This is a genomic window from Mycolicibacterium sp. lyk4-40-TYG-92, assembly GCF_030209435.1.
GTDB lineage: Bacteria > Actinomycetota > Actinomycetes > Mycobacteriales > Mycobacteriaceae > Mycobacterium.
Genome location: NZ_JARVRX010000019.1, coordinates 57,672 through 115,342, shown reverse-complemented (window position 1 = coordinate 115,342; position 57,671 = coordinate 57,672). Strand labels below are relative to the sequence as shown.

The 57,671-nt window shown below is 67.8% G+C and carries 51 protein-coding genes (2 of these 51 cut by a window edge); 34 read left to right on the top strand and 17 right to left on the bottom strand.

The window, feature by feature from the left end; all coding sequences use genetic code 11:
• The 4 genes from opcA to tkt all read right to left on the bottom strand — a co-directional run.
• A protein-coding gene (gene opcA, locus QRN63_RS24470) for a glucose-6-phosphate dehydrogenase assembly protein OpcA (protein WP_285033529.1) crosses the window boundary here: on the bottom strand, positions 1 to 448 show its 5' portion. Its footprint begins 464 nt before the window's first position; 448 of the gene's 912 nt are visible here — the first part of the coding sequence; it begins with the start codon at positions 446 to 448; the stop codon falls past the left edge of the window.
• A 72-nt stretch (positions 449 to 520) separates the two neighbouring features.
• Entirely contained in the window at positions 521 to 2,083 is a 1,563-nt protein-coding gene (gene zwf, locus QRN63_RS24465; protein ID WP_285033528.1) for a glucose-6-phosphate dehydrogenase, read from the bottom strand.
• Positions 2,080 to 3,189 carry a transaldolase gene (gene tal, locus QRN63_RS24460; RefSeq protein WP_285033526.1) on the bottom strand — a complete coding sequence of 370 codons (1,110 nt, stop codon included), beginning with the start codon at positions 3,187 to 3,189 and terminating at the stop codon, positions 2,080 to 2,082. The genes zwf and tal overlap by 4 nt, the downstream gene beginning before the upstream one ends.
• A gap of 25 nt (positions 3,190 to 3,214) precedes the next feature.
• Positions 3,215 to 5,308 (bottom strand): transketolase, encoded by a 2,094-nt coding sequence (gene tkt / locus QRN63_RS24455; RefSeq protein ID WP_285033525.1) that lies wholly within the window; start codon positions 5,306 to 5,308, stop codon positions 3,215 to 3,217.
• 228 nt (positions 5,309 to 5,536) lie between these two features.
• On the opposite strand from tkt, the gene QRN63_RS24450 reads away from it, so the two are divergent.
• Positions 5,537 to 6,553 carry a heme o synthase gene (locus tag QRN63_RS24450; RefSeq protein WP_267317335.1) on the top strand — a complete coding sequence of 339 codons (1,017 nt, stop codon included), beginning with the start codon at positions 5,537 to 5,539 and terminating at the stop codon, positions 6,551 to 6,553.
• 21 nt (positions 6,554 to 6,574) lie between these two features.
• Positions 6,575 to 7,504 carry a DUF1214 domain-containing protein gene (locus QRN63_RS24445; protein ID WP_285033545.1) on the top strand — a complete coding sequence of 310 codons (930 nt, stop codon included), beginning with the start codon at positions 6,575 to 6,577 and terminating at the stop codon, positions 7,502 to 7,504.
• On the opposite strand, the gene QRN63_RS24440 is transcribed toward QRN63_RS24445, so the two are convergent.
• Positions 7,501 to 8,475 carry a quinone oxidoreductase family protein gene (locus tag QRN63_RS24440; RefSeq protein WP_285033524.1) on the bottom strand — a complete coding sequence of 325 codons (975 nt, stop codon included), beginning with the start codon at positions 8,473 to 8,475 and terminating at the stop codon, positions 7,501 to 7,503. The two genes, QRN63_RS24445 and QRN63_RS24440, sit on opposite strands and share 4 nt — an antisense overlap.
• A gap of 18 nt (positions 8,476 to 8,493) precedes the next feature.
• Here QRN63_RS24440 and QRN63_RS24435 point away from each other — a divergent pair, with 18 nt between their 5' ends.
• A complete protein-coding gene (locus tag QRN63_RS24435; RefSeq protein WP_285033523.1) occupies positions 8,494 to 9,432 on the top strand; it encodes an ATP-grasp domain-containing protein in 939 nt (312 codons plus the stop codon).
• Here the strand turns inward: QRN63_RS24435 and QRN63_RS24430 are convergent.
• From QRN63_RS24430 to mptB, 4 genes are read right to left on the bottom strand one after another with little or no spacing between them, the layout of a single operon-like run.
• A complete protein-coding gene (locus QRN63_RS24430) occupies positions 9,382 to 10,311 on the bottom strand; it encodes a COX15/CtaA family protein (RefSeq protein ID WP_285033522.1) in 930 nt (309 codons plus the stop codon). The two genes, QRN63_RS24435 and QRN63_RS24430, sit on opposite strands and share 51 nt — an antisense overlap.
• A 46-nt stretch (positions 10,312 to 10,357) precedes the next feature.
• Positions 10,358 to 11,140, bottom strand: a complete 783-nt coding sequence (locus QRN63_RS24425) for an ABC transporter permease (protein ID WP_267317339.1) — start codon at positions 11,138 to 11,140, stop codon at positions 10,358 to 10,360.
• Complete coding sequence (locus QRN63_RS24420) at positions 11,137 to 12,066, bottom strand: ABC transporter ATP-binding protein (RefSeq protein ID WP_285033520.1); 930 nt, start codon at positions 12,064 to 12,066, stop codon at positions 11,137 to 11,139. The genes QRN63_RS24425 and QRN63_RS24420 overlap by 4 nt, the downstream gene beginning before the upstream one ends.
• Complete coding sequence (gene mptB, locus QRN63_RS24415; RefSeq protein ID WP_285033519.1) at positions 12,063 to 13,742, bottom strand: polyprenol phosphomannose-dependent alpha 1,6 mannosyltransferase MptB; 1,680 nt, start codon at positions 13,740 to 13,742, stop codon at positions 12,063 to 12,065. Before mptB ends, QRN63_RS24420 begins: the two co-directional genes overlap by 4 nt.
• A 97-nt stretch (positions 13,743 to 13,839) precedes the next feature.
• On the opposite strand from mptB, the gene QRN63_RS24410 reads away from it, so the two are divergent.
• From QRN63_RS24410 to QRN63_RS24350, 13 genes are all read left to right on the top strand, one after another.
• Positions 13,840 to 14,589, top strand: coding sequence for a helix-turn-helix transcriptional regulator (locus tag QRN63_RS24410; protein WP_285033518.1), 750 nt, complete (start codon positions 13,840 to 13,842; stop codon positions 14,587 to 14,589).
• Entirely contained in the window at positions 14,586 to 16,013 is a 1,428-nt protein-coding gene (gene sufB / locus QRN63_RS24405) for a Fe-S cluster assembly protein SufB (RefSeq protein ID WP_267317343.1), read from the top strand. The genes QRN63_RS24410 and sufB overlap by 4 nt, the downstream gene beginning before the upstream one ends.
• Positions 16,013 to 17,194, top strand: a complete 1,182-nt coding sequence (gene sufD, locus QRN63_RS24400; protein ID WP_285033517.1) for a Fe-S cluster assembly protein SufD — start codon at positions 16,013 to 16,015, stop codon at positions 17,192 to 17,194. The genes sufB and sufD overlap by 1 nt, the downstream gene beginning before the upstream one ends.
• Positions 17,191 to 17,958 carry a Fe-S cluster assembly ATPase SufC gene (sufC, locus tag QRN63_RS24395; RefSeq protein ID WP_267317345.1) on the top strand — a complete coding sequence of 256 codons (768 nt, stop codon included), beginning with the start codon at positions 17,191 to 17,193 and terminating at the stop codon, positions 17,956 to 17,958. The genes sufD and sufC overlap by 4 nt, the downstream gene beginning before the upstream one ends.
• 2 nt (positions 17,959 to 17,960) lie before the next feature.
• Positions 17,961 to 19,205 carry a cysteine desulfurase gene (locus QRN63_RS24390; protein WP_285033515.1) on the top strand — a complete coding sequence of 415 codons (1,245 nt, stop codon included), beginning with the start codon at positions 17,961 to 17,963 and terminating at the stop codon, positions 19,203 to 19,205.
• Positions 19,202 to 19,690, top strand: a complete 489-nt coding sequence (gene sufU, locus QRN63_RS24385; RefSeq protein ID WP_285033514.1) for a Fe-S cluster assembly sulfur transfer protein SufU — start codon at positions 19,202 to 19,204, stop codon at positions 19,688 to 19,690. Before QRN63_RS24390 ends, sufU begins: the two co-directional genes overlap by 4 nt.
• Positions 19,687 to 20,061 (top strand): metal-sulfur cluster assembly factor, encoded by a 375-nt coding sequence (locus QRN63_RS24380; protein WP_285033513.1) that lies wholly within the window; start codon positions 19,687 to 19,689, stop codon positions 20,059 to 20,061. The genes sufU and QRN63_RS24380 overlap by 4 nt, the downstream gene beginning before the upstream one ends.
• 127 nt (positions 20,062 to 20,188) lie before the next feature.
• Positions 20,189 to 20,875, top strand: a complete 687-nt coding sequence (locus QRN63_RS24375; protein WP_267317349.1) for a DUF8548 family protein — start codon at positions 20,189 to 20,191, stop codon at positions 20,873 to 20,875.
• A 68-nt stretch (positions 20,876 to 20,943) separates the two neighbouring features.
• Positions 20,944 to 22,044 (top strand): NADH:flavin oxidoreductase, encoded by a 1,101-nt coding sequence (locus QRN63_RS24370; RefSeq protein WP_285033512.1) that lies wholly within the window; start codon positions 20,944 to 20,946, stop codon positions 22,042 to 22,044.
• 45 nt (positions 22,045 to 22,089) lie between these two features.
• Positions 22,090 to 22,455 carry a thioredoxin gene (gene trxA / locus QRN63_RS24365; RefSeq protein WP_267317351.1) on the top strand — a complete coding sequence of 122 codons (366 nt, stop codon included), beginning with the start codon at positions 22,090 to 22,092 and terminating at the stop codon, positions 22,453 to 22,455.
• 47 nt (positions 22,456 to 22,502) lie between these two features.
• Positions 22,503 to 23,333: an enoyl-CoA hydratase gene (locus tag QRN63_RS24360; RefSeq protein ID WP_267317352.1), complete on the top strand. Its 831-nt coding sequence runs from the start codon at positions 22,503 to 22,505 to the stop codon at positions 23,331 to 23,333.
• Positions 23,334 to 23,349: 16 nt separating this feature from the next.
• Positions 23,350 to 24,975 (top strand): ABC-F family ATP-binding cassette domain-containing protein, encoded by a 1,626-nt coding sequence (locus QRN63_RS24355; RefSeq protein ID WP_267317353.1) that lies wholly within the window; start codon positions 23,350 to 23,352, stop codon positions 24,973 to 24,975.
• A 96-nt stretch (positions 24,976 to 25,071) separates the two neighbouring features.
• Positions 25,072 to 25,266: a helix-turn-helix domain-containing protein gene (locus QRN63_RS24350; RefSeq protein WP_267317354.1), complete on the top strand. Its 195-nt coding sequence runs from the start codon at positions 25,072 to 25,074 to the stop codon at positions 25,264 to 25,266.
• Positions 25,267 to 25,367: 101 nt separating this feature from the next.
• On the opposite strand, the gene QRN63_RS24345 is transcribed toward QRN63_RS24350, so the two are convergent.
• From QRN63_RS24345 to QRN63_RS24335, 3 genes are read right to left on the bottom strand one after another with little or no spacing between them, the layout of a single operon-like run.
• The gene (locus QRN63_RS24345; RefSeq protein ID WP_285033511.1) at positions 25,368 to 27,089 is read right to left on the bottom strand and encodes a flavin monoamine oxidase family protein; all 1,722 of its coding nucleotides are present in this window, start codon (positions 27,087 to 27,089) and stop codon (positions 25,368 to 25,370) included.
• Positions 27,086 to 27,880, bottom strand: a complete 795-nt coding sequence (locus QRN63_RS24340; RefSeq protein ID WP_410506046.1) for a carbon-nitrogen hydrolase family protein — start codon at positions 27,878 to 27,880, stop codon at positions 27,086 to 27,088. Before QRN63_RS24340 ends, QRN63_RS24345 begins: the two co-directional genes overlap by 4 nt.
• Positions 27,881 to 29,278: an amino acid permease gene (locus QRN63_RS24335; RefSeq protein WP_285033510.1), complete on the bottom strand. Its 1,398-nt coding sequence runs from the start codon at positions 29,276 to 29,278 to the stop codon at positions 27,881 to 27,883. It abuts the gene before it with no gap.
• A gap of 217 nt (positions 29,279 to 29,495) precedes the next feature.
• Between QRN63_RS24335 and QRN63_RS24330 the strand changes: the two genes are divergently transcribed.
• Positions 29,496 to 30,899: a purine-cytosine permease family protein gene (locus QRN63_RS24330; RefSeq protein WP_285033509.1), complete on the top strand. Its 1,404-nt coding sequence runs from the start codon at positions 29,496 to 29,498 to the stop codon at positions 30,897 to 30,899.
• On the opposite strand, the gene QRN63_RS24325 is transcribed toward QRN63_RS24330, so the two are convergent.
• Positions 30,900 to 31,499 (bottom strand): helix-turn-helix domain-containing protein, encoded by a 600-nt coding sequence (locus QRN63_RS24325; protein WP_285033507.1) that lies wholly within the window; start codon positions 31,497 to 31,499, stop codon positions 30,900 to 30,902.
• 88 nt (positions 31,500 to 31,587) lie between these two features.
• Between QRN63_RS24325 and speB the strand changes: the two genes are divergently transcribed.
• Positions 31,588 to 32,598, top strand: coding sequence for an agmatinase (gene speB / locus QRN63_RS24320; RefSeq protein ID WP_285033506.1), 1,011 nt, complete (start codon positions 31,588 to 31,590; stop codon positions 32,596 to 32,598).
• A 12-nt stretch (positions 32,599 to 32,610) separates the two neighbouring features.
• On the opposite strand, the gene QRN63_RS24315 is transcribed toward speB, so the two are convergent.
• Together QRN63_RS24315 and acnA are read right to left on the bottom strand one after the other, a co-directional pair.
• Entirely contained in the window at positions 32,611 to 33,177 is a 567-nt protein-coding gene (locus QRN63_RS24315) for a TetR/AcrR family transcriptional regulator (protein ID WP_061000866.1), read from the bottom strand.
• Positions 33,178 to 33,248: 71 nt separating this feature from the next.
• Entirely contained in the window at positions 33,249 to 36,071 is a 2,823-nt protein-coding gene (gene acnA / locus QRN63_RS24310) for an aconitate hydratase AcnA (protein ID WP_267317360.1), read from the bottom strand.
• 179 nt (positions 36,072 to 36,250) lie between these two features.
• On the opposite strand from acnA, the gene QRN63_RS24305 reads away from it, so the two are divergent.
• From QRN63_RS24305 to QRN63_RS24270, 8 genes are all read left to right on the top strand, one after another.
• Complete coding sequence (locus QRN63_RS24305; protein WP_285033544.1) at positions 36,251 to 36,883, top strand: Rv1476 family membrane protein; 633 nt, start codon at positions 36,251 to 36,253, stop codon at positions 36,881 to 36,883.
• Positions 36,884 to 37,120: 237 nt separating this feature from the next.
• Entirely contained in the window at positions 37,121 to 38,566 is a 1,446-nt protein-coding gene (gene ripA / locus QRN63_RS24300) for an NlpC/P60 family peptidoglycan endopeptidase RipA (protein WP_285033504.1), read from the top strand.
• A gap of 42 nt (positions 38,567 to 38,608) precedes the next feature.
• A complete protein-coding gene (ripB, locus tag QRN63_RS24295) occupies positions 38,609 to 39,331 on the top strand; it encodes an NlpC/P60 family peptidoglycan endopeptidase RipB (protein ID WP_410506047.1) in 723 nt (240 codons plus the stop codon).
• Positions 39,332 to 39,480: 149 nt separating this feature from the next.
• On the top strand, positions 39,481 to 40,629 hold the full coding sequence (moxR1, locus tag QRN63_RS24290) for a chaperone MoxR1 (protein ID WP_285033503.1): 1,149 nt from the start codon (positions 39,481 to 39,483) through the stop codon (positions 40,627 to 40,629).
• The gene (locus QRN63_RS24285) at positions 40,626 to 41,603 is read left to right on the top strand and encodes a DUF58 domain-containing protein (RefSeq protein WP_285033502.1); all 978 of its coding nucleotides are present in this window, start codon (positions 40,626 to 40,628) and stop codon (positions 41,601 to 41,603) included. Before moxR1 ends, QRN63_RS24285 begins: the two co-directional genes overlap by 4 nt.
• Before the next feature lie 63 nt (positions 41,604 to 41,666).
• The gene (fabG1, locus tag QRN63_RS24280; protein ID WP_267317364.1) at positions 41,667 to 42,419 is read left to right on the top strand and encodes a 3-oxoacyl-ACP reductase FabG1; all 753 of its coding nucleotides are present in this window, start codon (positions 41,667 to 41,669) and stop codon (positions 42,417 to 42,419) included.
• A gap of 44 nt (positions 42,420 to 42,463) precedes the next feature.
• Positions 42,464 to 43,273 (top strand): NADH-dependent enoyl-ACP reductase InhA, encoded by an 810-nt coding sequence (gene inhA, locus QRN63_RS24275; protein WP_267317365.1) that lies wholly within the window; start codon positions 42,464 to 42,466, stop codon positions 43,271 to 43,273.
• Positions 43,274 to 43,304: 31 nt separating this feature from the next.
• Positions 43,305 to 44,318, top strand: a complete 1,014-nt coding sequence (locus QRN63_RS24270; protein WP_285033542.1) for a ferrochelatase — start codon at positions 43,305 to 43,307, stop codon at positions 44,316 to 44,318.
• A gap of 6 nt (positions 44,319 to 44,324) precedes the next feature.
• On the opposite strand, the gene QRN63_RS24265 is transcribed toward QRN63_RS24270, so the two are convergent.
• A complete protein-coding gene (locus QRN63_RS24265; protein ID WP_285033501.1) occupies positions 44,325 to 45,161 on the bottom strand; it encodes an Rv1486c family protein in 837 nt (278 codons plus the stop codon).
• 59 nt (positions 45,162 to 45,220) lie between these two features.
• Between QRN63_RS24265 and QRN63_RS24260 the strand changes: the two genes are divergently transcribed.
• Genes QRN63_RS24260 through QRN63_RS24250 form a run of 3 tightly spaced genes read left to right on the top strand, consistent with a single transcriptional unit; the run spans position 45,221 to position 47,238 of the window.
• Positions 45,221 to 45,652, top strand: coding sequence for an NfeD family protein (locus tag QRN63_RS24260; RefSeq protein WP_267317367.1), 432 nt, complete (start codon positions 45,221 to 45,223; stop codon positions 45,650 to 45,652).
• A 45-nt stretch (positions 45,653 to 45,697) separates the two neighbouring features.
• A complete protein-coding gene (locus QRN63_RS24255) occupies positions 45,698 to 46,876 on the top strand; it encodes an SPFH domain-containing protein (protein WP_267318000.1) in 1,179 nt (392 codons plus the stop codon).
• A 2-nt stretch (positions 46,877 to 46,878) separates the two neighbouring features.
• Positions 46,879 to 47,238: a DoxX family protein gene (locus QRN63_RS24250; protein ID WP_285033500.1), complete on the top strand. Its 360-nt coding sequence runs from the start codon at positions 46,879 to 46,881 to the stop codon at positions 47,236 to 47,238.
• Positions 47,239 to 47,243: 5 nt separating this feature from the next.
• Here the strand turns inward: QRN63_RS24250 and QRN63_RS24245 are convergent, their stop codons facing one another.
• Positions 47,244 to 47,966: a TVP38/TMEM64 family protein gene (locus QRN63_RS24245; RefSeq protein WP_267317369.1), complete on the bottom strand. Its 723-nt coding sequence runs from the start codon at positions 47,964 to 47,966 to the stop codon at positions 47,244 to 47,246.
• Positions 47,967 to 48,190: 224 nt separating this feature from the next.
• Between QRN63_RS24245 and mutA the strand changes: the two genes are divergently transcribed.
• From mutA to pks2, 5 genes are all read left to right on the top strand, one after another.
• Positions 48,191 to 50,038: a methylmalonyl-CoA mutase small subunit gene (gene mutA / locus QRN63_RS24240; protein WP_285033499.1), complete on the top strand. Its 1,848-nt coding sequence runs from the start codon at positions 48,191 to 48,193 to the stop codon at positions 50,036 to 50,038.
• A gap of 2 nt (positions 50,039 to 50,040) precedes the next feature.
• A complete protein-coding gene (scpA, locus tag QRN63_RS24235) occupies positions 50,041 to 52,290 on the top strand; it encodes a methylmalonyl-CoA mutase (protein ID WP_285033541.1) in 2,250 nt (749 codons plus the stop codon).
• Positions 52,291 to 52,297: 7 nt separating this feature from the next.
• Complete coding sequence (gene meaB / locus QRN63_RS24230) at positions 52,298 to 53,272, top strand: methylmalonyl Co-A mutase-associated GTPase MeaB (protein WP_285033498.1); 975 nt, start codon at positions 52,298 to 52,300, stop codon at positions 53,270 to 53,272.
• Positions 53,273 to 53,630: 358 nt separating this feature from the next.
• Positions 53,631 to 54,923: an esterase/beta-lactamase LipL gene (lipL, locus tag QRN63_RS24225; protein ID WP_267317372.1), complete on the top strand. Its 1,293-nt coding sequence runs from the start codon at positions 53,631 to 53,633 to the stop codon at positions 54,921 to 54,923.
• Between the two features lie 662 nt (positions 54,924 to 55,585).
• Positions 55,586 to 57,671: the 5' end (the start) of a sulfolipid-1 biosynthesis phthioceranic/hydroxyphthioceranic acid synthase gene (gene pks2 / locus QRN63_RS24220; RefSeq protein WP_502888188.1), read on the top strand. Its footprint extends 4,160 nt past the window's final position; only the first 2,086 of its 6,246 coding nucleotides appear in the window; the start codon lies at positions 55,586 to 55,588; its stop codon lies off the right edge, out of view.

Sequence of the window (57,671 nt, the reverse complement as noted above, 5' to 3'; positions counted from 1 at the left end):
TTGTGGCGTCGGTGATCCGGCGGATCGCCAGCTTGCCCAGCGGATCGGCCGCCGGCACGGCGGGCGCCACATCGGGCCACCAGGTGACCACCGGGGTATCCGGAAGTAGGAATGGCGTCACCACGCTGCTGGCGTGGTTGGCCAGCGGACCCGAGAGACGCAGCACCACAACCTCATTGGCGCCGGCGTCGCGGCCCACCCGGAGTTGGGCGTCCAGGCGGGCCTCGGTGGCCAGCCGGTCACCCGGGATCACCACGATGACGCGGCACGGATGTTCACGGCTGGCGGTATTGGCGGCCTCGATGGCCTCTTCCAGGATGGCCTCGGTGTCGGGCGCCACTACCAGGGTCAGCACCCGCCCGAGCGTGATGGCACCGCCTTCTTCCCGCAGTGCGACGATCTTCTTGTTGATCGCGCCGGTGTTGGTGTCGGGCAGATCCAAGATCATGGCTCGACTCCTCCTCGTTCCGCTCCTCGCTCGTGCCTCGCTGCGATGCTCACTCGTCGTCGCCTTCGCAAATCACGGTCGCCTCCATTCGCGGCCGCTGCGCCGCAGCATCTCGAACGCCGACTCCGGACCCCAGGTACCGGACTCGTATGCCTCGGGCCGGCCACCGGCCTTGTCCTGCGCGGCCCAGTGTTCCAGCGCGGGATCCAGGATCTTCCAGGACAATTCGACTTCGGCGTTGACGGGGAACAGTGACGGTTCGCCGAGCAGGACGTCGAGGATCAGTCGTTCGTAGGCTTCGGGGGAGTCCTCGGCGAACGCCGAACCGTACGAGAAGTCCATGCTGACGTCGCGGACCTCCATGAGGTGCCCCGGCACCTTGGAACCGAACCGCAGAGTGATTCCTTCGTCGGGTTGCACCCGGATCACCAGCGCGTTCTGTCCGAGTTCGTCGGTCATCGTCGCGTCGAACGGCAGGTGCGGGGCCCGCTTGAACACCAACGCGATCTCGGTGACCCTGCGTCCCAACCGTTTTCCGGTCCGCAGGTAGAACGGCACGCCGGCCCAGCGCCGGGTGTCGACCTCGACGGTGATCGCCGCGAAGGTCTCCGTGGTCGACGTCGACGAGAAGCCTTCCTCATCGAGCAGCCCGAGTACCTTCTCGCCACCCTGCCAGCCTGCGGCGTACTGACCGCGTGCCGTGGTCTCGTCCAATGGCTCGGCCAGGTGCGTTGCCGACAGCACCTTGATCTTCTCGGCCTGCAGTTCGTGCGGCGAGAAGTTGACGGGCTCCTCCAGCGCGGTCAGCGCCAGGAGCTGCAGGAGGTGGTTCTGAATGACGTCGCGGGCGGCACCCACGCCGTCGTAGTAACCACCGCGGCCACCGAGTCCGATGTCCTCGGCCATGGTGATCTGCACGCTGTCGACGTAGTGGGCGTTCCACACCGGCTCGAACAACTCGTTGGCGAACCGGAGCGCCAGGATGTTCTGGACGGTTTCCTTGCCCAGGTAGTGGTCGATGCGGAACACCGACGACTCCGGGAAGACGCTGTTGACCACCCCGTTGAGCGCTTCCGCGCTGGCCAGGTCGTGACCGAACGGCTTCTCGATGACCACCCGGCTCCACGATCCGTCGGACTTGTTGGCCAGACCGGAGGTGGACAGCTGCTCGCACACCTGCGGGAACGCGTTCGGCGGAATCGACAGGTAGAACGCATGATTGCCGCCGGTGCCGCGTTCCTCGTCGAGCTTTTGCAACGTGTCGCGCAGGCGCTCGAAGGCGGCGTCGTCATCGAACGTGCCCTGCACGAACCGGAAGCCCTCGGCCAGGCGGTCCCAGACCTCCTGCCGGAACGGCGTCCGCGCGTGCTGCTTGACGGCGTCGTACACGACCTTGCCGAAGTCCTCGTCGGCCCAGTCCCTGCGCGCGAAGCCGACCAAGGCGAACGAGGGCGGCAGGAGTCCCCGGTTGGCGAGGTCGTAGATCGCCGGCATCAGCTTCTTGCGGGCCAGATCGCCCGTGACGCCGAAGATCACCACCGCACACGGGCCGGCGATGCGGGGCATGCGCTTGTCGCGCTTGTCCCGCAGGGGGTTCACCCAATCCGCCGGCCGCTCGCTGCTGCCGTCGCTCATTTCAGTGCGTCGAGTTGACCCTGCGTGGCTTCGAGCAGTTCGCCCCAGGACTTCTCGAACTTCTCCACGCCCTCGACCTCGAGAAGCTCGAACACGTCGTCCAGGTCGATGCCGACGGCAGACAGCTCGTCGAACACGGCCTGCGCCGCGGCAGCCGTGCCGGAGATGGTGTCTCCGGTGATCTGACCGTGGTCGGCGACCGCCTCCAGGGTCTTCTCCGGCATGGTGTTGACCGTGTTGGGGGCGACCAGCTCGGTGACATAGAGCGTGTCCGGGTAGTCCGGGTTCTTCACGCCGGTCGACGCCCACAGCGGACGCTGCACGCGGGCACCCTCGGCCTTGAGGTTGGCGAACTGCGGGCCGCCGAAGACCTGCTCGTAGGCCGCGTAGGCCAGCCGGGCGTTGGCGACGCCGGCCTTGCCGCGCAGACCCAGCGCAGAGCCACCGATCTTTTCCAGCCGCGCGTCGATCTCGGTGTCGACGCGGGACACGAAGAACGAAGCGACAGAATGGATCTTCGACAGGTCGTGGCCGGCTTCCCGGGCCTTTTCGAGTCCCGTCAGGTAGGCCTCCATCACGGCCCGGTGCCGCTCCACCGAGAAGATCAGGGTGACGTTGACCGAGATGCCCTCGGCGATCACCGCGGTGATCGCCGGCAGGCCCGCCAGCGTCGCCGGAATCTTGATCAGCAGGTTCGGCCGGTCGACGATCTTCCACAGCTCGATGGCCTGCAGGATCGTCTTGTCGGTGTCGTGCGCCAGCCGCGGGTCGACCTCGATGGACACCCGGCCGTCGACGCCGCCGGAGGCTTCGTACACCTTGGCCAGCACGTCGCACGCGTTGCGGACGTCATCGGTGGTGACGGTGCGGATGGTGGCGTCCACGTCGGCGCCCCGGGACGCCAGCTCGTGCACCTGCGCGTCGTAGGCCGTGCCCTTCGACAGTGCAGCCTGGAAGATCGACGGGTTGGTGGTGACGCCGACGACGCTGCGGGTATTGATCAGCTCGGTGAGGTTGCCCGACTGCAGCCGCTCCCGCGACAGGTCGTCGAGCCAGACGGAGACACCGGCGGCGCTCAGCGCCGCGAGGTTCGGGTTCTGAGTCATGAGTGTGCTCTTTCTGAATCGGTTGTCAGTTGTCCAACGAGCGTTCTGCTGCGGCGACGACGGCCTCAGCGGTGAAGCCGAACTCCCGGAACAGGGTCTTGTCATCAGCCGATGCGCCGAAGTGCTCGATCGAGACGATCTCGCCGGTGTCACCGACCAGCTTGTGCCAAGGCTGCGCGATGCCGGCCTCGACCGCAACACGTGCCGAGACGTCGGGCGGCAGCACGGTGTCGCGGTACTCCTTCGGCTGCGCCTCGAACCATTCCAGACACGGCATCGACACCACGTAGGCGACGATGTCCTTGTCCGCCAACAGCTTCTGTGCCTCGACGGCAAGCTGCACCTCGGAGCCGGTCGCGATGATGATGACGTCGGCGTCGTCGGCCGGGTTACCGCCACCTAGCACGTAGCCACCGCGGGCCGCGCCCTCGGCGTCGGTGCCCTCGAGGACAGGTACCCCCTGGCGGGTGAGGATGAAACCGGTCGGGTTGTTGCCGTGGGTGCGCTCCAGGATGGTGCGCCACGTGTAGGCGGTCTCGTTCGGGTCGGCGGGACGAACCACCGACAGGTTCGGGATCGCGCGCAGCGCGGCCAGGTGCTCGATCGGCTGGTGCGTCGGGCCGTCCTCACCCAGACCGATCGAGTCGTGGGTCCAGATGTAGATCGGGTCGATGTTCATCAGCGCGGCCAACCGCACCGCCGGACGCATGTAGTCGGCGAACTGCAGGAAGGTGCCCGCGAACGGACGCGTCGGGCCGTGCAGCACGATGCCGTTGAGGATCGAGCCCATGGCGTGTTCGCGGATGCCGAAGTGCAGCACGCGGCCGTACCAGTCGGCGGTGTAGTCCTCGGTCGAGATCGACGGCGGGCCGAACGACTTCACGCCGTTGATGGTCGTGTTGTTGCTGCCCGCGAGATCGGCTGAGCCACCCCACAATTCGGGCAGCTTACCGGCGACGTCGTTGAGCACCTTGCCGAACGCGGCACGCGTCGCGACAGCCTTGCTGCCCGGCTCCCAGTACGTCAGGTCGGCGTCCCAGCCCTCGGGCAGCGTGCCGGCCTCCAGGCGGTCCAGCAGCTTCTTGCGCTCGGGCTCCTTGGCGGCCCAGGCGTCGAACGCGACCTGCCACTCGTCATGCGCCTTCTTGCCGCGGGCAATCAGCTCGCGGGTGTGGTCGATGACCTCGGGCTTCACCTCGAAGCTCTTGTCCGGGTCGAAGCCCAGCACCTTCTTGGTGGCCGCGACCTCGTCGGCGCCCAGCGCCGAGCCGTGCACCCCGCCGGTGTTCATCTTGGTGGGGGCCGGGTAGCCGATGATGGTGCGCACCGAGATGAACGACGGGCGGTCGGTCACCGCGCGTGCGGCGGCCAGAGCCTCTTCGATCGCGACGACGTTCTCGCCACCGTCGACCTCCTGCACGTGCCAGCCGTAGGCGCGGTAGCGGGCGCAGGTGTCCTCGGAGAGCGCGATGTTGGTGTCGTGCTCGATGGAGATCTTGTTGTTGTCCCACAGCACGATGAGGTTGCCGAGCTGCTGGGTACCCGCGAGCGACGACGCCTCGCTGGTCACGCCCTCTTCGATGTCACCGTCCGAGGCGATCACGTAGATGAAGTGGTCGAACGGGCTCTCGCCGGCAGCGGCGTCGGGATCGAACAGCCCGCGCTCATACCGGGAGGCCATCGCCATGCCGACCGCGGAGGCCAGGCCCTGGCCCAACGGGCCGGTGGTGATCTCGACGCCCTTGGTGTGGCCGTACTCGGGGTGGCCCGGGGTCAGCGAGCCCCACGTTCGCAGTGCCTCGATGTCGGCCAGCTCGAGGCCGAAGCCGCCCAGGTACAGCTGCAGGTACAGCGTCAGGCTGGAGTGTCCGCAGGACAGGACGAAGCGGTCGCGCCCGATCCAGTGGGTGTCGGACGGGTCGTGGCGCATCTGCCGCTGGAACAGGGTGTAGGCCAGCGGGGCCAGGCTCATGGCGGTTCCGGGGTGGCCGTTTCCGACCTTCTGAACCGCGTCCGCGGCAAGCACTCGTACGGTGTCGACGGCGGCCGAGTCCAGCTCGGTCCAGTCGTCCGGGTGGCGCGGGCGGGTGAGTTCGGAAATTTCTTCGACTGTGGTCACGGGCGCACTCCTACTGAGGGACGTCTCGGGCTCGGCAAATCGCAAGCGAGCTGCATGACTACCCTAGTGCGCGCTGCTGGTGTGGTGCAGACCGCTTCACCTTTGGCCTGTCCGTGATTGGGTTTCCGTTCACCTGAATGCACCCTGCGGTGTGGAGCACTCAGGTGCGCGGTCTACCATCGTCTGTAGTAGAGGCTGCGCGGCCGTGACTTCCGAGGAGATATCTGCGTGAGCATTCGCGAGCGCCGTTCCGTCCACGGGGCACACGGTTTCGGTCCCGGAGCTGCAGCGTCTGACGAGCACGACGCTGCTTCGGGGACCAAGTCGCCGAACCGGGTTCGGGACACGCTGCTGGCCTACATCGCCCTAACCAAGCCGCGCGTCATCGAACTGCTGCTGGTGACCACCATCCCGGCCATGCTGCTTGCGCACCGCTTCGACGTCGTGGCCAGCCAAGGCCCGATCAAGCCGCTGCTGATCCTCAACACCCTGGTCGGTGGTCTGCTCGCGGCGGCCGGCGCCAACACGCTGAACTGTGTCGCCGACGCCGATATCGACAAGGTGATGAAGCGCACCGCCCGCCGGCCGTTGGCCCGCGCCACGGTTCCGACCCGCAACGCGCTGATATTCGGCCTGATCCTGACCGTCACGTCGTTCGTGTGGCTATGGCGCAGCTCGAATCTGTTGTCGGGGCTCCTGGCCCTGGCGACCATCGCCTTCTACGTCTTCGTCTACACGCTGCTGCTCAAGCGCCGCACCTCGCAGAACGTGGTGTGGGGCGGCGCTGCCGGCTGCATGCCGGTGATGATCGGGTGGTCGGCGGTCACGGGCACCATCCAGTGGCCCGCGCTGGTGATGTTCCTGATCATCTTCTTCTGGACGCCGCCGCACACCTGGGCACTGGCCATGCGCTACAAGGAGGACTACGAGGCAGCCGGCGTGCCGATGCTGCCCGTCGTCGCCACCGAGCGCGAGGTCACCAGGCAGATCCTGATCTACACCTGGGCGACCGTGCTGACGACCCTGGCACTGGCATTCGCCACCGGCTGGCTGTACGCGGCGGTGGCGCTGGTCGCGGGCGCCTGGTTCCTGGTGATGGCACACCAGCTGTACTCGGGCGTGAAGCGCGGCGAGCCGGTGAAGCCGCTGCGCCTGTTCCTGCAGTCGAACAACTACCTCGCCGTGCTGTTCTGCGCGCTCGCGGTCGACTCGGCGCTCGCGCTGCCGGTGGTGTTCGGTCGCTAGGTTGGGTCCATGACCCAATTGGTGAGCCCTGACAACTTCGCCCGCGCCGAATCCGACCTCTACTTCGGCAACATCGTCAAGGGCGGTGGGTTCGGGGCACTGCACCACACCCGTGAACTGAGCCCGATCGACAACCAGTTGGTCATCCGGCAGAACCGCGACACCCTCTACTCGTCAGGTGTCTTCGATCTCGACGCCGGTCCGGTGACCGTGACGCTGCCGGACAGCGGTGGGCGATTCATGGCGCTGCAGATCATCAGCGAAGACCACTACACGACCCAGGTTGTCTACGCGCCGGCGTCGGTGACTCTGACGCGTGACGAGGTGGGGACCCGCTACGTGGCCGTGGCGGTCCGCACGCTGGTCGACCCCAACGACGCCGCCGACCTGGCTGCCGTCCATGCCCTGCAGGACGCCGTCACCGTCGCTCAGGATGCCCTTGGCAGTTTCGAAACGCCGCAGTGGGACCCCGTCAGCCAGAAGACCGTGCGCGACGCACTCATCACCCTGGCCACCACATTGCCGGACACCAAGGGCATGTTCGGCACCGCGGCCGACACGGAGCCGGTGCGGCACCTGATCGGATCGGCCAATGCCTGGGGCGGCAACCCTGAACGTGACGCGCTGTATCTGACCGTGGTGCCGCCGCAGAACGACGGCGCCGCGGTGTACCGGCTCACCGTCAAAGACGTTCCGGTGGATGGCTTCTGGTCGGTGACGGTCTACAACAAGGACGGCTACTTCACCGCCAACGACCAGAACGCCTACTCGCTGAACAACATCACCGCGGTCACGGACGCCGACGGTTCGACGACCATCCAGTTCGGCGGCACGGGCGCGGCCAACCTGCTGCCGATCACCCCGGGCTGGAACTACGCCGTGCGGCTCTACCGCCCGCGGCCCGAGATTCTCGACGGCGCCTGGACGTTCCCGGCTGCAGTGCCGGTTTAAGGCACCAGCACCACCGAGCCGACGGTCAGCCGGGCCTGCAGGTCCGCGTGCGCGCGGGCCGCTTCGGCCAGGGGATAGCGCTGACTCACCGTCACGGTGATGGTGCCGTCCGAGATGGCTTGCAGCAGTTCGCCTGCGCGCCAGGAGAACTCGTCGGTGTTGCGGGTGTAGTGCGCAAGCGTCGGCCGCGTCAGGAACAAGGAGCCGGCGCTGTTGAGCCGCTGCGGGTCAATCGGGGGTACGGGGCCGCTGGAGGCTCCGAAGAGTGCCAGGGTGCCGCGCACCGCGAGGCTGGCCAGGCTGGCCTCGAAAGTGGAGGCGCCGACACCGTCGTACACGGCGGCGACTCCGTTTCCGTCGGTGAGCTCACGGATTCTGGCGCCGAACTCAGCGGGATCCTCGGGGTAGTCCAGAACCTCGATAGCGCCGGCCTGCCGGGATAATTCGGCCTTGTCGCTGTTGGAAACGGTGGTGATGACCCGCACCGCCATGCTGGTGGCCCATTGGGTCAGGATCAGCCCGACACCGCCGGCTCCGGCGTGCAGCAGCACCGTGTCGCCCTGCTGCACCGGGTACGTGGACTTGATCAGGTAGTGCGCCGTCATGCCCTTGAGCAGTGCGGCGGCGGCGACCTCGGGGTCCACGCCGTCCGGGACATAGGCCACGTAATCGGCCGGTGCGACGCAGTATTCGGAGTAGGTGCCGTCCGCGGCAGCGGTCACCACCCGGTCGCCGACGGCCAGCGCTGCAACGCCGTCGCCGACGGCGGTGATGGTGCCGCAGACCTCCTGGCCCGGGATGTAGGGCACCGGACGCGGGTACAACCCGGAGCGGAAGTATGTGTCGATGAAGTTGACGCCGATGGCCTCGGCCTTGATCAGGACCTCGCCTGGTCCCGGTGTGGGCTCGGGGCGTTCGACGTAGGACAGGACTTCCGGACCGCCGAGTTCGGCGACTTCGATGGCATGCATGCCACCTATCATTCCAACGTGAAACTCGCGAGGCCCGATATCCGTCATCCCCGCATCGTTTTGGCTGGTTGCCAGGCTCTCGTCGAAGGCGACGGCGACGACGACGGGTTGGTCAAGGCGTTGCGGGACCGCGGCCTGCATGCGCACTGGCTGGCATGGGACGACCCGGCGACGCTGCAAGCCGATCTCGTGATCCTGCGGGCCGCGTGGGACTACACCGAGCGCCACGACGAGTTCCTGGCCTGGACCACGAAGGTGCGCAACCTGCTGAACGCGCCCGAGGTGGTCGCGTGGAACAGCGACAAGCGCTACCTGGCGGATTTGACGGCGGCCGGGGTGCCGACGGTGCCCAGTGCTTTCTTCGCGCCGGGGGAGTCGGTGACGGTGCCCAGCGGACAGGTCGTGGTCAAACCCGCGGTGGGTGCGGGTTCGGTTGGCGCGCAACGATTCACCGATGCCGGCGCGGCCGCTGCGCATGCTGCCGCGCTACAGGCCGACGGCCGCACCGTGCTCATCCAGCCGTACGACGAACGCATCGAGGCGGGGGAGACCGCGCTGGTGTTTCTGGCGGGCGAGCAGTCGCACGCCTTCGTCAAGGGGCCGATGTTGCCGCCGCCCGGCGGCAGTCTGGAGATGCACGAATCCGGCACCTACGCCGAGGAACAGCTGCAACCGGCCGCCCCGGACTTCGAGCTGTGGGACGTCGGCTACGCGACGCTGGCCGCGGCGGCCGCACATCTGGCCATCGAGCCCACAGAGCTCTTGTACGCCCGCGTGGACATCATCGGTGACCACCGGAACCCACGGTTGCTCGAGCTGGAACTTGTCGAACCGAGCCTGGGTTGGCGGCAACTGGCCGAGTCCGATCGTGCTGTGGCGCAACGGCAATTCGCCGTCGGTGTCGAGTCAGCTCTGGAGCGGCTCGGCCTCGGTCCGCTGTCGCATCGACGCCCATAGCGCCGCGGTGGCCGCGGTGCAGGCGCCGGCGCCTGCCACATGGATGGCAACGAGCACCGCGGGAACGCCGGTGTAGAACTGGACGGCGCCGACCGCGCCCTGCGCGAGCACCAGCCCGGCCAGCACCGCCAGCCGCAGCAGCACGGGCCTGGGGGCGCGCACCGCGAGCAGGGCGAAACCGAGGCCGATCACGAAGCTCAGGTAGGCCACCAGCAGCGACGAGTGCAGGTGCGCCAGATCGGTGATCTCGACCTGCAGGCGCTTGACCGGTTGCTGGGCGCTCTTGTCGCCGGCGTGTGGTCCGGCGCCGGTCACCAGGGTCCCGGTGATCAGCACCGCGGACAGGGTGACAGCGGTCAGGACGGTGAACCAGCGCATTGGCTGCGGTACCACGAGTTGGTCGGTGCCCGAATCAGGTTCGCCGATCTTGACGTAGAGCAGCACTGCCAGCCAGACCATGACCATCGACACCAGCAGGTGGACGGCGACCGTCCACCACAGCAGTCCGGTGCGGACCGTGATGCCACCGATGATCGCCTGCACGACCGTCGAAGCGGGCATCAGCCAGGCGTACATCTGGACTTCGCGGCGGCGGCCGGCGCGGATGACGGCGAGCACCGCCAGGGCGGCCGTCAGCACCACACCGAACGTGAACATCCGGTTGGTGAACTCGACGGCCTGGTGCACCACCGGCACTTCGGCGTGGGGCACCGGCACGAAGCTGCCGGGGAAGCACTGCGGCCAGGTGGGGCAGCCCAGTCCGGACGCGGTGACGCGGACGATGGCCCCGGTGACGGCGATGCCGCCCTGGGTCAGGATGACCAGGAACGCGATGAGCCGCTGGACCCGAAGCGAGGGAATAGGCAGCTTGTCGAGCACGGTCTGATCGTAGGGCAGCGCTAACTACGTGCCGTAGTAGGGGCCGTCAGCTGAACCGGAACCAGCGCAGCGCGGCCAGCCCGGCGAGCACGCCCCACGCGGCCAGCACCGCGATACCGAACCAGTCGACCGACAACGTCATCGCCTGCGTCAGGGCTTCGGTGAGCGCACCGGACGGCGTCAGGCGGGCCACCCAGCGCAGCGCCTCGGGAACCACCCGGTGTTCGATGGTCAGCGCGCCGAGCCCGGCCAGGATGAACCACAGCAGGTTCGCCAAGGCCAGGACGATCTCGGCCTTCAGCGTCCCGCCGAGCAGCAGGCCCAGTGCCGCGAACGAGGCGGTGCCGAGTGCGATGACCAGCGCGCCGAGCAGCAGGCTCAGCGGGCTCGGCCGCCAACCCAGCGCAATGCCGATGCCGCCCAACAGGATTGACTGCAGAAACACCGTGGTGACCACTGCCAGCGACTTGCCGGCGATGATGCCCCAGACCGGCAGCGCGGTGGCGCCGAGGCGTTTCAGCGCGCCGTAGCGCCGGTCGAACGCCACGGCGATGGCCTGGCCGGTGAACGCCGTCGAGATCACCGCCAGCGCCATGATCGGCGGCGTGAACGTCCCCGGGCGGTGGTCGCCCAATGAGCCGATCGGCAGCAGCGTGAGCCCGACCAGCAGCGTGATCGGGATGAACATCGTCAGCAGCAACTGCTCGCCGTTGCGCAGCAGCAGTTTGAGCTCGAGGCCGTACTGTGCCGCCAACATCGCGGGGATCGCGGCGGGCCGCGGGTCCGGGGTAAATGTCCCCGGGGCGAACCGATTGGTCTCGGTCGTCATGACCGCAGCTCCCGTCCGGTCAGGTCGAGGAACACGTCCTCGAGGCTGCGCTGCTCGACGCGCATGTCGGTGGCCAGCACGTTCAGACGCGCGGCCCACGCCGTGACGGTCGCCAGCACCTGCGGGTCGATGTGGCCCTCCACCAGGTATTCGCCGCTGCCGGCCTCGCTGGCGCGATAGCCCTCGGGCAGCGCGGAGACCAGCAGCGACAGATCGAGCTTGGGCGGGGCGGAGAAACGTAACTGGTTCTCGGCGCCACCGCGCATCAGGTCGGCGGGTGTACCGGCGGCGACCGCGGCGCCGTGGTCGATGATCACGATCTGATCGGCCAGTTCCTCGGCCTCGGTCAGCTGATGCGTGGTCAGCACGACGGTGACACCGTCGCGGCGCAGGCCTTCGATCAACTCCCACACCACGATTCGGGCGTGGGCGTCCATCCCGGCGGTGGGCTCGTCGAGGAAGACCAGCTCCGGGCGTCCGACGATGGCGCAGGCCAGCGCCAGGCGCTGCTGCTGCCCGCCGGACAGCCGGCGGTAGGTGGTGCGCGCGGCCTCGGTCAGGCCGAGGGTGTCCATCAGCCACTGCGGGTCGAGCGGATTGGCCGAATACGCCGCGACCAGGTTGAGCATCTCGCCGGCCTTCGCGGCGGGGTAGCCGCCGCCGCCCTGCAGCATCACGCCGATGCGGGCGCGCAGCTTGGCGTTGTCGGCCGTCGGGTCCAGACCCAGGATCGAGATGCTGCCCGAGTCGGGCTTGATGAAGCCTTCGCACATCTCGACGGTGGTGGTCTTGCCGGCCCCGTTGGGTCCGAGCAGGGCCAGCACCTCGGCGCGCTGCACCTCCAGATCCAGGTTGTTCACGGCCTGGATATCGCCGTAGCGCTTGCTGACACCGCGCAGCAATACGGGCGTCTCACCGGAACTCACGGGGATTCAGCGTAAGCGTCGGTCCTGGCAGTGGCGCTACCAGGGGCGTCACCGTTGTCCGATTCCGGCAATCCGCGCCACGGCAGGCGGTTGCGCGTCAGGGCGATCAACAGCAGCACGATGACAGTGCTGGCCAGGGTCGCGTCGAGAATCTGGAACAGCGCGAACCGGTCGCCGTTCGCCGTCGGCCCGAAGACGCCGACGACGAACGTCACCACGATGGTGGTGCCGCGGAAACCCGGGCGGGTGGCCCAGCAGGCCAGCGGGATGATCGCCCAGAGCAGGTACCAGGGCTGCACGACGGGGAACAGCAGCACCGTGGCGCCCATGGCGACGCCGAGGCCGCCGAGCGGGTGGAGCCGGCCCCGTAGCACCGACAGCAGCAGCCAGCTCACCAGCACGCCGATGACGAAGACGCCGATCCCGCGGGTCAGCCCGAGGACCGCGGTGGTGTGGTCGCCCAGGCCCAGCAGGATGCCGACCTGTCCGGTGCCGAGCGCGACCAGCGTCGGCGGCGACATCCAGGACCGCACCACGTTCGCGGTGCCGAGGGTGAACAGCCAGCCGAAGCCCAGGCCGCTGGCCCAGCCGATGAGTGCCATGACCGCGAGCGCGACGGTGCCCAGCGGCACACAGGCCTGGAAGAAGGCCTTGACCGTCCCGCCCAGTCTTCGCGCGAGGGCCATCGCGACGAAACCCAGCGCGAGCAGGGAAGGCAGTTTGATCTGCGACGACAGGGCGATGAGCACCGTGCCGGTGAGCAGCATCGCCAGCGGCCACCACGCCGACCAGTCGTCGCGGTCTCGCGGCCAATGTAGGGGCCGCGGGATGAACGGGCGGCCGGAATCGATGCCGCGCATGGCGAATTCGGTGCCGGCGAGCATCAGGCCGAGCATCGGCGCTTCGTTGTGGATGCCCGCGATGAGATGCATGAAGAGCAGGGGATTACAGGGCCCCAGCCACAGCGCGCTGACCTCGGCGACACCGCAGCGGCGGGCCAGGCGTGGTGTCGCCCACACGGTGGCCGCGACACCGAGCAGCACGACGAGTCGGTGGGAGAGCACGCCGGCGACGATGTTGTCGCCGGTGAGCTCCGAGATGCCGCGCCCGATCCACAGGAACAGCGGTCCGTAAGGCGCCGGTGTTTCTCTCCAGAGGCTCGGCACCGTCAGGGTGAAGACGTGGCCCAGGCCGAGGCCGGTCGCCGGGCCGACACGGTAGGGGTCCAGTCCGATGCTCGCGATCTGGCTCTGTGCCAGATAGGAGTACACGTCCTTGCTGTACATCGGCGGTGCGATCAGCAGTGGCAGCGCCCACAACAGCAGCGTCTGGTCCAGCTGGCTGCGGGACATCCGGCGTTTACCCAGTGTGTAGCGGCCCAGCATCAGCCAGGCCAGCGCCATCATCACGGCGCCGGTGGTGGTCATGGTCAGCGAGACGGTCTGGATGCGCGACGGCAGGTTCAGCAGGCGCACCCCGAACGTCGGGTCCTGCACGACGGGCCGAGCACCGGCGCCGAGCGCGCCGATGGCCATCAGCACCGTGCCGGTGGCTCCGAACAGCCGGGTCCGGCGCAGTGAGGCGACCTCGGACGCGTTGAGCGGGGAGCCGACGGACGGCTCGTCGGCATGCCAATGCGCGACGGCCGTGCTCAGGTGCTGAAGGCGGTCGGGCATCAGAGCAGATTAGCCGTAGGCCTGTGCGGCACCGGCCGACTCGGTGATAAGGGTTACCTTCCTAGATTCGGTTTCCGAATTCCGTCACAATGGTGTTGTGAAATTACCGTCCGGAGCTCCCGAAGCTGTCGGCACCGCGACTGCGGTGGCGTCGGCGACGGCTGTTTCCGATGGTCACACCCGCTCGGCGATCGTGCAGTTGCTGCTGGAAGGCGCCGTGACCGCGACCCAGATCGGTGAGCAGCTCGGCATCTCTGCCGCCGGTGTGCGGCGTCATCTCGACGCGCTCATCGAGGCCGGCGACGCCGAATCCAGCGCCGCCGCCGCGTGGCAGCACAACGGCCGCGGCCGTCCCGCCAAGCGCTACCGGCTGACCGCCGCCGGGCGCGCCAAGCTCGGCCACACCTACGACGACCTCGCCGCGGCCGCCATGCGTCAGCTGCGCGAGATCGGTGGCGACGATGCCATCCGCACCTTTGCCCGTCGTCGTATCGACTCGATCCTGTCGGGCGTCGCCGCCACCGACGACATCACCGATACCGCGGATCAGGTGGCCGCGGCGCTGACCCAGGCCGGTTACGCCACCACGACGACCCCGGTGACGGGGCCGATCGGCGGGGTGCAGATCTGCCAGCACCACTGCCCGGTCTCGCACGTCGCCGAGGAGTTCCCCGAGTTGTGCGACGCCGAGCGCGAAGCGTTCGCCGAGGTGCTCGGGACGCACGTCCAGCGCCTGGCCACCATCGTCAACGGGGATTGCGCATGTACGACGCACGTTCCCGTCATCCCCGAACACGCAGTCCACTCGATCCACCCCGCGACCCAAGAAGAAGGAGTGTCGCAATGACGACCACCCCGGAACAGTTGACCCAGGAGGAGACCATTGCCTCCCTGGGCACGTACGGCTACGGCTGGGCAGACAGTGATGCCGCAGGCGCCGCCGCGACCCGCGGGTTGAACGAGGCTGTCGTCCGCGACATCTCGTCGAAGAAGAACGAGCCGGAGTGGATGCTCGACTTCCGGCTGAAGTCGCTGCACATCTTCGACAAGAAGCCCATGCCGCGGTGGGGCAGTGACCTCGACGGCATCGACTTCGACAACATCAAGTACTTCGTGCGGTCCACCGAGAAGCAGGCCGCTACCTGGGACGACCTGCCGGCCGATATCAAGAACACCTATGACCGCCTGGGCATCCCAGAGGCCGAGAAGCAGCGCCTGGTGTCCGGTGTCGCGGCGCAGTACGAGTCCGAGGTTGTGTACCACCAGATCCGCGAAGACCTCGAGGCGCAGGGCGTCATCTTCCTGGACACCGACTCGGGTCTGCGTGAGCACCCGGAGCTGTTCAAAGAGTACTTCGGCACGGTGATCCCGGCCGGTGACAACAAGTTCTCCGCGCTGAACTCGGCCGTGTGGTCCGGTGGCTCGTTCATCTATGTGCCGCCGGGCGTGCACGTCGACATCCCGTTGCAGGCCTACTTCCGGATCAACACCGAGAACATGGGCCAGTTCGAGCGGACGCTGATCATCGCCGACGAAGGCTCCTACGTGCACTATGTCGAAGGTTGTACCGCGCCGATCTACAAGTCGGACTCGCTGCACTCGGCCGTCGTCGAGATCGTGGTGAAACCCGGTGCGCGCGTTCGGTATACGACCATCCAGAACTGGTCGAACAACGTCTACAACCTGGTCACCAAGCGGGCCCGCGCCGAGGCCGGCGCGACCATGGAGTGGATCGACGGCAACATCGGATCCAAGGTCACCATGAAGTACCCGGCGGTCTGGATGACCGGAGAGCACGCCAAGGGCGAGGTGCTCTCGGTGGCGTTCGCAGGCGAAGGCCAGCATCAGGACACCGGCGCCAAGATGGTGCACCTGGCGCCGAACACGTCGAGCAACATCGTGTCGAAGTCGGTGGCCCGTGGTGGCGGCCGGTCGTCGTACCGCGGTCTGATCCAGGTCAACAAGGGTGCGCACGGCTCCCGCTCGAGCGTGAAATGCGATGCGCTGCTTGTCGATAACATCAGCCGCTCGGACACCTACCCGTACGTCGACATCCGTGAGGACGACGTCACGATGGGTCACGAGGCCACGGTCTCGAAGGTCAGCGAGGATCAGATGTTCTATCTGATGAGCCGCGGTCTGACCGAGGACGAGGCCATGGCGATGGTGGTGCGCGGCTTCGTCGAGCCCATCGCCAAGGAACTGCCAATGGAATACGCGCTCGAGCTGAACCGGCTGATCGAGCTGCAGATGGAAGGTGCTGTCGGCTAGTGAGTTCGAATCTGACTGAGGCGACGGAAGGAATCGTCGCCAACAAGGGTGAGCTGTTCACGTCCTACGACGTCAACGCTTTCGAGGTGCCGGGCGGCCGCGACGAGCTCTGGCGGTTCACGCCGCTCAAGCGCCTGCACGGTCTGCACGACGGCTCGGCCGCGGCCACCGGCGCTGCGCGCGTAGAGGTTTCCGAGCGTGACGGCGTCACGGTCGAGACCGTCGGCCGCGATGACGAGCGGCTGGGCCAGGGCGGTGTGCCCGCGGACCGCGTTGCCGCCCAGGCGTATTCGTCGTTCGCCGAAGCGACCATCGTGTCGGTCGGTCGCGACGTCCAGGTCGCCGAGCCCATCGAGATCGCCATCGCCGGCCCCGGTGCAGGCAAGACCGCCTACGGCCACCTGCAGCTGCGGGTCGCCGAGCTCGGCGAGGCCGTCGTGGTCATCGATCAGAGCGGCAGCGGAACCTACGCCGACAACATCGAATTCGTCGTCGGTGACGCGGCGCGGCTGACCGTCGTGTCGATCGCCGACTGGGCTGACGATGCGGTGAACGTCAGCACCCACCACGCGACGCTCGGCAAGGACGCCGTGCTGCGGCACGTCGCCGTCACCCTCGGCGGCGACGTCGTGCGGCTGACCTCGCGCACCCGCTACCTGGGTCCCGGCGGCGACGCCGAGATGCTGGGCCTGTACTTCGCCGACGAGGGCCAGCACTTCGAGTCGCGCCTGCTGGTCGACCACGCTGTCCCCAACTGCCGCTCCAATGTGCTGTACAAGGGTGCGCTGCAAGGGGATCCGGAGTCGAAGAAGGCCGACGCCCACACCGTGTGGATCGGCGACGTGCTGATCCGGGCCGCGGCCACCGGCACCGACACTTTCGAGGTGAACCGAAACCTGGTGCTCACCGACGGTGCCCGCGCCGACTCGGTACCCAACCTGGAGATCGAGACCGGCGAGATCGTCGGCGCCGGACACGCCAGTGCCACCGGACGTTTCGACGACGAGCAGCTGTTCTACCTACAGGCCCGCGGCATCCCCGAGGACCAGGCCCGTCGCCTGGTGGTCCGGGGCTTCTTCGGCGAGATCATCCAGAAGATCGCCGTGCCGGAAGTCCGCGACCGCCTCACCGCCGCCATCGAACACGAACTTGAACTGACTGAAGGACGCACCAACTCATGACCACACTGGAAATCAAGGACCTGCACGTCTCGGTCACCGCACCGGACGGCGCCGATGTGCCGATCCTCAAGGGCGTCAACCTGACCGTGAAGTCCGGCGAGACCCACGCGGTCATGGGCCCCAACGGTTCTGGCAAGTCGACGCTGTCGTACGCCATCGCCGGCCACCCCAAGTACACCGTCACCTCGGGCTCCATCACCCTGGACGGTGCGGACGTGCTGGAGATGAGCGTGGATGAACGGGCCCGTGCTGGGCTTTTCCTCGCCATGCAGTACCCCGTCGAGGTGCCCGGCGTCTCGATGTCGAACTTCCTGCGCACCGCGGCCACCGCCGTCCGTGGCGAGGCTCCCAAGCTGCGCCACTGGGTCAAAGAGGTCAAGACCGCCATGTCCGAGCTGGACATCGACCCGGCGTTCGGTGAGCGCAGCGTCAACGAAGGCTTCTCCGGTGGTGAGAAGAAGCGCCACGAGATCCTGCAGCTGGGCCTGCTGAAGCCGAAGATCGCCATCCTCGACGAGACCGACTCGGGCCTGGACGTCGACGCACTGCGCGTGGTGTCCGAGGGCGTCAACCGGTACGCCGAGGCCGAGCACGGCGGCGTCCTGCTGATCACGCACTACACCCGCATCCTGCGCTACATCCGTCCGCAGTTCGTGCACGTCTTCTTCGACGGCCGGATCGTCGCGTCCGGTGGTCCGGAGTTGGCCGACGAGCTCGAAGAGCATGGCTACGAGCGCTACACGACTGCGGCTGCCGGGGCCTGACGATGACCGCGTCAGTTGATCTCGACCTGACGCGGATCAGGGCCGACTTCCCGATCCTGAGTCGGGTGATGCGCGGCGGAAACACGTTGGCGTACCTGGACTCCGGGGCCACGTCGCAGAAGCCGCTGCAGGTTCTCGATGCCGAGCGCGAGTTTCTGACCACCTCCAACGGCGCGGTGCATCGCGGTGCGCACCAGCTGATGGAGGAGTCGACCGACGCCTACGAACAGGGCCGCGCCGACATCGCGGCGTTCGTCGGTGCCGACGACGACGAACTGGTCTTCACCAAGAACGCCACCGAGGCCCTGAATCTGGTGTCGTATGCGGTGGGGGACAACCGGTTCGACCGTGTGGTCGGCCCGGGCGACGTCATCGTCACCACCGAGCTCGAGCATCACGCCAACCTGATTCCGTGGCAGGAGCTGGCCCGCCGGACCGGTGCCGAGCTGCGCTGGTACTCGGTTACCGACGACGGCCGCATCGACCTGGATTCGCTGCAGCTGGATGAGCGGGTGAAAGTGGTTGCCTTCACCCACCATTCGAACGTGACGGGAGCCATCGCGCCGGTCGCCGAGATCGTCCGGCGGGCTCGAGTTGTCGGTGCGCTGACCGTGCTGGATGCCTGCCAGTCGGTGCCGCACCAGCCCATCGACTTCCACGCTCTCGACGTCGACTTCGCGGCCTTCTCGGGCCACAAGATGTTGGGCCCCACCGGGATCGGGGTGTTGTACGGGCGTCGCGAACTGCTGAACGCGCTGCCTCCGTTCCTCACCGGCGGGTCCATGATCGAGACCGTCACCATGGAATCGGCGACCTACGCGCCGGCGCCGCAGCGCTTCGAGGCAGGTACCCCGATGACCTCCCAGGTCGTCGGATTGGCCGCTGCCGCACGGTATCTCGACGCGATCGGGATGGCTGCCGTGGAGGCGCACGAGGCCGAGCTGGTGGCCGCCACCCTGGATGGACTGACCCAGATACCGCAGGTGCGGATCATCGGGCCGACCACCACCGAGCACCGCGGTTCGCCGGTGAGCTTCGTGCTGGACGGCGTCCACGCGCACGACGTGGGCCAGATTCTGGACGATGACGGCATCGCGGTCCGGGTCGGGCACCACTGCGCGGCTCCGTTGCACCGCCGGTTCGGCATTGCCGCGACGGCCCGGGCGTCGTTCGCGGTCTACAACACGCTCGACGAAGTGGACCGGTTGGTCGCGGGCGTCAAACGCGCTGTGGAGTTTTTCGCATGAGAATGGAACAGATGTACCAGGAAGTGATCCTGGACCACTACAAGCACCCGCATCACCGCGGGCTGCGCGAACCGTTCGGCGCGCAGGTGCACCACGTCAACCCGACCTGCGGTGACGAGGTGACGCTGCGGGTGACACTGTCCGACGACGGCGAGACCATCGCCGACATCTCGTACGACGGCCAGGGCTGCTCGATCAGCCAGGCGTCGACGTCGGTGCTCACCGACCAGGTGATCGGCCAGAGCGTCGGCGAGGCGCTCAAGACCGTCGGCGCATTCACCGAGATGATTTCCTCCCGCGGCAACGTCGAGGGGGACGAAGATGTGTTGGGTGACGGCATCGCGTTCGCCGGTGTCGCCAAGTACCCGGCACGGGTGAAATGCGCGCTGCTGGGCTGGACTGCGTTCAAGGCCGCGCTCGCCGAGGCGAGCGCCAAAGACACCGTGCTGGCAGCTGTCGGCACCGATGCGGAGGACAAGCGATGACTGAAGGCACACCCGAAGCCACCTCCGCGGCCAACGTGGTCGACGACCCCGAGCTGCTCGACGCCGTCGAGGAGGCCATGCGTGACGTCGTCGACCCCGAACTCGGCATCAACGTCGTCGATCTCGGTCTCGTCTACGGCATGAGCCTCGAAGAAGGCGACGAAGGCACCGTCGTGAAGCTCGACATGACGCTGACGTCGGCGGCCTGTCCGCTGACCGATGTCATCGAGGACCAGTCGCGGACGGCTCTCGTCGGCGCGGGACTGGTCAGCGACCTCAAGCTCAACTGGGTGTGGAACCCGCCGTGGGGCCCGGACAAGATCACCGACGACGGCCGCGAGCAGCTGCGGGCCCTGGGCTTCACTGTCTAGTTCCGGTTATCCCGCCTGTGGATAACTCGCGATTCTGACGCCGATTCGCGGCGTTCTTGTCGGTGGCCTTCTCTAGCTTCCAGCGCAACAGGACCAATCAGGTCCGCTGCGACAGGAAGGCACCACGATGAACGCTGACATCGAACGACTGCGGGCCGCGTGCGAACGCGATCTCGATGATCCGGCCGGGTGGCCGACACCCGTCGGCTATCCGAATTCTTTGGCGCTCTGCATCATTGACGCCGTCTACGCCGCCGGCGCCCGGCACCTCACCGTCGACAAGATCATCGAGCGGTACCGCAGTTATCGGTCCGGGCAGGGCGGTGATGCAGACACCGACGGTGCGCCCGAACTGCTCGCGAATGTCGCGGCGCTGGGTGGTGCCGAGCAGTGGGCCGCCCAGATCGGCAATCGGCGGCCGACCTCCACGAGGAAAGACGCACCGCTGCGCTCGGTCGCGCTGACCGAGGTGACGCAAGCCTTTGTCGCACTGGGGATCAGCACCACCGAGGACCTGCGGAGGATCGCCTCGGACCCCGCGCTGGCGAAGAAAGCCAAGCGGGCGTGGTGCGCGGTACCCGGTCAGCGGTCCGGCTTCACCTGGCGGTTCCTGCTGATGCTGGCGGAGCTGCCGGGCGAAAACCCGATGGTGGCGGGATACGTGGCGCGCGAGATCGGTCACGGCGGTGCGATCGACACCGCGGGGCTCCTCGCCGCCGTCGCAGACGCGGCAGGCTGGCACGCAGATGCGCTGCACCAGGCGATCTGGCGGTTCGAGGCACGCCGCACGCGGGAGTTGCCGTCGTCGGCGTGACGCCGACAACTGACCGGCAGGCGGGCGCCGGCGGAATCGGTTGCGCCGTCACGGTGTTGCATAGGCTCATGACCGTCGATGCATCTGGACTCTTCGCCCCACTGGCCCTGCGGAACCTGACCGTGCCCAACCGGTTCGCGATGGCACCCATGACCAGGCAGGCGTCGCCCGGTGGTGTCCCGGGGCCCGATGTGGCGGAGTACTACGCCCGTCGGGCGGCCGGCGGCGTCGGTCTGATCATCACCGAAGGCGTGCGGCTGGGTGACCCGTCGGCAGCCGGGTCGCAGGACATCCCGACGCTCGTAGGCGCGGAGGCGCTCGACGGCTGGCGCAACGTCACCAGCGCGGTGCACCGGCACGGCGCGACCATCGCCGCCCAGCTGTGGCATCAGGGCGCCGAGCGTGGCGACCGCGACGGGGTGGCCCCGGTCAGTCCGTCCGGGGTGAATGGACTGGGCGAGCAGATCGGCCGCGCCTTGGCGGCTGACGAGCTGCCTGCCGTCGCCCGGTGGTTCGCCGAGGCGGCCCGCAACGCCAAGGATGTCGGCTTCGACGCGGTCGAACTGCATGGCGCCCACGGCTACCTGCTCGACCAATTCCTGTGGACCAGAACGAATCTGCGTACCGACGAATATGGGGGCACGGCCTCGAACCGCACCCGGTTCCCCGCCGAGGTCGTCGCGGCGGTCCGTGCCGCGGTCGGCCCGGACTACCCGATCATCTACCGCTTCTCGCAGTGGAAGGGCACCGACTACAACGCGACACTGGTCGACGACCCGATGGAGCTGCAGGAACTGCTGGCGCCGCTGGTCGACGCCGGCGTCGACGCGCTGCATCCCTCGACGCGCCGCCACTATGTGCCGGCGTTCCCCGATGACGACCCGGCCCTGACCCTGGCCGGCTGGACCAAGAAGGTCACCGGGACGCCCGTCATCACGGTCGGTTCGGTGGGCCTGCAGACCGCGTTCCGCTCCGAGAAGCCCGGCCAGGTCATCGAGCCGGGACCGGTGGACCAGCTGGTGGAGCAATTCGATGCCGGTGAGTTCGACATGGTCGCGATCGGCCGGGCTCTGCTCGCCGACCCCGGTTGGGTGAACCGCCTGCGCAGCGGCACCCTGGACGGGTTCAATGGCTACGACGCGGCCAGTGCACTGGCACGATTGAGCTGACCAGATACTGGGAACAAGCAGGTACACCGCAATGTTGGGAGAAGCGTGAGCACCAAAGACATCACCGCCGCCGAATTCAACGGCATCATCAGCGACAACGACATCGTGCTGGTGGACTTCTGGGCGTCATGGTGCGGGCCGTGCCGGGCGTTCGCTCCGACGTTCACCGCATCGTCCGAGAAGCACCCCGACGTGTTCCACGCCAAGGTCGACACCGAGGCCGAGCAGGCGCTGGCCTCCGCGGCCGAGATCCAGGCCATCCCGACGCTGATGGCGTTCAAGAAGGGCCAGCTGGTATTCCGGCACTCGGGCATGCTGGCGGCCAACCAGCTCGACGAGGTCATCAGCCAGATCAAGGACTTCGACATCGACGCCGCGATGGCCGAAAAGGGCGACGCCACCGAGGCCTGACACCGGCCGAGCACTGCCGGCGGGTGTGAGTTTGCGCACCCGCTAGCGTGCAGGACGTGAGCGAACAGAACCCACTGGTACTCGTCGACCATCCGCGCCCTGGAGTCGCACTGGTCACCCTGAACCGCCCCGAGCGGATGAACTCGATGGCGTTCGACGTCATGGTGCCCCTCAAGGCGGCGCTCGACGAGATCACCAACGACAACGATGTCCGCGCGGTCGTCCTCACCGGCGCCGGGCGCGGGTTCTCCTCGGGCGCCGACCACAAGTCGGCCGGCTCGGTGCCGCATGTGGCGGGTCTGACCCGTCCGACGTTCGCGCTGCGCTCCATGGAAGTGCTCGACGACGTCATCCTCGCCCTGCGCAAGCTGCATCAACCGGTGATCGCTGCGGTCAACGGGGCGGCGATCGGCGGTGGCCTGTGTCTGGCCCTGGCGTGCGACATCCGGGTCGCCGGCGCGGGCGCCTACTTCCGGGCCGCGGGTATCAACAACGGCCTGACGGCCAGCGAACTGGGCCTGTCCTATCTGCTGCCGCGGGCCATCGGCACGTCGCGGGCCTTCGAGGTGATGCTCACCGGCCGGGACATCGACGCGGCGGAGGCCGAGCGGATCGGCCTGGTGTCGCGGACCGTCGCCGACGATCAGCTCCTGCAAACCTGCTTCGACATGGCCGAGCGCATCGGCTCGTTCTCCCGCCCGGGAATCGAATTGACCAAGCGGACTCTCTGGAGTGGACTGGACGCCGGTAGTCTGGAGAGCCATATGCAGGCCGAAGGCCTGGGTCAGCTCTTCATTCGACTGCTCACCGCCAACTTCGAAGAGGCGGTTGCCGCGCGCGCCGAGAAACGACCCGCGGTCTTCACCGACGACAAATAGCCAAGGAGGCAGCAGCGTGATCACCGCAACGGACCTGGAGGTCCGCGCCGGAGCGCGCACGCTGCTGGCCTTCGAGGGGTCCGCGCTGCGCATCCAGCCCGGCGACCGGATCGGGCTCGTCGGCCGTAACGGCGCCGGCAAGACCACGACGCTGCGCATCCTGGCCGGCGAAAGCCAGCCGTACGCGGGGACGGTCGAGCGGATCGGTGAGATCGGTTACCTGCCGCAGGATCCGAAGGAAGGCGACCTGGACGTCCTGGCCCGCGACCGGGTGCTCTCGGCCCGTGGCCTGGACACGCTGCTGGCTGACCTGGAGAAGCAGCAGGCCATCATGGCCGAGGTCGTCGACGATGCCGCCCGCGACAAGGCGGTGCGCCGGTACGGCGTTCTGGAGGAACGGTTTTCGGCCCTCGGCGGGTACGCCGCCGAGAGCGATGCCGGTCGCATCTGCGCCAGCCTGGGCCTGCCGGACCGGGTGCTGACCCAGCCGCTGCGGACGCTGTCCGGTGGACAGCGTCGCCGTATCGAACTGGCCCGCATCCTGTTCGCGGCATCGGAGGGCTCCGGCTCCAACACGACGCTGCTGCTGGACGAGCCCACCAACCACCTCGACGCCGACTCCATCGGCTGGCTGCGCACCTTCCTGCAGAGCCACACCGGTGGGCTCGTGGTGATCAGTCACGATGTCGAACTCCTGGCCGACGTGGTGAACCGCGTGTGGTTCCTGGATGCCGTGCGCGGTGAAGCCGACGTCTACAACATGGGCTGGCAGAAGTACCTCGACGCCCGCGCCACCGACGAGCAACGCCGCCGCCGTGAGCGCGCGAATGCCGAGAAGAAGGCGAGTGCACTGCGGGCGCAGGCCGCCAAGATGGGTGCTAAGGCCACCAAAGCTGTTGCGGCACAGAACATGTTGCGCCGTGCCGAGCGCATGATCGCTGAGCTCGATGCCGAGCGGGTGGCCGACAAGGTTGCCAAGATCAAGTTCCCGACGCCGGCGCCGTGCGGCAAGACCCCGCTGATCGTCAAGGGCCTCACCAAGACCTACGGTTCGCTGGAGATCTTCACCGGCGTGGACCTCGCGATCGACCGGGGTTCGCGGGTCGTCGTCCTGGGTCTCAACGGTGCCGGTAAGACGACGCTGCTGCGCCTGCTGGCGGGCGTCGAGACCGCCGACGCCGGCGGCATCGAACCGGGCTACGGCCTGAAGATCGGTTACTTCGCCCAGGAACACGACACCCTCGACAACGCGGCGACCGTATGGGAGAACATCCGGCACGCCGCACCCGACACCGGGGAGCAGGATCTGCGTGGCTTGCTGGGCGCGTTCATGTTCACCGGCCCGCAGCTGGATCAGCCGGCCGGCACCCTGTCCGGTGGTGAGAAGACCCGTCTCGCACTGGCCGGATTGGTCGCCTCGACCGCCAATGTGCTGCTGCTCGATGAGCCGACCAACAACCTGGATCCGGCGTCGCGCGAGCAGGTGCTCGACGCGCTGCGTAGTTACGCCGGTTCGGTGGTGCTCGTGACGCACGATCCGGGCGCGGCCGAGGCGCTCAATCCGCAACGCGTGCTGCTGTTGCCGGACGCCACCGAGGACTTCTGGTCCGACACCTACCGCGATCTCATCGAATTGGCCTGACCTTATTCACCGAATCGCCCGCGCCGAGCGAGCGCTGTTCTTACGCTGATTCCCGTCAGCCCGGTATACCGCCGGGGGAGAGTCAGGGGACCGGCGATGAGGCAATCCAAGGCATCTCGCGACCAGATGATGACCCAGCTGCGTAACGCCTACGAGAGCGGCGCCAGTATCAGGTCATTGGTGGCCACTTCCGGAAAATCCTACGGGTCGGTGCACAGCATGCTGGTGCAGGCCGGTGCCGTCATGCGCAGCCGCGGCGGCCCGAACCACCGCAGCCGCAAGATCGCCTGAACGACTCTGCAGCCCAGCCGCTTTCGCCGCGAACCGCCCGTCGCGGAGCCGTCCTGCGCGGGTAGGCACCCGCGCAGGACGGTGTAACCGGTTGCCGCGCCCTAAATTTCGTCGGTCAGCCGGACCGGGGCGATCATGTCGAAGACATCGCCCGGACCGGGGTTGGTGGGCGAGGTCGACCCGCCGAACTGATCCATCACGGCCCACACCGCGTTGAGCGCCGTGGTGATGGCACCCTCCGCCCAGCCCGCCGTCCACGAGATGTCGTCACCTGCCAGGTAGATACCGCGATGCCGCGCGTCGAGGTCACGCTGCATGAAGTGCGTGTACAGCAGCTCCTGGTAGCGGTAGTGGCCCGGTAGGTTCGCCTTGAACGCACCCATGAAGTTGCGCTCGGTCTCCCACGACACCGTCTTGGGCGTCTCGATGATGTGGCTGCGGATGTCGACGTTGGGGTAGATCGCCTGCAGCGACTTGAGCATCAGATCCATGCGCTCGGTGGCGCTGAGCGGCACGATCTTCCGGGAGTCGTCCTCCCAGGTGTACGAGAGGCAGATGACGCCGGGCTTCTCGTTTCCGTCGGAGTCGAGCCCCTGGTCGAGCAGATATGTGCCGCGGCTCATCCGGTCGGTCAGCGTCATCGACATGACGTCGCGCCCCTGGGCGTCCTTGTCCTTCCAGAACGGGCGGTCGACCAACACGAACACCTTGGACGAACCCATGTAATGCGTCTGCTCGATGGCCGACCACACGTTGGACGGGAACAGATCGTCGTCGCAGCGAATGTTGTTGAGCAGCATCCACGATTGGGCGGTCACGATGACGGCGTCGTAGGTGCGGGTCTCGCCGTCGGCGTCGGTGATGGTGTAGCGGTTCGGGTGGGTGCGCCGGACGTCGGTGACGGCGCCCCGGGTCCGGCCGCCGTGCAGCGATTCGAGCGAGGTGCCGGCCGGCCAGTGGGCGAGGCGCTGCGGGGAGCGCTTCCACAACCGCAGCGGAAGCTGCTGCGAACCGCCGACGACGCCGCGGTGGTTGTCGTCGGCTTCGGTGAGCACCACGCGCAGGATTTCGAGCATCGAACTCGGGTAGTCGGTGTCCCAGCCGCCCGTGCCGAAGCCGACTTTGCCGAAGATCTCACGCAGCTCGAACGACTTGAAGTGGTGCGACTTGGTCAGGAAGCCCCAGAACGTCTCGTCGTCGAGTTCGCGAACGAGCTTGCCCCACGCGGACTTCAGGGCCTGCGTGTCACGTTCGCGGATGGCGTTCTGGATCGCGTGCAGGTCGGCGCCGTCCTCGAGCGTCCTGCGCCAGGCGTCGGCGACGTCGGTGAAGGCCTGCGGCAGATCGGCGAGCTTCTCGGCGTAGTACGTCTGGCCCTTGAGGTCGACGACGGTGCTGGGCGCCGCGGCCGACAGCGGGTTCGGGAATTCGATGGTCTCGATGCCGACCTTGTCGAAGTACTGGTACAGCGTCGTGGACGTGGGTGGGAACCGCATCGACCCCATTTCCGCGACCGCATCCGGAGCGTGCTCGAACGGGACGGACCGCATCCGGCCGCCGATCTGATCCGCCTCGTACACAACGGGTTTCAGACCCATCTTCATGAGTTCGTAGGCGGCGGTGAGGCCGGCGCAGCCGGCGCCGACGATCGCCACCTCGGTGCCGTGCCGGTCGGCCGGGATCTCGCCGAGGCCGTCGGCGGACGACACGTAGTCGTCGTAGGCGAACGGGAAGTCGGGACCGAACATCGTTATCGGCTTGTCGGACGACCGTGGTCCGGTCTCCGACAGCTGCGTCTCTTCGATGGGCTGGGGGACGGTCATCGGGTCTGGTTCTCCTGGTAGAGATCTCGGCGGCGATCGCCGAGATGGGTGTTGACGGCGCGGGACACGGCTACCGCGGCGGGATCGATGTGGGTGATGAGTAATTGCTCGTCTTTACCGGCGCGGCTCAGCTCGGTCGTGTCGGGCGCGATGGTGCAGCTCAGTCCGCAGTACTCGAGGTCGTTCTCGACTCCGGTGCGGTTGACGTAGGACAGGAACAGCTGACTTTCGTAGGCACGGGCAGGCACGATGTGCGTTGCCACGAAACGCCACGGTTCCATGAGTCCCGTTGGGACGACGAGCCATTGGGTACCCGCGTCGGCGTGGGCCCGCGCGTTCTCGGGGAATTCGATGTCGTAGCAGATGAGCAGCCCGCAGGTGACGCCGTCGAGCTCGAACTGCGTGACCCACTGCTCGCCGGGGCTGAACAGGTCCCGGTCGAACCCGTAGAGGTGGGTCTTCCGGTAGTTCGCCAGGGATCGGCCGGTGCGGTCGACGACCTGCGCGGCGTTGTACGGTTTGCCCTCGGCGGCCTCGGGATATCCGTAGACGACGGCGATCCCGGCGTCGCGCGCGATTTCCTGGACGGCCCGGAAGATCGCGCCGTCGGCGGGCTCGGCGCGCTGCGCGATCTGAGTTCCGATGTTGTAGCCGGTGGCCGACATCTCGGGCGTGACGACGATCTGGCAGCCGGCGTCGGCGGCCCGCCGGGCCGCCGACGCGATGGCACTGAGATTCTCGGCGACGGTCCCGGATTCTTGCGGGCCTTGGAACATGCCGACGGTGATCATCTACGCAGTGTCCACTCGCAGCTTGGATTTGCGGATGCTGTACCCGAAGTAGACCGCCAGGCCGAGGACACCCCAGATGCCGAACGCGATCCACGTCGCGACGGGCAGCGCCCACATCAGGTAACAGCAGAAGAGGAAGCCCAGCACCGGCGCGACGGGGAACAGCCGCAGCCGGAACGTCCGGTGCAGATCCGGGCGCGTGCGCCGCAGGATGATGACGGCGATGTTGACCAGCGCGAAGGCGAAGAGGCAGCCGATCGAGGTGGCGTTGGCCAGCTCACCGAGCGACACGAAACCGGCCAGCAGCGACACGACGACACCGCAGATGACGATGTTCCAGGTCGGCACGAAGGTCCGCGGGTTGATCTTGGCGAACAGCGCGGGCACCAGGCCGTCGACGGCCATGGTGTAGAGGATGCGGGTCTGTCCGTACTGGACGGCGAGCACCACGCTGGCGATCGCGATGACGGCACCGATCGACAGGATGATGGCCGGCACGTTGCTGGTGGTGATGCCACTCAGTGCGACGGCCAGGGTGGCGCCTTCGTCGGCACTGAACTTGGTCCAGCTCATCGCGCCGAGGGCGGCCAGCGCGACCGCGAGGTACAGCACCGTGACGATCAGCAGCGAGGCCATGATGGCGCGCGGCAGGTCCCGCTTCGGGTCCTTCGCCTCATTGCCCGCCGTGGATGCCGCGTCGAAGCCGATGTACGAGAAGAAGACCTGCGAGGCGGCGGCGGAGACACCGAGGAAGCCCAGCGGCATGAACGGGGTGAGGTTGCCGGCCTTGAACGCGGTGAAGGCGACGGCGCAGAAGAACACCAGGACGATGCACTTGAGGATGACCATCGCGGTATTGACGGTGGCCGACTCGGACGCGCCCTTGAGCAGCAGGATCGAGGCGAGGACCACGATCGCGATGGCCGGCAGGTTGATGACACCGCCCTCGCCGGGAGCGCCGGTGATGGCGGCGGGCAGCGCGACGCCGAACAGCTGCTGGAGCAGCGTGTTGATGTAGCCGCCCCAGCCGACGGCGACGGCGGCGACCGAGACGCCGTATTCGAGCATCAGGCACCAGCCGCACACCCACGCCCAGAACTCGCCCAGGGTGGCGTAGGCGTACGAGTAGGAGCTCCCGGAGACCGGGATGGTGCCCGCCAGTTCGGCGTACGACAGCGCCGAGAACAGTGCGGTCACGGCGGCGAGGATGAACGAGAGCAGGACCGCCGGACCGGCTTTCGGCACCGCGGCGCCGAGAATGACGAAGATTCCGGTGCCGAGCGTCGCGCCGATGGACAGGGCGGTCAGATGGATGAAGCCCATCGAGCGCTTGAGGTGGGGGCCGTCCGGGGTTTCGTTGGCGGCGACGATGTCGTCGACCGACTTTTGTGCGCTCATGGCGCGCAGAATGCCCGGCCGTGGGGCCTCGGTGATGGCCAAGGGGAGCTCCGTGGAGAGGAGGGCGCGCCACGAGATTTGTGACTCGCGTAACAGAGTGCGGTACGTCACTCCCATCTGTCAACATCTGGAGTGAGCTAGGAAACAATTGTTGCCTTTGGCGACCGCGAATGCCTACCCTAGGGCCAGTGATCTGAGCCACATCAAAGGGGATGCCATGGCAGGTGCAATCGAGACCCGGTCCATCGACTGGATCCCGACAGCGGAACGCAGGGGCAAGGTGCACCACCAGGCGCCGTTCTGGTTCACCGGAAACTTCGTGCTGACGACCATGGTCACGGGCTTCCTCGGGCCGGCCAACGGCTTGTCCGCCGGATGGTCGGTACTGGCCGCGGTTGCCGGCGCCTGCTTCGGAACGCTCTTCATGTGCTTCCACGCCAACCAGGGGCCGACGATGGGCCTGCCGCAGATGATCCAGTCGCGCGCGCAGTTCGGCTCGCGTGGCGCGCTCGTGCCGTTCGTCGCCGTCATCTTCGTCTACATCGGCTTCAACGTGTTCAACACGATCCTGGCGACGTCCGGCTTCAAGACGGTCTTCGCGGGCCCGAACTGGCTCTGGTACCTCGGACTGATGGTGGCCGCGATCGTCATCGCGGTGGTCGGCTTCGACCTGATGATGGTCGTGCAGCGGTGGCTGACGTACCTGCTGATCGTCGTGTTCGGCGTCCTCACCGTCTACGCGTTGTCGACATTGCACCTCGATGCGGCGATTCCCGACGGCGGCAAGTTCTCGCTGACGGTGTTCCTGATGCAGTTCGCCGCGGCTGCCGGATACCAGATTTCGTATGCGGTGTACGTGTCCGACTACTCGCGGTACCTGCCGGAGAACACCTCGGCCAAGCATGTCATCTGGTGGACCTATCTGGGTGCCGCGGGTTCGTCGGTGTGGCTGATGTCGCTTGGCGCGGTCCTGGCGTCGGCGCTGCCGACCCCGGACGCGATCGTCTCGATCCAGACCGTCGGCAACCAATTACTGCCTGGCTTCGGCACTTTCACCGTCGTGGTGGCGTCGATCGCCCTGGTGACCATCATGTCGGTCAACGCCTACGGCGCCAGCCTGACGAGCATGAGCGCCCTCGATGCGTTCCGGCCGATCACGCCGACGGTGCGCCTACGGGTGCTCGGCATCGCGCTCACGTCGTTCGTCGCCTTCGTCGTCGCACTGTCGCTGCCCGAGGGCTACCTCGAGTCGTTCAACACGTTCGTGCTGCTGATGCTGTACTTCCTGATCCCGTGGACGGCCGTCAATCTGGTCGACTTCTATTTCGTTCGGCGCGGCCACTATTCGATCGTCGACATCTTCCGGCCGGACGGGATCTACGGCCGGTGGTCCTGGCGCGGACTGGCGGCGTACTTCATCGGCATGGTGTCGATGGTGCCGTTCGTCTCACTGCACTTCTATGCAGGTCCGATCGCCAAGATGCTTGGGGGAGTGGATATCTCGTTCATTGTCGGTCTGGCGGTATCCGGGCTGGCGTACTACGTGCTGACCCGCGGCGTGGACCTGGCGCCCGAGCGTGCCGCGGTCGAGCGCAGCCGTCAGGAACTGACGACCGCCTAGCTATTCGGCGGCGCCGGCCAGGCGCCGGTGTGCCAGGGCCGGCGTCAGCACCCACAACACCTTCGCGCCGGACTGCGCGTCGGCGTGGAAGGCGTGCGGACGGTCGGCCTCGAAGGTGAGCGCATCGCCCTGGTCGAGGGTGACGCGGCTGCCGTTGCCCTCGACGAAGTCGATGTGCAGACGGCCCTCGATGACCATGGCGAACTCCACCTCGGCCGGCAGAGAGTAGGTGTCGCTGCCGCTGCCGCCGCCGGGCGCGATGTCGCTCAGCAGCACCTGGAAGCGTCGCTCGCCCGTCGGCGTCAGCTGGAATTCGGTCATCCGGGTGCCGCCGAACTCGATGGGCGGGTACTCGCCGGCGCGGACCACCTCGCCGACGGGCGTCTCGTCGAACAGGGAACCGACCTGGAGTTCGAGTGCTTCGCAGATGCGGATGAGCGCGGCGACCGACGCGTTGGACTGGCCGCGTTCGACCTTCGACAGGTAGCCCTTGGTCACGCCGCTGGCCGCGGCGAGTTCGTCGAGGGTCATGCGCTTGGCGCTGCGGGCGGCCTTCAACCGGGCGGCGATGGTGAGTTGCGTTGCCGGCGAACCGCCCACGATTTCCTCCTAGGAAACAAAGGTTGACAATAATTCTACTGCCGGAAACAATGAGACCCAAGCCACACGCCACGACTTTGGAGAACTGATGAGCTTCGACCGGTACATCACGACCACCGCGCCCGACGGCCGCGAGATCATCGGCCAGGTCGATGCGAGCCGGTACCCGCGCTACGCCGAACCGGCGACCTTCGCCCGGGTGCCGCGCCTGGACCAGGTGTCCTCGCCCGATGTCACGATCCTCGGTGTCCCGTTCGACTCGGGCGTCTCCTACCGTCCGGGCGCGCGCTTCGGCCCCGGCCACATCCGTGCCGCGTCCAAGCTGCTGCGGCCCTACAACCAGGCGCTCGACGTATCGCCGTTCGCCAATCAGCAGGTCGCCGACGCCGGCGACATCGGCGTCAACCCGTTCAACATCAACGAGGCCATCGAGACCATCGACACCGAGGTGACCGCACTGCGCAAGGACGGCAGCGCCGTGCTGACGCTCGGCGGCGACCACACCATCGCGCTGCCGATCCTGCGGTCGCTGTATCGCGATCACGGGCCGATCGCCGTGCTGCATTTCGACGCCCACCTCGACACCTGGGACACCTACTTCGGCGCCGCCTACACGCACGGCACCCCGTTCCGCCGGGCCAGCGAAGAGGGCCTCATCGACATGGAGCGCTCGCTGCACATGGGTATCCGCGGGCCGCTGTACAGCAAGAAGGACCTCGAGGACGACGCGGTCCTCGGCTTCCAGGTGATCCGGTCCGACGACTACCAGGTCGACGGCCTGGCCAGCGTCCGCGAGCGCATGGTGAAGCGGCTGGCCGGCGGAGGCGAGCGAAGCGACGGGAAAAACGGTGCGCCGGTCTACGTCTCGGTGGACATCGACGTGCTCGACCCGGCACACGCGCCGGGGACCGGCACGCCGGAAGCCGGGGGATTGACGTCGCGCGAGCTGCTGCATTCACTGCGGTCGCTGACGGGACTCAACGTCGTGGGCGCCGACATCGTCGAGGTGTCGCCGGCGTACGACCACGCCGAGCTGACCGGAATCGCCGCCGCGCACGTCGGCTACGAGCTGCTGTCGGTGATGAGCGCGAACCGTTAAAGGGTTGAGCCGCTAGGGCTTTCGGCGCACCGACGCCTCGACGATGTCGAGGACGGCCGCCAGGTCCTCGCCGGTCTGCCCCGAGGCGAGCCGCGCGATGAGGCCGTCGAGCACCAGGTCGAGATAGATGTGCAGCACTTCGGTGGGCACGTCGTCCCGCAACGTGCCGGCGGCCTTTTTGCGCTCCAGGCGCGCGATGGTGGCCTGGTTGAGTTCCTCGTAGCGCTGCTGCCACTCGGCGCGGAACTCGGCGTCGGTGCGCAGCCGGCGGGCGATCTCCAGCCGGGTGCCCAGCCACTGGTAGTTCTCCGGCTTGGCCAGCATGTTCCGCATGACCTGCACGAGGCCGTCCTTCTCGACGGTCTCGGCCATCCGCTCGCCGTCTTCCTCGGCGAGCGCGAAGAACAGCGCGTCCTTGTCGCGGAAATGGTGGAAGATCGCGCCGCGCGACATCGCGGTGGCTTCTTCGAGAAGCCGCACGGTCGCACCTTCGTACCCGAACTCGGAAAAACAGCGTCGGGCGCCGTCGAGGATCTGCGCTCGACGGGCGGCGAGATGATCGTCGCTAACTTTGGGCACCAGGACTCCTACTGGCGTCCGGTGGGGGCAGACCCAGAGCCTGAGCCTGCCCCCACCGAATCAGCCAGCTATCAGGCCTCGCTACCCGACCGCAGCATGTTGCGCAGCACGTACTGCAGGATGCCGCCGTTGCGGTAGTAGTCGGCCTCACCGGGGGTGTCGATGCGGACCACGGCGTCGAACTCGACCTTGGTGCCGTCTTCCTTGGTGGCGGTGACGTGCACGGTCTTCGGCGTCTTACCGGCGTTGAGCTCCTCGATGCCGGTGATGTCGAAGGTCTCGGTGCCGTCCAGGCCCAGCGACTTGGCGCTCTCGCCGGCCGGGAACTGCAGCGGGATGACGCCCATGCCGATCAGGTTCGACCGGTGGATGCGCTCGAACGACTCGGTGATGACGGCCTTGACGCCCAGCAGCGTGGTGCCCTTGGCCGCCCAGTCGCGCGAGGAGCCCGAACCGTATTCCTTGCCGCCCAGCACGACCAGCGGGATGCCGGCCTTCTGGTAGTTCATGCACGCGTTGTAGATGAACTCCTTCGGGCCACCCTCCTGGGTGAAGTCGCGGGTGTAACCACCCTGCGTGCCCTCGAGGCCGATGGTGTCCAGGATCCGGTTCTGCAGGCGGATGTTGGCGAAGGTGCCGCGGACCATGACCTCGTGGTTGCCACGACGGCTGCCGAGGGAGTTGTAGTCCTTGCGGGCCACGCCGTGCGCGTCCAGGTAGTCGGCGGCCGGGGTACCCGGCTTGATCGGGCCGGCCGGGCTGATGTGGTCGGTGGTCACCGAGTCACCCAGCAGGGCCATGACGCGCGCGCCCTTGATGTCCGTGACGGGCGCCGGCTCCATCTCCATGCCGTCGAAGTACGGCGCCTTGCGCACGTAGGTCGAGGCGTCGTCCCAGGCGAAGGTGTCGCCGTCCGGCGTCGACAGGTTCCGCCAGTTGTCGTCGCCCTTGAACACGTCGGCGTAGGACTTGCGGAACATGTCCTGGCTGATGGCGCTCTTGATGGTGTCGTCGATCTCCTGGGCCGACGGCCAGATGTCGCGCAGGTAGACGTCGTTGCCGTCGGTGTCCTTGCCGAGCGAGTCGGTCTCGAAATCGAAGTCCATGGTGCCCGCGAGCCCGTACGCGATGACCAGCGGCGGCGAGGCCAGGTAGTTCATCTTGACGTCGGGGGAGATGCGGCCCTCGAAGTTGCGGTTACCGGACAGCACCGCGGTGACGGTGAGGTCCTCTTCGTTGATGGCCTTGGAGATCTCCTCCGGCAGCGGGCCGGTGTTACCGATGCACGTGGTGCAGCCGTAGCCGCCCAGGTAGTAACCGAGCTTCTCCAGGTACGGCCACAGGCCGGCCTTCTCGTAGTAGTCGGTGACGACCTGCGAGCCCGGTGCCATGTTGGTCTTGACCCAGGGCTTGGTGGTCAGGCCCTTCTCGACGGCGTTGCGGGCCAGCAGTGCGGCACCGATCATGACCGACGGGTTGGAGGTGTTGGTGCACGAGGTGATACCCGCGACCGCGACGGCGCCGTGGTCGAGGATGAACTCGCCGCGCTCGCCCTTGACGCGCACCGGCTTGCTCGGGCGGCCCTCGGCGCCGTTGGCGGCGGACTGGACGTTGACGGCGCCGTCGTCGGCGAACGACAGGGCGGCCGGGTCGGATGCCGGGAACGACTCCTCGACGGCCTCGTCGAGCTTGGTGTGGTCCGCGGGGTGCTGCTCCTCCACGTAGTTGTGGATGTCCTTGCGGAACGCGATCTTGCTCTCCGACAACAGGATTCGGTCCTGCGGGCGCTTCGGGCCGGCGATCGACGGCACCACCGTCGACAGATCCAGCTCGAGGTACTCGGAGAAGGCCGGCTCGCGGTCGGCGTCGTGCCACATGCCCTGGGCCTTGGCGTAGGCCTCGACCAGCGCCAGCTGCTCGTCGGTGCGGCCGGTCAGGCGCAGGTAGTTGATGGTCTCTTCGTCGATCGGGAAGATCGCGCAGGTGGAACCGAACTCGGGGCTCATGTTGCCCAGGGTGGCGCGGTTGGCCAGCGGCACCTCGGCGACGCCCTTGCCGTAGAACTCGACGAACTTGCCGACGACGCCGTGCTTGCGCAGCATGTCGGTGACGGTCAGCACCACGTCGGTGGCGGTGACGCCCGGCTGGATTTCGCCGGTCAGCTTGAAGCCGACGACGCGGGGGATCAGCATCGAGACGGGCTGGCCCAGCATGGCGGCCTCGGCCTCGATACCGCCGACGCCCCAGCCCAGCACGCCCAGGCCGTTCTCCATGGTGGTGTGGCTGTCGGTACCCACACAGGTGTCGGGGTAGGCCTGGCCGTTACGGACCATGACGGTGCGGGCCAGGTACTCGATGTTGACCTGGTGGACGATGCCGGTGCCCGGCGGGACGACCTTGAAGTCGTCGAAGGCGCCCTGGCCCCAACGCAGGAACTGGTAGCGCTCGGAGTTGCGCTCGTATTCGAGGGCGACATTCTTCTCGTAGGCGTCGGCGGTGCCGAACACGTCGAGGATGACGGAGTGGTCGATGACCATCTCGGCGGGAGAGAGCGGGTTGACCTTGTTCGGGTCGCCGCCGAGGGCGGTGACGGCCTCACGCATGGTGGCCAGGTCGACGACGCAGGGCACGCCGGTGAAGTCCTGCATGATCACGCGGGCGGGGGTGAACTGGATTTCGATGCTCGGCTCGGCCGACGGATCCCAGTTGGCCAGGGCCAGGATGTGATCCTTGGTGATGTTGGCGCCGTCTTCGGTGCGCAGCAGGTTCTCCGCAAGCACCTTGAGGCTGTAGGGAAGCTTCTCGGTACCCGGAACCGCGTCGAGGCGGAAAATTTCGTAGCTGTTTTCCCCGACAACGAGCGTGTCACGGGCTCCAAATGAATTGCTGCTCACATCAACTCCCGGCTAGATCTCGCCGCGACGGGCTGTGTCAGCGGCGCGTTGCTACCCTAACAGTACGCTTGTCCTATGAGCGCCCAGGGGGTGGCTACAGTCTTGTCGGGTTCTGGGTGTGCCGTCAGGGAGTTCGACGAAATTCCAGTACCGTTTGCCGCGTGACAACTTTTGCCGCGATGCCGTTCCTGCCGGCGTTCATTCCGCCGGACGTGTGCGCGACGGTCGGTCAGGATCCGGCCAAGACGCCCGTCGACGTCTGCATGGCTACGGTGATCACGCAGGTGCGTGACGGCGGGGTCAGTGCGCCGGGCATCGCGCCGCCGGCCAAGGCGCCGGCCACGCCGCAGGAGGCGAAGCAGGCCGCCGAGACCGCGCAGGAGGCCGCTGCCCTGCGTCAGGTCGTCGCCGACGCCCATGCCAAGGGCATCGACCTCAAGATCGTGGTGCTGCCGACGAGTCCGGGCATCGACACCCCGCTGCGTGACATCGCCGCGGACGTCGGCCACCACTACCCGGAGTCGACGGTCTTGACCCTCAGTCCCGGCTTCGCCGGCTCGGTCAGTCCGACTTATGACCGGGCGCATTTGGAGGCGGGTCAGGACCTCGCGAAGTCGCCGAGTGTCGTGCAATCCGCCAAGAACTTTGTGAGCCAGCTGGAGACGCCCATATTTCCGTGGACGTCGTTCACTCTCGTCGTCATCCTCGGTGTGGTAGCGGCTGCCGTCGGCACCCGACTTCTGCAGGTCCGGGCCCGAAAAGCCGCCGCCGCAGCCGCGCCGCCGGACGTCACCGTGTCCGCGTCTCAGTAGCTGGCCGCGGCGCACCGCGAATTCGAATATCACTATTCGGTCACACCTTTTTCAATTACAACGGTGTGGTTTGTTATTAACGTTTCATTTGTGCAACCTGTGACGTACGGTGCAGTTGGTACCGCATGTTGCAGTTGTGACTAATTGTGATTTCTGCGACCTACGGGACCAACGGATCGAGCCCGCTTTTGCCTTAGGCGGGCACCAGCGCGCTGGAGCCTTAGGAGACCTGAGTCAATGGGACGCAGCATTCGCCCCTTCACCGGTGGGCTGGCCACCCGGCTGGGCAGTCGCGTCGGCACCGGGTCGGTGGTGTTCGGTGTCATGACCGCGTCGGTCTTCGCCTCCGGTATCGCGTCGGCTCAACCCGGCGGCAGCGAGATCGCATCGCTGGTAACGGATCTCGCCAACGCCAACCAGAAGCTGCAGGACCTCGGCGCCGCCATCCAGACCCGGCAGGAATCGGTCAACAAGGCCATCGCCGACGTACAGACCGCTCGGGACAACGCCGCGACGGCCCAGCAGGAGATCGACACCAGCCAGAGCGGTCTGAAGGACGCCAATGCGGCCATCGCGGCCGCGCAGGCGCACTTCGACAAGTACGCCGAGGCGGCATACATCAACGGGCCGTCCGCCAACTACCTGACCGCGAGCGACCCCGGCGAGATGATCAACACCGCCGCCACCGGCCAGGCGATGACGATCAGCTCGCAGGAGGCCATCGCCGATCTGCAGCGCACCCGGACCGAACTGGCCAACCGCGAATCCGCCGCCCGCCTGGCCAAGCAGAAGGCCGACCAGGCCGTCAAAGACGCCCAGACCAGCCAGGATGACGCGGTCAAGGCCCTGACCGACGCCCGCACGACGTTCGCCGATCAGCAGGCGCAGCTCGACCAATTGGTCCGCCAGCGCGACGCGGCTCAGGCCAAGCTCAACGTGGCGCGCACGCAGTGGGCGGCGACGAGCCCCGGGTCGGCCCCCGCGTCCGGAACTCCCGCGGCCGATCCCGGCCGGTATGCCGCCAACTGGGATGGCGCCCCCGCCGCTGAGGGTCCCCGCAAGTGGGACGACGGCGGCTGGGACCCGACCCTGCCCAAGATTCCCAGCGCCAACATCCCCGGTGACCCGATCGCCGTCATCAACAACGTGCTGGGCATGACCGCCACGTCGGCTCAGGTCACCCAGCAGATGGGCCACAGCTTCCTGCAGAAACTCGGTCTCGTGCCCGCCAACGTCACCAAGTCGGGCTACACCAACGGCGCCATCCCGCGCGTCTACGGCAAACAGGCCTCGGAATACGTCATCAAGCGCGCCATGTCGCAGATCGGCGTGCCGTACTCCTGGGGCGGCGGCACCGCCGCCGGTCCCAGCACGGGTATCGACTCGGGTGCCGGCACCGTCGGCTTCGACTGCTCGGGTCTGATCCTCTACGCCTTCGCCGGCGTGGGCATCAAACTGCCGCACTACTCCGGTAACCAATACGAGGCCGGCCGCAAGATCCCGACCTCCCAGGCCCGCCGCGGTGACGTCATCTTCTATGGCCCCGGTGGCAGCCAGCACGTGACGCTGTACCTCGGCAACGGGCAGATGCTCGAAGCGCCCTACACCGGTTCCAACGTCAAGGTCTCGCCGGTGCGAACCAGCGGCATGACGCCGTACGTGATCCGTTACATCGAATACTGATTCAGGCGAGCTGAGCGACGGGAAGAAACAGGGGTTATTGCATTGCAGGGCAAGGAATTTCACCGGAGAGACCTCCTCGCGGGCGTCGGCGCGCTGGCGCTCGCGCTGGCGTTCGGGTCTGCGCCGCGCGCCGCTGCCGACCCCGATGGCGGCTGGGATCCGACCTTGCCCGCGAAACCCAGCTCCGGCGCCCCCGGTGACCCGGTGGCCATCGCCAACGCGACCTTCCAGGCCAGCCAGCTCGCCCTGCAGACCACCCAGAACCTCGGCCAGAGCTTCCTGTCCAGCCTCGGCCTGGGCGGCAAGCCCAGCGGCGGTGGCGGCGGCAGCGCCACGATGATGCCCGGCGGCCGGGTCGGCGGGAAACAGGCCATCGAGTACGTCATCCGGCGCGGCGGTTCGCAGATGGGCGTCCCGTACTCGTGGGGCGGTGGCACCCTGACCGGTCCCGGGCCCGGCGTGGACTACGACGCCGGCAAGATCGGCTACGACTGTTCGGGTTTCACGCGCTACGCCTATGCGGGCGTGGGCGTCCAGATTCCCAAGTACTCGGGCGACCAGTACAACACCGGACGTGCGATCCCGCCGTCGCAGGCCAAGCGCGGCGACCTGATCTTCTACGGACCCGGTGGCAGCCAGCACGTCACGATCTACCTGGGCAACGGAAAGATGCTGGAGGCCTCCGGCAGCGCCGGCAAGGTGACGGTCAGTCCGGTCCGGACGGCCGGCATGTCGCCGCACCTGTCCCGCATCATCGAGACCTGATAATCGCCTAAGTCCGTCGTGGCAACGTCGACGGATCCCGGGCCGCCTGGAATAGTTGAGTCCGGGCGCGCCGCTATATTGGCGGCTACCCGCCAGACCAGCGATTTTGCGCCGGACACCCGGCCGAAACAATTGTGGGAGGAAGCTAGATGACGTCACCGAGTGGGCCGCCCGACGGCGCCGGAGGCTACCCAGGCCCGGCACCCACGCAGGGTTACCCGCCCGGGGCGCACGCCGCCCCCACCGCGCAGCAGCCCGTCAGCGGCTCGTTGCAGTCCGAGGTGCACACCCTCGAGCGCGCCATCTTCGAGGTCAAGCGGATCATCGTCGGCCAGGACCAGCTGGTCGAGCGCATGCTGGTCGGCCTCCTGGCCAAGGGCCACGTGCTGCTCGAAGGTGTGCCGGGTGTCGCCAAGACCCTCGCCGTGGAGACGTTCGCCAAGGTGGTCGGCGGCTCGTTCGCCCGCATCCAGTTCACCCCCGACCTGGTGCCCACCGACATCGTCGGTACCCGCATCTACCGCGTCGGCAAGGAAGAGTTCGACATCGAGCTCGGCCCGGTGATGGTCAACTTCCTGCTCGCCGACGAGATCAACCGCGCGCCCGCCAAGGTGCAGTCGGCGCTGCTGGAGGTCATGGCCGAGCGCAAGATCTCCATCGGCGGCAAGACCTTCCCGCTGCCGAGCCCGTTCCTGGTCATGGCGACCCAGAACCCCATCGAGCAGGAGGGCGTCTACCAGCTGCCCGAGGCGCAGCGCGACCGCTTCCTGTTCAAGCTCAACGTCGGCTACCCGTCGCCCGAGGAAGAGCGCGAGATCATCTACCGGATGGGCGTCAAGCCGCCGGAGCCCAAGCAGATCCTCACCACCGAGGACCTGCTGCGTCTGCAGGACGTGGCCGCCAACACCTTCGTGCACCACGCCCTCGTCGACTACGTGGTCCGCATCGTGACGGCCACGCGTGAGCCGGAGAAGTTCGGCATGCCCGACGCCAAGGCGTGGATCGCCTACGGCGCCTCGCCGCGTGCGTCGCTGGGCATCATCAGCGCTTCCCGTGCGCTGGCGCTGGTGCGCGGCCGCGACTACGTCATCCCGCAGGACGTCGTCGAGGTCATCCCGGATGTGCTGCGGCACCGCCTCGTGCTGACCTACGACGCCCTCGCCGACGAGATCTCGGCCGAGACCGTCGTCAACCGGATCCTGCAGACCGTCGCGCTGCCGCAGGTGAATGCCATTCCGCAGCAAGGACATTCGGTTCCGCCTGTGATGGCCGGCGCAGCTGGGGCCACTGGTCGGTGACCGCCTCCGGGTCTGATCGTCCGGCCTCGCCGCAGACCGGACGGTCCGTCGATCTGCCGTCACTACAGCGCGGCCAGATTCGGGATCCCGAACTGTCGGCCGCTCTGCGCAAGCTGGAGCTCACCGTCCGGCGCAAGCTGGACGGTGTCCTCCACGGCGACCACCAGGGACTGATCCCCGGTCCCGGCTCGGAGCCGGGGGAGTCCCGGCTCTACCAGCCCGGCGACGACGTCCGCCGGATGGACTGGTCCGTCACGGCCCGGACGACGCATCCGCACGTGCGGCAGATGATCGCGGACCGGGAGCTGGAGACCTGGCTCGTCGTCGACATGTCGGCGAGCCTGGACTTCGGCACCGCGGGCTGCGAGAAGCGTGATCTGGCGGTCGCCGCGGCGGCCTCCATCGCGTTCCTCAACAGCGGCGGCGGCAACCGCCTCGGCGCGGTCATCTCGAACGGCGACACCGTCCGCCGGGTACCGGCACTGTCCGGCCGGTTGCACGAGCAGGAGCTGCTGCGCGCCATCGCCACGACACCCAAGGCCCCGGCCGGGGTCCGCGGTGACCTGGCCGCGGCCATCGACGCGCTGCGCCGGCCCGAGCGCCGCCGCGGCATGGCGGTGATCATCAGCGACTTCCTCGGCCCGATCAACTGGATGCGCCAGCTGCGGGCCATCTCCGGGCGGCACGAGGTGCTGGGCATCGAGATCATCGACCCGCGTGACGTGGAGCTGCCGGCCGTGGGGGACGTGGTGTTGCAGGACGCCGAGTCCGGCATCACCAAGGAATTCACCATCGACGAGCAACTCCGGGACGACTTCGCCCGCGCCGCCCAGGCGCACCGCGACGAAGTGGCCCGCACGCTGCGCCGATGCGACGCCCCGCTGCTGACGCTGCGTACCGACCGGGACTGGATCGCCGACGTCGTCCGCTTCGTGGCGAACCGTCGCCGCGGCGCCATGGCGGCGGCACGGTAGCTGTCAACCGTTCCGGGCGCGCCGATTTCGGCCTGCACCGGCAAAGACGATAAGTTGACCAGCATGAGTGACAGTGCTGCCACTGAGGCTGCTCCCGGCCGCCCGGCCTTCGTTTCCCGTTCCGTGCTGGTCACCGGTGGTAACCGGGGTATCGGCCTGGCCATCGCGCAGCGCCTGGCCGCGGACGGCCACAAGGTCGCGGTGACGCACCGCGGTTCGGGTGCCCCCGAGGGCCTGTTCGGCGTCGAGTGTGACGTCACCGACACCGAGGCCGTCGACCGTGCGTTCAAAGAGGTCGAGGAGCACCAGGGCCCGGTCGAGGTGCTGGTGTCCAACGCCGGCATCTCCAAGGACGCGTTCCTCATGCGCATGACCGAGGAGCGGTTCACCGAGGTCATCAACGCCAACCTCACCGGTGCGTTCCGCGTGACCCAGCGGGCGTCGCGCAGCATGCAGCGCAAGCGCTTCGGCCGCATCATCTACATCGGCTCGGTCTCGGGCATGTGGGGCATCGGCAACCAGGCCAACTACGCGGCCGCCAAGGCCGGCCTGATCGGCATGGCGCGCTCCATCTCGCGTGAGCTCTCCAAGGCCGGCGTCACCGCCAACGTCGTCGCCCCCGGCTACATCGACACCGAGATGACGCGTGCCCTCGACGAGCGCATCCAGGAAGGCGCCTTGGAGTTCATCCCGGCCAAGCGCGTCGGCACCGCCGAAGAGGTCGCCGGTGCGGTGAGCTTCCTGGCGTCCGAGGACGCCGCCTACATCGCCGGTGCGGTCATCCCGGTCGACGGTGGCATGGGCATGGGTCACTGACCCCAATTTCTTTGGCTTACTGAAACTTAGAAGGAGTCAGCACAATGACAGGTTTGCTCGAAGGCAAGCGGATCCTGGTCACCGGGATCATCACCGACTCGTCCATCGCGTTCCACATCGCGAAGGTCGCCCAGGAGCAGGGCGCCGAGCTGGTGCTCACCGGCTTCGACCGGATGAAGCTCATCCAGCGCATCGCCGACCGGCTGCCCAACCCGGCGCCGCTGCTCGAGCTCGACGTGCAGAACGAGGAGCACCTGGCTTCGCTCGGTGAGCGCGTCACCGAGGTGATCGGCGAGGGCAACAAGCTCGACGGCGTCGTGCACTCCATCGGCTTCATGCCGCAGAGCGGCATGGGCATCAACCCGTTCTTCGACGCCCCGTACGAGGACGTCGCCAAGGGCATCCACATCTCGGCGTACTCGTACGCCTCGCTGGCCAAGGCACTGCTGCCGATCATGAATGCCGGCGGCGGCATCGTCGGCATGGACTTCGACCCGACCCGCGCCATGCCCGCCTACAACTGGATGACGGTCGCCAAGAGCGCCCTCGAGTCGGTCAACCGGTTCGTCGCGCGCGAGGCCGGCAAGTACGGCGTGCGCTCCAATCTCGTTGCGGCAGGCCCCATCCGGACCCTGGCCATGAGCGCCATCGTCGGCGGTGCGCTGGGTGACGAGGCCGGTCAGCAGATGCAGCTGCTCGAAGAGGGCTGGGACCAGCGCGCGCCGATCGGCTGGAACATGAAGGACCCGACGCCGGTCGCCAAGACCGTCTGCGCGCTGCTGTCCGAATGGCTGCCCGCGACCACCGGCTCGATCATCTACGCCGACGGTGGCGCCAGCACCCAGCTGCTGTGATGAGCGCTTGCGCGAAGAACCAACAGCGCTGATGGACCTCGACGCACTGCTGCTGTTGTCGTTCGGCGGGCCCGACGGGCCCGCCGACGTCCGTCCGTTCCTGGAGAACGTGACGCGCGGTCGCGGCGTGCCGCCGGAGCGCCTGGACGCCGTTGCCGAGCACTACATGCATTTCGGGGGAGCGTCGCCGATCAACGCCATCAACCGGGCGTTGATGTCGGAGCTCGAGGCGGCGATGCCCGATCTGCCGGTGTACTTCGGTAACCGCAACTGGGACCCGTACATCGAAGACACGGTTGCCGCCATGCGGGACAACGGGGTTCGTCGTGCGGCGGTGTTCACGACGTCGGCCTGGGGTGGTTACTCCAGCTGCCGGCAATACGTCGAGGACATCGCGCGGGGCCGGGCCGCGGCGGGGCCGCAGGCACCCGAACTGGTCAAGCTGCGTCAGTACTTCGACCATCCGCTGTTCGTCGAGATGTTCGCCGAAGCGGTCGGGGAGGCAGCCGCGCAGCTGCCCGCCGACCTGCGTGACGATGCCCGCCTGGTGTTCACCGCCCACTCCATTCCCGTGCGGGTCGATGAACGGGACGGGCCCCGGCTCTACAGCCGTCAGGTCGGCTACGCCACCCGGCTGGTCGCCGCCGCGGCCGGATTCGACGAGTACGACCAGGTCTGGCAGTCGCGGTCCGGGCCGCCCCACATTCCTTGGCTGGAGCCGGATATCGGTGACCACCTGGCGGCGCTCGCGGCCGCCGGCACGAAGGCCGTCATCGTCTGCCCCATCGGGTTCGTCGCCGATCACATCGAGGTGGTGTGGGACCTCGACAACGAGCTCGCCGAGCAGGCGGCTGAGGCCGGAATCACGTTGGTGCGCACCACGACTCCCAATGCCGACCCGCGGTTCGCGCGGCTGGCGGCGTCGTTGGTCGACGAGTTGCGCACGGGTGCGGCGCCGGCGCGGGTCGAAGGCCCGGGCCCGGTGCCCGGGCACGGCTGCAGCATCAACGGGGTGTCCTGTCTGCCTGGCTGCTGCGGCGACTGACCGGTCCTAGCGCTCCCAGGCCGAATGCAGGATCGCCGTCACGGCGGCCAGCCGGGCGGAGCGCACGATGTCGGTCAGGGGCCGCATGGCCTCGGTGGCGATCTGCATCTCCGATGCGCTCTGCAGGCCGATGGGCGCCAGCCCGGCGCTGACCGTGACGATCGCGTCGATGTGGGCCGCGGTCTCCAGCACCCGCACCGCGCGGGTGGGGGCGTGGTCCGGCAGCTTGTGCAGATGCCCGGCCTCGAGCAGCTGCTCGACCATCTCGCGCGGATCCTCGATGTCCGAACCGGGTTCGGCGCGCAGGCGGCCGAGAGCGTCGGCAGCGGACCGAACCGCGTCGCGCAGTCGGTACTCCTCTTCGCCGAGGTCGAAGTGGCCGGCCACGGGTGCGCCGGGCAGCGAGTACACCGTCCAGGACAGGGCCTTGACCTCGGCGTCGTCGGTGTCGTCCTCGTACTCGAAATCGGGCACCAGCCCCACGGCCTCGCCGTAGTTGGACGTGACGACGATGGCTTCGCCCATGTCGACGGCGTCCTGCTGGAACTGCGTGCCGGGGGTCAGGCCGCGAACATCCCCGGGTACGGGCAGTACCAGGTTCAGGGCCGGCTCCGAACGCGCGGCGCCGGCGGCGTGCCGCAACGTCTGCAGCAACGTGACCCCACCGTAGTTGGTCAGGTCGGGCCAGGGCAGGCCCGTCCGGCTGGCCGCCACGGCATCGTAAGCGGCAATGGAATGCCTTGGCGCCCACGGCGATAGCGCATCCAGGACATCGTCGGGTGCGGCCAGGCCGGCATGCCAGGCATTGGCCCACACCGTCAGCGAAACACTTGGACACCACATGATGCACGCAGTGTAAAACGCTCCGGCCCATAAAGCCTGCAAGGCGCTACTCTGGTCGCATGCCGGTGCCGTTGCTGTGGCTCATCGTGGCGATCGGGCTCGCCGGCGCAGAAGCGCTGACCGGCGACATGTTCCTGCTCATGCTGTCCGGCGGTGCCCTCGTGACGGCCGGCCTCAGCTGGGCCACGGACTGGCCGATCTGGGCCGACGGCGCCTCTTTCCTCATCGTGTCGGTGCTGCTGCTGGTCCTGGTCCGGCCGACGTTGCGGAGGCGGTTGGGTGCCGCGGGCCTGCCCGAGCCGGTGAAGGCACTGGAGGGCAAGACCGCGCTGGTGCTCGACCGGGTGGCCCGCCATGAAGGCCAGGTAAAACTCGAGGGCGAAATCTGGACGGCGCGTCCGCTGGACGACGACGATGTCTTCGAGCCCGGCGATCACGTCACGGTGGTACGGATCGACGGCGCGACCGCGGTGGTCTTCCGGACCATCTGAACGCAAGGGGAGCTGAAATTGACTGGTGCACTTGTTCTTCTGCTGATGCTGGTGGCGCTGGCCATCGTGGTGGTGGTCAAGTCGGTGGCGCTGATCCCACAGGCGGAGGCCGCGGTCATCGAGCGGCTGGGCCGCTACAGCAAGACGGTCTCGGGGCAGTTGACGCTGCTGCTGCCGTTCGTCGACAAGATCCGGGCCCGCGTGGATCTACGTGAGCGGGTGGTGTCGTTCCCGCCGCAGCCGGTGATCACCGAGGACAACCTGACGGTCAACATCGACACCGTCGTCTACTTCCAGGTGACCAGCCCGCAGGCCGCGGTGTACCAGATCAGCAACTACATCGTCGGCGTCGAACAGCTGACCACCACGACGCTGCGCAACGTCGTCGGCGGCATGACGCTGGAACAGACGCTGACTTCGCGCGACCAGATCAACGCCCAGCTGCGCGGGGTTCTCGACGAGGCCACCGGCCGGTGGGGCCTGCGCGTCGCGCGCGTCGAGCTGCGCAGCATCGACCCGCCGCCGTCGATCCAGGACTCGATGGAGAAGCAGATGCGCGCCGATCGAGAGAAGCGCGCCATGATCCTGACCGCCGAAGGCGCCCGGGAAGCATCCATCAAGCAGGCCGAGGGGCAGAAGCAGTCGCAGATTCTCGCGGCCGAGGGTGCCAAGCAGGCAGCGATTCTGGCCGCCGAGGCGGACCGGCAGTCGCGCATCCTGCGGGCCCAGGGTGAACGCGCTGCTCAGTACCTCAACGCGCAGGGCCAGGCGAAGGCCATCGAGAAGACGTTCGCGGCCATCAAGGCCGGCCGCCCCACGCCGGAGTTGCTGGCCTACCAGTACCTGCAGACCCTGCCGCAGATGGCCAAGGGCGAGGCCAACAAGGTGTGGGTCGTGCCCAGCGACTTCGGTTCAGCGCTACAGGGTTTCACCAAACTGCTCGGGGCGCCGGGCGAGGACGGGGTGTTCCGCTACACCCCGTCGCCGGTCGACGAGACTCCCGTGAAGGACGACGACGACGAGGTCGCCGACTGGTTCTCCACCCAGACCGATCCGGCGATCGCCCAGGCGGTGGCGAAGGCCGAGGCCGAGGCCCGCATCCCGGTGCAGCAACCGGGATACGGCGCCCCGCGGTTGCCGGTGCCGCCGGCTCCGCCGACGCAACCGATCGAATCCTGGCAGACCCCGGAAATCGACCCGCCCGCCGGCCAACACTCGAGGTGACCATGAGCGTGCTGACCTCCCCGAAGACCTACACGGCACTGGCGCTGCTCATGGCCGGCGACGCGGCGGCGTGCGCCGTTCCCGTCGCACCCATCGAGAAGGCGCTGCGCGGGGTGAACTTCCCGCTTGAGTACCGGTGGATTCTCGTCGGTTCCAAGGCGGCGGCCGCCGTGGGTCTGCTTGTCGGACAACGCAATTCGGCCCTGGCCCGGCTGACCACCGCGATGCTGGCGCTGTACTTCACGCTGGCCGTCGGCGCGCACGTGCGGGCCCACGACAAGCCCGCGAATGCCGCACCGGCCGTGCTGTTCCTGGCGTTGTTCACCGCGATGACGGCGAAGGGCCTGCCCGAGCGGGAGTGACGCGCTTACGGCGTGGCTTCCACCGGCTGCTGAGCGGCGTGGGCCCGGCGGTGCAGCCGGATCTCGTAGATCAGCCCGCAGATCCCGATGGTCGCCGTGCACGCCGACACCACCAGCAGCGACGGGCGGATCTGCCCGGTGAGGGCGTCACCGAGGATGACGACCGCCGCGGTGCCGGGCAGCAGCCCGAAGAACGTCGCGACCGCGTACGGCAGAACCCGGACCGACGAGGCCCCGGCCGCGTAGTTGAGTACCGAGAACGGCACCGCCGGGATCATCCGCATCGACAGGATCGCCGCCCAGCCGCGTTCCTTGAGCCGGGCGTCCAGACTGTCGATGTGGCTGTGCGACAGCTTGCTCAACTGCCAGCCCAGCACCCGGACCAGCCAGAGCGCGATGAGCGCACTCAGCGTGCTGGCGATGACGGCCAGCGTGACGCCGAGCGCGGAACCGAACAGCAACCCCGCGGCGAGGGTGAAGGCCGTGCGGGGGAACGGCAGCACCGTGACGACGGTGTGCGCGACCAGGAACGCCAACGGGAACCACGGGCCGGCCGCGGCAGCCCAGTCGCGCATCTCCACGGCGCTGGGCAACGGCACCCAGATCGCGATTGCGACGAGAATCACAATTGCTGTTCCGATGCCCACGGCCCGTCGCAGCGGCATCTGCGCCGCAGTCGCCTGCACCGCAGACAGGACTGTGCGCAGCGCGCTGACAACGGAGTTCACGCCTTCCAAGGGTACGGGGCGACGGCCCGGTCATCGCGGTCAGGAGCGGGTACCACGCGGCGGTCGATCGCGGCGACCTGTCACGGTCAGAGCTACGGACAGCCGATGCGTTGCGGAGCTACTGGGTAGTAGCGACCTGCGTGATTTAGCCTGAAAAACGAGTGTGATAGGCATTTCTGCATGCAGTGCCATATGTCTGATGGCCGAAAGATTGGGAGTCGCCGGTGACTGTCGACGCGTCCACCGTTCGGGACCGCTACGCGCGGTGGCAAGAGAACGTCGCCGGCGTGCTCGCCAAGAGCACCCGCAAGGCTGTCGACGATCTCCCTGCCGAACCCGAGCGTCTGCTCGATTCGCCTACGTACGACGGCTTCGCGGTCCGTCCCCTCTACACCAGCCTGGACGGCCTGGCCGAGCCTTCGCTGCCCGGACACTGGCCGTTCACCCGCGGCGGTGACGCCCACCGCGACGTGCTCGCCGGCTGGAAGGTGGCCGAGTCCTTCCCGATCGCGGCCGACGCCGACGTCGCGACCGTGAACGGTGCCATCCTGCTCGCCCTCACCGACGGCACCAGCGCCCTCGAGGTTCGCGCCGGTGCCGGCGGTGTACCCGTCGACCAGCTGGACCGGGTGTTCGAAGGCGTCTTCCTGGATCTGGTTCCGGTGATCCTGGATGCCGGTGCCGACCTGGCGGACGCCGCCGACCAGCTGCTGACGCTGGTCAAGCCGTTCGACGCCGACCAACGTGCCCGGCTGTCGATCGACCTGGGCGCTGACCCGCTGACCGCGCCGCTGTCGGGCCGCGCCGCCGCGACCGAGGCCGACGTCGTCGCAACCGCCGCGAAGCTGAGCGGGTACGACGGGGGAGTCCGCGCCGTCACGGTCGACGCCGCCGCACTGCACAACCTCGGCGCCAGTGCCTCGCTGGAGCTGGCGGGTGCCATCGCCGCCGGCGTCGCCTACCTGCGCCTGCTGACCGAGAGCGGACTGCCTGCCGCGGACGCGCTGCGGCAGATCAGCTTCCGCTTCGCCGCAGACGACGACCAGTTCGCCACCATCGCCAAACTCCGTGCGGCGCGCCGGCTTTGGGCCCGGGTGGCCGAGGTCGTCGGTGCTCCTGACGCCGGCGCCGCGACCATCCACGCCGTCACCTCGAAGGCCATGATGTCGCAGCGCGACCCGTGGGTGAACATGCTGCGCACCACCCTCGCCGCGTTCGCCGCCGGCGTCGGTGGCGCCGACACCGTGTTGGTCGAGACGTTCGACGCCGCCATCGGCGGCGGATTGCCCGGTACCGCAGTCACTTTCAGCCGCCGCATGGCGCGTAACACTCAGCTGCTGCTGCTCGAGGAGTCGCACCTGGGCCGCGTCGTCGACCCGTCGGGTGGCTCGTGGTTCGTCGAGGACCTCACCGATCAGCTGGCCCAGCAGGCCTGGGCGAAGTTCCAGGAGCTGGAGTCGCTGGGCGGCTTCGTCGCGGCCCGCGATCAGCTGAGCACCCAGATCGCCGAGGTCGCGGCCCGTCGCGCCGGCGACATCGCGCACCGCCGTACCGCGCTCACCGGCGTCAATGAGTTCCCGAACCTCGCGGAAACCCCGCTCGCGCAGACGGATTCGTTCCCCGGCGTGGTGCGCTACGCCGCGGCTTTCGAGGCGCTGCGCAACCGCTCGGATGCGTACCTGGCCAAGACCGGCAAGCGTCCACAGGCCGTGCTGCTGCCGGTCGGCCCGCTGGCCGAGCACAACATCCGCACCACGTTCGCCTCCAACCTGCTGGCTTCCGGTGGCATCGAGGCCGTCAACCCCGGCACCGTCGACGCTGCCGGAGTCGCGGCCGCTGCCGCCGGCCAGGTGGCCGCGGTGGTCTGCGGCACCGACGCCCGGTACGCCGACGAGGCGAGCGACGTCATCAAGGCGGCCCGGGCGGCCGGTGTCGCGCACGTGTACCTCGCCGGGCCGGAGAAGGCGATGGCGGGCATCGACGACAAGACCTCTCTTCCCGATGAGTACCTGACCATGAAAATCGATGCCGTCGAAGCGCTTTCGACCCTGCTCACCCGATTGGGGGCATGACCATGACCGCTTCCGACGTGACCACCATCGGCAGCTTCGCCGACGTCCCGCTGCAGGGTGAGGCCCCCGCCGCGCCTTCCGCCGATGCCGTCGGCACGCACGTCGCCGATGCGGCGCAGGCGCATGGCTACACCGCCGAGCAGCTCACCTGGTCGACGCCCGAGGGCATCGACGTCAAGCCGGTGTACATCGCCGAGGACCGGGACGCCGTCGCGGCCGCCGGGTACCCGCTGGACAGCTTCCCCGGTACGCCGCCGTTCATCCGCGGGCCGTACCCGACCATGTATGTGAACCAGCCGTGGACCATCCGTCAGTACGCCGGGTTCTCCACCGCCGCCGAGTCCAACGCGTTCTACCGCCGCAACCTGGCCGCCGGCCAGAAGGGCCTGTCGGTCGCGTTCGACCTGGCGACCCACCGCGGCTACGACTCGGATCACCCGCGCGTGCAGGGTGACGTCGGAATGGCCGGTGTGGCAATCGATTCCATTCTCGACATGCGCCAACTGTTCGACGGCATCGACCTGGGCAGCGTCAGCGTCTCGATGACGATGAACGGCGCGGTGCTGCCGATCCTCGCGCTCTACGTCGTGGCCGCCGAGGAGCAGGGCGTGCCGCCGGAGAAGCTCGCCGGGACCATCCAGAACGACATCCTCAAAGAGTTCATGGTCCGTAACACCTACATCTATCCGCCGAAGTCGTCGATGCGGATCATCTCGGACATCTTCGGCTACACCAGCACCAAGATGCCGAAGTTCAACTCGATCTCCATCTCGGGCTACCACATCCAAGAGGCCGGTGCCACAGCCGATTTGGAGCTGGCCTACACGCTGGCCGACGGTGTCGAGTACATCAAGGCCGGGCTCGACGCGGGCCTGGACATCGACAAGTTCGCGCCGCGCCTGTCCTTCTTCTGGGGTATCGGCATGAACTTCTTCATGGAGGTGGCCAAGCTCCGCGCCGGCCGTCTGCTGTGGAGCGAGCTGGTCGCCGAGTTCAGCCCCAAGAGTGACAAGTCGCTGTCGCTGCGAACCCACTCGCAGACCTCCGGCTGGTCGCTCACGGCGCAGGACCCGTTCAACAACGTGGCGCGCACCTGTATCGAGGCCATGGCCGCCACGCAGGGCCACACGCAGTCGCTGCACACCAACGCCCTCGACGAGGCGCTGGCGCTGCCCACCGACTTCTCGGCCCGCATCGCGCGGAACACGCAGCTGCTGCTGCAGCAGGAGTCGGGCACCACGCGGCCCATCGACCCGTGGGGTGGTTCGTACTACGTCGAGTGGCTGACCCACCAGCTCGCCGAGAAGGCCCGCGCCCACATCAAGGAGGTCGCCGAGCACGGCGGCATGGCGCAGGCCATCGGCGAGGGCATCCCGAAGCTGCGCATCGAAGAGGCCGCCGCCCGGACCCAGGCCCGCATCGACTCCGGCGCCCAGACGGTGATCGGCGTCAACAAGTACCAGGTCGACGAGGACCAGGAGATCGAGGTCCTCAAGGTCGAGAACAGCCGGGTGCGGGCCGAGCAGCTCGCCAAGCTCGAGCAGCTGCGCGCCGACCGTGACGAGGCCGCCACGCAGGCGGCGCTGGCTGAATTGACCCGTGCCGCAGGCGAATCCGGACACGCCGGGGAAGACGGCCTGGGTAACAACCTGATGGCGCTGGCCATCAACGCGGCCCGCGCCAAGGCCACCGTCGGCGAGATCTCCGACGCGCTGGAGAAGGTGTACGGCCGGCACCAGGCCGAGATCCGCACCATCGCCGGCGTCTACCGCGACGAGGTGGGGAAGACCGGAAACGTGAGCACCGCAACCGAATTGGTCGAGAAGTTCGCCGAGGCCGATGGCCGCCGGCCGCGCATCCTGGTGGCCAAGATGGGTCAGGACGGCCACGACCGCGGCCAGAAGGTGATCGCCACCGCGTTCGCCGACATCGGCTTCGACGTGGACGTCGGCTCGCTGTTCTCCACGCCCGACGAGGTGGCGCGGCAGGCGGCCGACAACGACGTGCACGTGGTCGGGGTGTCCTCGCTGGCTGCCGGTCACCTCACGCTGGTGCCCGCGCTGCGCGACGCACTGGCCGAGGTGGGGCGTCCGGACATCATGGTCGTGGTCGGCGGCGTGATCCCGCCGGGCGACTTCGACGAGCTGTACCAGGCGGGCGCCGCGGCGATCTTCCCGCCCGGCACGGTGATCGCCGATGCCGCGATCGGCCTGTTGGGCAAGCTCGCCGAGCGGCTGGGCTACAAGCTCTGAGGTGGGCATGATGACGCCGGTGCCTGAACTCGCGGCCAGGATCCGCGCCGGCGATCGGGCCGCGCTGTCGCGTGCCATCACGCTGGTCGAGTCCACCCGGGCCGACCATCGTGACGCCGCGCAGCAGCTGCTGCTCGAGCTCACCCCAGAAGCGGGGCGGGCCCTGCACGTCGGCATCACGGGCGTCCCCGGTGTCGGCAAGTCGACGACGATCGAAGCGCTCGGCATGCACCTGATCGAGCGGGGCCACCGCGTCGCGGTGCTGGCCGTCGACCCGTCGTCGACCCGTACCGGCGGTTCGATCCTCGGCGACAAGACCCGGATGGCGCAGCTGGCCGTGCAGCCGGAGGCCTACATCCGGCCGTCGCCGACGTCGGGCACGCTCGGCGGCGTGGCCAAGGCCACCCGCGAGACCATCGTGTTGCTCGAGGCGGCCGGTTACGACGTGGTGCTGGTCGAGACCGTCGGCGTGGGCCAGTCCGAGGTGACGGTGGCCAACATGGTCGACACCTTCGTGTTCCTGACCCTGGCTCGCACGGGCGACCAGTTGCAGGGCATCAAGAAGGGTGTCCTGGAGCTCGCCGACGTCATCGTCGTCAACAAGGCCGACGGTGAGCACGCCATCGAAGCCAAGGCCGCAGCACGGGAACTGTCCGGGGCGATCCGGTTGATCTATCCGCGCGACACCCTCTGGCGGCCGCCGGTGCTGACCATGAGCGCACTGACCGGTGACGGCCTGGCCGCGATGTGGGACACCGTGCTCAAGCATCGGGAAACCCTCAGTGCGGCAGGTGAATTCGAGGCCCGGCGGCGCGCCCAGCAGGTCGACTGGACGTGGACGATGGTGCGCGACACCGTGCTGGACCGGGTGCTGTCGAATCCGGCCGTCAAGGCGAACCGCGACGAGGTGGAACGCCAGGTGCGTGCGGGCGAGCTGACGCCGGCGTTGGCGGCACAGCGCATCATCGAACTCGCGAACTGACCGGACCCCGTCGGGTCCGAGATTGCCGGCGGGTTTGCCGGCGCAATGCCGGAACCGGCCGGGCGGGTATTCGGGCGGGGCGCTGGCGAAACCATTTTCGGGGTGGTCCCGCGGTCGACCGGACATGCGGGCAAAAATGCGATACCGCGTGCGTGGCTACCGGAATACTTCGCTGGTCAGGCGGCCTGAACTGTCAGTTCGTGAAGGCGACGATGACTTTCGCAACGGGTTACGCCGGCGTAAGTGCGATCTTGAACCGCATATACCGGACATGCCGAACCTGTGTATCCAGCCTTTTTAGCTAACAGATTGATAACGTCGAAGATGATCTGCGGCAGGCGCACGTCATCATTTGGTAATGACCAACGCAATTCGCCGGGAGCGCAACGTCGCGCCTCTCCGGTCCGCCGGCGGGCCTCTTCCGCAGGGCGTTCACGGTGCCGCTGACCCGAACTTCGCAACTGTGGTGCGGGCCTTTTCGGCCCTGTTCCCCAGCCGCTTTCTGGGCGGTGGTGCTCTCTCGGTGTATCTCGACGGCGTTCCCGTCGTCGACGTGTGGACGGGGTGGGCCGATCGGTGGGGCACCCGGCCATGGGACGCGGACACCGGCGCCATGGTCTTCTCGGCGACCAAGGGGTTGGCCTCGACCGTCATCCACCGCCTGGCGGATCGCGGCCTGATCGCGTACGACGCGCCCGTCGCCGACTACTGGCCGGCCTTCGCGGCCAACGGCAAGGCCGGCGTGACGGTGCGGGAGCTGATGCGGCACCGCGCCGGGCTCTCGCAGCTGAACGGTGCCACGCGCGAGGAGCTGATGGACCACCGCCTCATGGAACAGCGGCTGGCGGCGGCTCCGATGAGCTGGATGAAGGGACGTCCGGCGTACCACGCCATCACCTACGGCTGGCTGTTGTCCGGCCTGGCCCGCGCGGTGACCGGGCAGGGCATGCGGGACCTGTTCCGCACCGAGTTGGCGGAGCCGCTCGGCACCGACGGTCTGCATCTCGGCCGGCCGGCCGCGGATGCGCCCACGCGGCCCGCGCAGATCATCGGCCCGCAGTTCCGCATCCGCAATCCGCTGTTCGACGCGGTGGCGCCGCACGTGGCGAGGTTGCCCTTCTCGGGCGGGTTCGGGTCGATGTATTTCACCGGCATGCGGTCGATGGCACAGGGCGACACACCGCTGCTGGATTCCGAGATGCCGGGCGCCAACGGCGTGGCCACGGCGCGAGCGCTGGGCCGCCTCTACGGCGCGTTGGCCAACGGCGGCCAGATGGACGGCCTGCGCTTCCTGTCCGCGGGCACCGTGGCGCAGCTGCGGGGGCCGGGCAGCCTGTTTCCGGACCTGGGCCTCGGCCTGCCGATGGACTTCAACCTCGGGTACCACGGCACGCCGATCCCGGGAGTCATGCCCGGGTTCGGCCATGTCGGCCTGGGTGGCTCGCTGGGGTGGGCGGATCCCGATCGGGGACTGGCTTTCGGTTTCGTGCACAACCGCCTGTTGACGCCGCTGATGCTTGCCGATCAGGCCGGTTTCGTGGCGCTCGCGGCAATGGTGCGACGCGGCGCCGCACAGGCACGCAGCAACGGTTTCTGTCGGGTCATGGAGTTCGGTGCGCCATACGCGGATCCGGCCCCGGTTGCGGGTTGACGGAGTTTGCGCGTGCGAGATATGGGTCCGCTTCGGAAGCGATGCGGACCGCCCTCAGCACGGGACTTTCGAATACACGCAGATGTCCGGCATGTTGATTTTTTGCCCGTATCGAGCGGAGTTCGTCACACCAGATATTTCGTACCATGCGTATCTACAATTGCCGACAATACGATTTTATGGCCGCAGCCTGTAGTTCTGCGATTTTCATTGCGTTGCTCGAATTTCAATAACCATATCCATGCAAACATTTGCTCTCTCACCGGCTCTGCGTTGGCGCGGTGCTGGGGTGAACGATGTTCGCTACGGACCGCTATGCTTCCGCCCCGTGGCTGGTTCGAAATGGCTCCGAACCAAACCCCTGCGCAACGGCGCGCCGGGCGGGTTGGGCCTTCCGCGGCGAGTGTGCTGCGGATATCCGCTGCTGACGGTCGCCTAGTAGTGATTCGGCCGAAACGGGTAGCCCCGAATCGTCGGATCAGTTAATTTGACCCGGTAGGATTTCGAGCCAGTTTGTTTAACGCGGCAAAGACGATTTCGCAGAGATTTTGAGCGCGGTCTGCAAAGCCACCCGGCACGGTGTGTCGGAGTAGGGCCGGACTGCACGGAGAGGCGGTAGCTAAGTGGGTGGGTCACCGACGACACCCGTCGCGATCATCGGCATGGCATGCCGGCTTCCTGGCGGCATCAGTTCGCCGGACGAGCTGTGGGAAGCCCTGCTGCGCGGTGACGACCTGGTTACCAAAGTTCCGCTGGAACGGTGGGACGCAGAGGAGTACTACGACCCGGAGCCCGGCGTGCCCGGCCGGTCGGTCTCCAAGTGGGGCGGTTTCCTCGATGACGTTGCCGGCTTCGACGCCGACTTCTTCAACATCAGCGAGCGCGAAGCCACCGCGATCGACCCGCAGCACCGCCTGATCCTCGAAACCTCTTGGGAGGCCGTGGAGCACGCGGGCATCGACCCCGTCACCCTGGCCGGCTCGCTCACCGGTGTGTTCGTGGGTATGACCCACGGCGACTACCAGCTGCTGGCCGCCGACGCCCACGCCATCGAGGGCCCGTACGGCTTCACGGGTAACAACTTCAGCCTCGCCTCGGGTCGCGTCTCCTACCACCTCGGTGCGCACGGCCCGTCGTACACCGTCGACTCGGCCTGTTCGTCGAGCCTGCTCGCCATCCACAACGCGTGCCGCAGCCTGCACGACGGGGAGAGCGACGCCGCCCTCGCCGGCGGTGTGTCGATCATGCTGGAGCCGCGCAAGATGTCCTCGGGTTCTGCCCAGGGCATGCTGTCGCCGACCGGCCACTGCCACGCCTTCGACGTCGCCGCAGACGGCTTCGTCTCCGCCGAGGCGTCGGTCATGTTCATGATGAAGCGCCTGGACGACGCGCAGCGTGACGGCGATCGCGTTCTGGCGGTCATCCGCGGCACGGCGAGCAACCAGGACGGCCACACGGTCAACATCGCGACCCCAGGCGCGGACGCCCAGGTCGCGGTCTACCAGCGTGCGCTCGACCTCGCCGCGATCGATCCCGCCACCGTCGGCTACGTCGAGGCGCACGGCACCGGAACGCCGGTTGGTGATCCGATCGAATACTCAAGTCTGGCAACGGTTTACGGCAAGCAAGGGCCGGTCGTGCTGGGTTCGGTCAAGACCAATGTCGGGCATGCGCAGTCGGCATCGGGTGCCGTCGGCCTGATGAAGGCCGTCCTGGCCCTGCAGCACGGCGTGGTGCCGAAGAACCTCTATTTCAACGAGATGCCCGCCGAGATGGCGGCCATCAGCACCGGGCTGTTCGTGCCGACCGACCTCGTGCCGTGGCCGGCGACCGCCGACCACCCGCGCCGCGCCGCGGTGTCCGCCTACGGCCTGTCCGGCACCAACGTGCATGCCGTCGTCGAGCAGGCGCCGGCGGAGTCGTCGCCGCGCGTCGTCGGGTCCGAGGGCCAGGGGGGCTTGGCCGGTGATGGCAAACTCCTGTTCCCGGTGTCCTCCACCTCGGCCGACCAACTGCGCCGCACCGCCGGCAAACTGGCCGATTGGGCCGAGGCCCAGGGCGATGCCCTCGACCTTGCCGACACCGCCTACACACTGTCGCGTCGGCGCGCACACCGCCCGGTACGCGCCGCCGTCCTCGCCGAGGACGCCGCCGGCCTGATCCAGGCGCTCCGCGACGTCGCCGACAGCGAGACCCCCTACCAGCCGGCCGCCGGCAAGGGCGACCGCGGCCCGGTGTGGGTTTTCTCGGGCCAGGGTTCGCAATGGGCGGCCATGGGTGCCGGCCTGCTGGCCGCCGAGCCCGCCTTCGCCGCCGCCATCGCCGAGATCGAACCGCTCATCGAAGCGGAGTCGGGCTTCTCGATCACCGAGGCCATCACCGCCGGTGAGACCGTGACCGGCATCGACCGCATCCAGCCCGCCGTGTTCGCGATCCAGGTGGCGCTGGCCGCCACCCTGCGGTCCTACGGCGTGCAGCCGGGCGCGGTCATCGGCCACTCGATGGGCGAGTCGGCCGCGGCCGTCGTCTCCGGCGCACTGTCGCTGGAAGATGGCGTGAAGGTGATCTGCCGCCGGTCGAACCTGATGCTCAAGGTGTCCGGCTCGGGCGCCATGGCATCGGTAGAGCTGCCCGCCCAGCAGGTGCTCTCCGAGCTCGGCGCCCGCGGCGTCAGCGACGTCGTGCTGGCGGTCGTCGCCTCACCGCAGTCGACCGTCGTCGGTGGTGACAAGGACGCCATCCGCGCAC

What these genes read in the sequence shown, in the direction of transcription:
- zwf (WP_285033528.1), bottom strand. Translation starts at nt 2,083, where the DNA reads ATGAGCGACGGCAGCAGCGAGCGGCCGGCGGATTGGGTGAACCCCCTG.
- tal (WP_285033526.1), bottom strand. Translation starts at nt 3,189, where the DNA reads ATGACTCAGAACCCGAACCTCGCGGCGCTGAGCGCCGCCGGTGTCTCC.
- QRN63_RS24440 (WP_285033524.1), bottom strand. Translation starts at nt 8,475, where the DNA reads ATGCATGCCATCGAAGTCGCCGAACTCGGCGGTCCGGAAGTCCTGTCC.
- QRN63_RS24425 (WP_267317339.1), bottom strand. Translation starts at nt 11,140, where the DNA reads ATGACGACCGAGACCAATCGGTTCGCCCCGGGGACATTTACCCCGGAC.
- mptB (WP_285033519.1), bottom strand. Translation starts at nt 13,742, where the DNA reads ATGCCCGACCGCCTTCAGCACCTGAGCACGGCCGTCGCGCATTGGCAT.
- sufB (WP_267317343.1), top strand. Translation starts at nt 14,586, where the DNA reads ATGACGACCACCCCGGAACAGTTGACCCAGGAGGAGACCATTGCCTCC.
- sufC (WP_267317345.1), top strand. Translation starts at nt 17,191, where the DNA reads ATGACCACACTGGAAATCAAGGACCTGCACGTCTCGGTCACCGCACCG.
- QRN63_RS24390 (WP_285033515.1), top strand. Translation starts at nt 17,961, where the DNA reads ATGACCGCGTCAGTTGATCTCGACCTGACGCGGATCAGGGCCGACTTC.
- sufU (WP_285033514.1), top strand. Translation starts at nt 19,202, where the DNA reads ATGAGAATGGAACAGATGTACCAGGAAGTGATCCTGGACCACTACAAG.
- QRN63_RS24380 (WP_285033513.1), top strand. Translation starts at nt 19,687, where the DNA reads ATGACTGAAGGCACACCCGAAGCCACCTCCGCGGCCAACGTGGTCGAC.
- QRN63_RS24375 (WP_267317349.1), top strand. Translation starts at nt 20,189, where the DNA reads ATGAACGCTGACATCGAACGACTGCGGGCCGCGTGCGAACGCGATCTC.
- QRN63_RS24370 (WP_285033512.1), top strand. Translation starts at nt 20,944, where the DNA reads ATGACCGTCGATGCATCTGGACTCTTCGCCCCACTGGCCCTGCGGAAC.
- QRN63_RS24350 (WP_267317354.1), top strand. Translation starts at nt 25,072, where the DNA reads ATGAGGCAATCCAAGGCATCTCGCGACCAGATGATGACCCAGCTGCGT.
- QRN63_RS24345 (WP_285033511.1), bottom strand. Translation starts at nt 27,089, where the DNA reads ATGACCGTCCCCCAGCCCATCGAAGAGACGCAGCTGTCGGAGACCGGA.
- QRN63_RS24340 (WP_410506046.1), bottom strand. Translation starts at nt 27,880, where the DNA reads ATGATCACCGTCGGCATGTTCCAAGGCCCGCAAGAATCCGGGACCGTC.
- QRN63_RS24335 (WP_285033510.1), bottom strand. Translation starts at nt 29,278, where the DNA reads ATGAGCGCACAAAAGTCGGTCGACGACATCGTCGCCGCCAACGAAACC.
- QRN63_RS24330 (WP_285033509.1), top strand. Translation starts at nt 29,496, where the DNA reads ATGGCAGGTGCAATCGAGACCCGGTCCATCGACTGGATCCCGACAGCG.
- speB (WP_285033506.1), top strand. Translation starts at nt 31,588, where the DNA reads ATGAGCTTCGACCGGTACATCACGACCACCGCGCCCGACGGCCGCGAG.
- QRN63_RS24305 (WP_285033544.1), top strand. Translation starts at nt 36,251, where the DNA reads ATGCCGTTCCTGCCGGCGTTCATTCCGCCGGACGTGTGCGCGACGGTC.
- ripA (WP_285033504.1), top strand. Translation starts at nt 37,121, where the DNA reads ATGGGACGCAGCATTCGCCCCTTCACCGGTGGGCTGGCCACCCGGCTG.
- moxR1 (WP_285033503.1), top strand. Translation starts at nt 39,481, where the DNA reads ATGACGTCACCGAGTGGGCCGCCCGACGGCGCCGGAGGCTACCCAGGC.
- fabG1 (WP_267317364.1), top strand. Translation starts at nt 41,667, where the DNA reads ATGAGTGACAGTGCTGCCACTGAGGCTGCTCCCGGCCGCCCGGCCTTC.
- inhA (WP_267317365.1), top strand. Translation starts at nt 42,464, where the DNA reads ATGACAGGTTTGCTCGAAGGCAAGCGGATCCTGGTCACCGGGATCATC.
- QRN63_RS24270 (WP_285033542.1), top strand. Translation starts at nt 43,305, where the DNA reads ATGGACCTCGACGCACTGCTGCTGTTGTCGTTCGGCGGGCCCGACGGG.
- QRN63_RS24265 (WP_285033501.1), bottom strand. Translation starts at nt 45,161, where the DNA reads ATGTGGTGTCCAAGTGTTTCGCTGACGGTGTGGGCCAATGCCTGGCAT.
- QRN63_RS24260 (WP_267317367.1), top strand. Translation starts at nt 45,221, where the DNA reads ATGCCGGTGCCGTTGCTGTGGCTCATCGTGGCGATCGGGCTCGCCGGC.
- QRN63_RS24255 (WP_267318000.1), top strand. Translation starts at nt 45,698, where the DNA reads ATGCTGGTGGCGCTGGCCATCGTGGTGGTGGTCAAGTCGGTGGCGCTG.
- QRN63_RS24250 (WP_285033500.1), top strand. Translation starts at nt 46,879, where the DNA reads ATGAGCGTGCTGACCTCCCCGAAGACCTACACGGCACTGGCGCTGCTC.
- scpA (WP_285033541.1), top strand. Translation starts at nt 50,041, where the DNA reads ATGACCGCTTCCGACGTGACCACCATCGGCAGCTTCGCCGACGTCCCG.
- meaB (WP_285033498.1), top strand. Translation starts at nt 52,298, where the DNA reads ATGATGACGCCGGTGCCTGAACTCGCGGCCAGGATCCGCGCCGGCGAT.
- lipL (WP_267317372.1), top strand. Translation starts at nt 53,631, where the DNA reads ATGACCAACGCAATTCGCCGGGAGCGCAACGTCGCGCCTCTCCGGTCC.